The organism is Pseudoxanthomonas sp. 22568, assembly GCF_052044485.1.
Taxonomy (GTDB): Bacteria; Pseudomonadota; Gammaproteobacteria; order Xanthomonadales; family Xanthomonadaceae; genus Pseudoxanthomonas_A; species Pseudoxanthomonas_A beigongshangi.
Genome location: NZ_JBQENC010000001.1, coordinates 392,427 through 446,602, shown reverse-complemented (window position 1 = coordinate 446,602; position 54,176 = coordinate 392,427). Strand labels below are relative to the sequence as shown.

The 54,176-nt window shown below is 66.1% G+C and carries 47 protein-coding genes, 1 tRNA gene and 1 pseudogene; 20 read left to right on the top strand and 29 right to left on the bottom strand.

The window, feature by feature from the left end:
• The 17 genes and pseudogenes from ACTJI2_RS02190 to ACTJI2_RS02110 all read right to left on the bottom strand — a co-directional run.
• Positions 1–2,041: pseudogene (locus ACTJI2_RS02190) on the bottom strand (RHS repeat protein); the annotation flags it as partial.
• Between the two features lie 717 nt (positions 2,042–2,758).
• Entirely contained in the window at positions 2,759–3,055 is a 297-nt protein-coding gene (locus ACTJI2_RS02185; RefSeq protein ID WP_440840943.1) for a hypothetical protein, read from the bottom strand.
• Positions 3,056–3,367: 312 nt separating this feature from the next.
• Positions 3,368–3,769: a hypothetical protein gene (locus ACTJI2_RS02180; protein ID WP_440840942.1), complete on the bottom strand. Its 402-nt coding sequence runs from the start codon at positions 3,767–3,769 to the stop codon at positions 3,368–3,370.
• A gap of 8 nt (positions 3,770–3,777) precedes the next feature.
• A complete protein-coding gene (locus tag ACTJI2_RS02175) occupies positions 3,778–7,038 on the bottom strand; it encodes an RHS repeat domain-containing protein (RefSeq protein WP_440840941.1) in 3,261 nt (1,086 codons plus the stop codon).
• A gap of 58 nt (positions 7,039–7,096) precedes the next feature.
• A complete protein-coding gene (locus ACTJI2_RS02170) occupies positions 7,097–8,923 on the bottom strand; it encodes a hypothetical protein (protein ID WP_440840940.1) in 1,827 nt (608 codons plus the stop codon).
• A gap of 434 nt (positions 8,924–9,357) precedes the next feature.
• Positions 9,358–10,476 carry an HDOD domain-containing protein gene (locus tag ACTJI2_RS02165; RefSeq protein ID WP_440840939.1) on the bottom strand — a complete coding sequence of 373 codons (1,119 nt, stop codon included), beginning with the start codon at positions 10,474–10,476 and terminating at the stop codon, positions 9,358–9,360.
• A gap of 174 nt (positions 10,477–10,650) precedes the next feature.
• Positions 10,651–11,520: a ribonuclease H-like domain-containing protein gene (locus ACTJI2_RS02160; protein WP_440840938.1), complete on the bottom strand. Its 870-nt coding sequence runs from the start codon at positions 11,518–11,520 to the stop codon at positions 10,651–10,653.
• On the bottom strand, positions 11,517–13,931 hold the full coding sequence (locus ACTJI2_RS02155) for a DEAD/DEAH box helicase (protein ID WP_440840937.1): 2,415 nt from the start codon (positions 13,929–13,931) through the stop codon (positions 11,517–11,519). The genes ACTJI2_RS02160 and ACTJI2_RS02155 overlap by 4 nt, the downstream gene beginning before the upstream one ends.
• 141 nt (positions 13,932–14,072) lie before the next feature.
• A tRNA-Val gene (locus ACTJI2_RS02150) sits at positions 14,073–14,147 on the bottom strand.
• Between the two features lie 98 nt (positions 14,148–14,245).
• The gene (locus ACTJI2_RS02145) at positions 14,246–14,590 is read right to left on the bottom strand and encodes a RidA family protein (RefSeq protein WP_440840936.1); all 345 of its coding nucleotides are present in this window, start codon (positions 14,588–14,590) and stop codon (positions 14,246–14,248) included.
• 97 nt (positions 14,591–14,687) lie between these two features.
• Positions 14,688–16,541 carry a diguanylate cyclase gene (locus tag ACTJI2_RS02140; protein WP_440840935.1) on the bottom strand — a complete coding sequence of 618 codons (1,854 nt, stop codon included), beginning with the start codon at positions 16,539–16,541 and terminating at the stop codon, positions 14,688–14,690.
• Positions 16,542–16,699: 158 nt separating this feature from the next.
• Positions 16,700–18,568 carry a tetratricopeptide repeat-containing diguanylate cyclase gene (locus ACTJI2_RS02135; protein ID WP_440840934.1) on the bottom strand — a complete coding sequence of 623 codons (1,869 nt, stop codon included), beginning with the start codon at positions 18,566–18,568 and terminating at the stop codon, positions 16,700–16,702.
• Positions 18,543–18,833: a hypothetical protein gene (locus ACTJI2_RS02130; protein ID WP_192198960.1), complete on the bottom strand. Its 291-nt coding sequence runs from the start codon at positions 18,831–18,833 to the stop codon at positions 18,543–18,545. The genes ACTJI2_RS02135 and ACTJI2_RS02130 overlap by 26 nt, the downstream gene beginning before the upstream one ends.
• Positions 18,808–19,665 carry an SAM-dependent methyltransferase gene (locus ACTJI2_RS02125; RefSeq protein WP_192198959.1) on the bottom strand — a complete coding sequence of 286 codons (858 nt, stop codon included), beginning with the start codon at positions 19,663–19,665 and terminating at the stop codon, positions 18,808–18,810. The genes ACTJI2_RS02130 and ACTJI2_RS02125 overlap by 26 nt, the downstream gene beginning before the upstream one ends.
• A 101-nt stretch (positions 19,666–19,766) precedes the next feature.
• Positions 19,767–21,503 carry a M1 family metallopeptidase gene (locus tag ACTJI2_RS02120; protein WP_440840933.1) on the bottom strand — a complete coding sequence of 579 codons (1,737 nt, stop codon included), beginning with the start codon at positions 21,501–21,503 and terminating at the stop codon, positions 19,767–19,769.
• Positions 21,504–21,609: 106 nt separating this feature from the next.
• Entirely contained in the window at positions 21,610–22,056 is a 447-nt protein-coding gene (gene trxC, locus ACTJI2_RS02115; protein ID WP_192198957.1) for a thioredoxin TrxC, read from the bottom strand.
• Positions 22,053–22,607, bottom strand: a complete 555-nt coding sequence (locus ACTJI2_RS02110; RefSeq protein WP_440840964.1) for a GNAT family N-acetyltransferase — start codon at positions 22,605–22,607, stop codon at positions 22,053–22,055. The genes trxC and ACTJI2_RS02110 overlap by 4 nt, the downstream gene beginning before the upstream one ends.
• Positions 22,608–22,675: 68 nt before the next feature.
• Here ACTJI2_RS02110 and ACTJI2_RS02105 point away from each other — a divergent pair, with 68 nt between their 5' ends.
• Positions 22,676–23,788, top strand: coding sequence for a tetratricopeptide repeat protein (locus ACTJI2_RS02105; RefSeq protein ID WP_440840932.1), 1,113 nt, complete (start codon positions 22,676–22,678; stop codon positions 23,786–23,788).
• Positions 23,789–23,800: 12 nt separating this feature from the next.
• Here ACTJI2_RS02105 and thpR read toward each other — a convergent pair whose 3' ends face one another.
• The 4 genes from thpR to ACTJI2_RS02085 all read right to left on the bottom strand — a co-directional run bounded on the left by thpR (position 23,801) and on the right by ACTJI2_RS02085 (position 26,356).
• On the bottom strand, positions 23,801–24,379 hold the full coding sequence (gene thpR, locus ACTJI2_RS02100; RefSeq protein WP_440840931.1) for an RNA 2',3'-cyclic phosphodiesterase: 579 nt from the start codon (positions 24,377–24,379) through the stop codon (positions 23,801–23,803).
• A 61-nt stretch (positions 24,380–24,440) separates the two neighbouring features.
• Positions 24,441–25,037: a 2'-5' RNA ligase family protein gene (locus ACTJI2_RS02095; protein WP_440840930.1), complete on the bottom strand. Its 597-nt coding sequence runs from the start codon at positions 25,035–25,037 to the stop codon at positions 24,441–24,443.
• A 32-nt stretch (positions 25,038–25,069) separates the two neighbouring features.
• Positions 25,070–25,336 carry a DksA/TraR family C4-type zinc finger protein gene (locus tag ACTJI2_RS02090; protein ID WP_183637101.1) on the bottom strand — a complete coding sequence of 89 codons (267 nt, stop codon included), beginning with the start codon at positions 25,334–25,336 and terminating at the stop codon, positions 25,070–25,072.
• A gap of 93 nt (positions 25,337–25,429) precedes the next feature.
• Entirely contained in the window at positions 25,430–26,356 is a 927-nt protein-coding gene (locus ACTJI2_RS02085) for a M14 family metallopeptidase (protein ID WP_440840929.1), read from the bottom strand.
• 213 nt (positions 26,357–26,569) lie between these two features.
• On the opposite strand from ACTJI2_RS02085, the gene ACTJI2_RS02080 reads away from it, so the two are divergent.
• The gene (locus tag ACTJI2_RS02080; RefSeq protein WP_203323666.1) at positions 26,570–27,172 is read left to right on the top strand and encodes a DUF1579 domain-containing protein; all 603 of its coding nucleotides are present in this window, start codon (positions 26,570–26,572) and stop codon (positions 27,170–27,172) included.
• Positions 27,173–27,226: 54 nt separating this feature from the next.
• Here ACTJI2_RS02080 and ACTJI2_RS02075 read toward each other — a convergent pair whose 3' ends face one another.
• Entirely contained in the window at positions 27,227–28,141 is a 915-nt protein-coding gene (locus ACTJI2_RS02075; protein ID WP_203323667.1) for a VOC family protein, read from the bottom strand.
• Between the two features lie 267 nt (positions 28,142–28,408).
• On the opposite strand from ACTJI2_RS02075, the gene ACTJI2_RS02070 reads away from it, so the two are divergent.
• Positions 28,409–28,879, top strand: a complete 471-nt coding sequence (locus ACTJI2_RS02070; protein ID WP_440840928.1) for a YaiI/YqxD family protein — start codon at positions 28,409–28,411, stop codon at positions 28,877–28,879.
• Between the two features lie 12 nt (positions 28,880–28,891).
• A complete protein-coding gene (locus ACTJI2_RS02065; protein WP_440840927.1) occupies positions 28,892–29,218 on the top strand; it encodes a DUF6122 family protein in 327 nt (108 codons plus the stop codon).
• Between the two features lie 80 nt (positions 29,219–29,298).
• On the opposite strand, the gene ACTJI2_RS02060 is transcribed toward ACTJI2_RS02065, so the two are convergent.
• From ACTJI2_RS02060 to ACTJI2_RS02045, 4 genes are all read right to left on the bottom strand, one after another.
• Positions 29,299–29,610 (bottom strand): hypothetical protein, encoded by a 312-nt coding sequence (locus ACTJI2_RS02060; RefSeq protein ID WP_440840926.1) that lies wholly within the window; start codon positions 29,608–29,610, stop codon positions 29,299–29,301.
• A 143-nt stretch (positions 29,611–29,753) separates the two neighbouring features.
• Positions 29,754–33,413: a methylmalonyl-CoA mutase family protein gene (locus tag ACTJI2_RS02055; protein WP_440840925.1), complete on the bottom strand. Its 3,660-nt coding sequence runs from the start codon at positions 33,411–33,413 to the stop codon at positions 29,754–29,756.
• A 126-nt stretch (positions 33,414–33,539) separates the two neighbouring features.
• Complete coding sequence (locus ACTJI2_RS02050; RefSeq protein ID WP_440840924.1) at positions 33,540–34,469, bottom strand: alpha/beta hydrolase; 930 nt, start codon at positions 34,467–34,469, stop codon at positions 33,540–33,542.
• A 15-nt stretch (positions 34,470–34,484) separates the two neighbouring features.
• On the bottom strand, positions 34,485–35,084 hold the full coding sequence (locus ACTJI2_RS02045) for a TetR/AcrR family transcriptional regulator (RefSeq protein WP_440840923.1): 600 nt from the start codon (positions 35,082–35,084) through the stop codon (positions 34,485–34,487).
• 222 nt (positions 35,085–35,306) lie between these two features.
• Between ACTJI2_RS02045 and ACTJI2_RS02040 the strand changes: the two genes are divergently transcribed.
• The 11 genes from ACTJI2_RS02040 (at position 35,307) to ACTJI2_RS01990 (ending at position 46,827) form a co-directional block, all read left to right on the top strand.
• Positions 35,307–36,407, top strand: a complete 1,101-nt coding sequence (locus tag ACTJI2_RS02040) for a Glu/Leu/Phe/Val dehydrogenase (protein ID WP_183637125.1) — start codon at positions 35,307–35,309, stop codon at positions 36,405–36,407.
• Between the two features lie 39 nt (positions 36,408–36,446).
• Positions 36,447–37,619, top strand: a complete 1,173-nt coding sequence (locus ACTJI2_RS02035) for an acyl-CoA dehydrogenase family protein (RefSeq protein ID WP_440840922.1) — start codon at positions 36,447–36,449, stop codon at positions 37,617–37,619.
• A 116-nt stretch (positions 37,620–37,735) separates the two neighbouring features.
• Positions 37,736–38,911: a thiolase family protein gene (locus tag ACTJI2_RS02030; protein ID WP_440840920.1), complete on the top strand. Its 1,176-nt coding sequence runs from the start codon at positions 37,736–37,738 to the stop codon at positions 38,909–38,911.
• Positions 38,912–39,104: 193 nt separating this feature from the next.
• Positions 39,105–39,464, top strand: a complete 360-nt coding sequence (locus tag ACTJI2_RS02025; protein ID WP_440840919.1) for a hypothetical protein — start codon at positions 39,105–39,107, stop codon at positions 39,462–39,464.
• Between the two features lie 152 nt (positions 39,465–39,616).
• Positions 39,617–39,994 (top strand): hypothetical protein, encoded by a 378-nt coding sequence (locus ACTJI2_RS02020; RefSeq protein ID WP_141452496.1) that lies wholly within the window; start codon positions 39,617–39,619, stop codon positions 39,992–39,994.
• Between the two features lie 123 nt (positions 39,995–40,117).
• Positions 40,118–41,725: a carboxyl transferase domain-containing protein gene (locus tag ACTJI2_RS02015; RefSeq protein WP_440840918.1), complete on the top strand. Its 1,608-nt coding sequence runs from the start codon at positions 40,118–40,120 to the stop codon at positions 41,723–41,725.
• Between the two features lie 3 nt (positions 41,726–41,728).
• Positions 41,729–42,478: an SDR family oxidoreductase gene (locus ACTJI2_RS02010; protein ID WP_440840917.1), complete on the top strand. Its 750-nt coding sequence runs from the start codon at positions 41,729–41,731 to the stop codon at positions 42,476–42,478.
• 153 nt (positions 42,479–42,631) lie between these two features.
• Positions 42,632–43,165 (top strand): bactofilin family protein, encoded by a 534-nt coding sequence (locus tag ACTJI2_RS02005; protein ID WP_318289273.1) that lies wholly within the window; start codon positions 42,632–42,634, stop codon positions 43,163–43,165.
• A gap of 3 nt (positions 43,166–43,168) precedes the next feature.
• Entirely contained in the window at positions 43,169–43,534 is a 366-nt protein-coding gene (locus ACTJI2_RS02000) for a hypothetical protein (protein ID WP_440840916.1), read from the top strand.
• 100 nt (positions 43,535–43,634) lie between these two features.
• A complete protein-coding gene (locus ACTJI2_RS01995) occupies positions 43,635–45,329 on the top strand; it encodes a molecular chaperone HscC (RefSeq protein WP_183637149.1) in 1,695 nt (564 codons plus the stop codon).
• 1 nt (position 45,330) lies between these two features.
• On the top strand, positions 45,331–46,827 hold the full coding sequence (locus tag ACTJI2_RS01990) for a J domain-containing protein (protein ID WP_440840915.1): 1,497 nt from the start codon (positions 45,331–45,333) through the stop codon (positions 46,825–46,827).
• Positions 46,828–46,831: 4 nt separating this feature from the next.
• Here ACTJI2_RS01990 and ACTJI2_RS01985 read toward each other — a convergent pair whose 3' ends face one another.
• Genes ACTJI2_RS01985 through ACTJI2_RS01975 form a run of 3 tightly spaced genes read right to left on the bottom strand, consistent with a single transcriptional unit; the run spans position 46,832 to position 49,180 of the window.
• On the bottom strand, positions 46,832–47,086 hold the full coding sequence (locus ACTJI2_RS01985; protein ID WP_183637156.1) for a DUF6587 family protein: 255 nt from the start codon (positions 47,084–47,086) through the stop codon (positions 46,832–46,834).
• A 1-nt stretch (position 47,087) separates the two neighbouring features.
• Complete coding sequence (feoB, locus tag ACTJI2_RS01980; protein WP_203322741.1) at positions 47,088–48,938, bottom strand: ferrous iron transport protein B; 1,851 nt, start codon at positions 48,936–48,938, stop codon at positions 47,088–47,090.
• Positions 48,935–49,180, bottom strand: a complete 246-nt coding sequence (locus tag ACTJI2_RS01975; protein ID WP_221188910.1) for a FeoA family protein — start codon at positions 49,178–49,180, stop codon at positions 48,935–48,937. The genes feoB and ACTJI2_RS01975 overlap by 4 nt, the downstream gene beginning before the upstream one ends.
• Before the next feature lie 109 nt (positions 49,181–49,289).
• On the opposite strand from ACTJI2_RS01975, the gene ACTJI2_RS01970 reads away from it, so the two are divergent.
• The 5 genes from ACTJI2_RS01970 to ACTJI2_RS01950 are packed head-to-tail and all read left to right on the top strand — an operon-like array spanning position 49,290 to position 54,080.
• Positions 49,290–50,090 carry an enoyl-CoA hydratase-related protein gene (locus ACTJI2_RS01970; protein ID WP_440840914.1) on the top strand — a complete coding sequence of 267 codons (801 nt, stop codon included), beginning with the start codon at positions 49,290–49,292 and terminating at the stop codon, positions 50,088–50,090.
• 51 nt (positions 50,091–50,141) lie between these two features.
• Complete coding sequence (locus ACTJI2_RS01965; protein ID WP_440840913.1) at positions 50,142–50,534, top strand: VOC family protein; 393 nt, start codon at positions 50,142–50,144, stop codon at positions 50,532–50,534.
• A 47-nt stretch (positions 50,535–50,581) separates the two neighbouring features.
• Positions 50,582–52,573 (top strand): acetyl/propionyl/methylcrotonyl-CoA carboxylase subunit alpha, encoded by a 1,992-nt coding sequence (locus tag ACTJI2_RS01960; RefSeq protein WP_440840912.1) that lies wholly within the window; start codon positions 50,582–50,584, stop codon positions 52,571–52,573.
• Positions 52,570–53,190 (top strand): hypothetical protein, encoded by a 621-nt coding sequence (locus tag ACTJI2_RS01955; RefSeq protein WP_440840911.1) that lies wholly within the window; start codon positions 52,570–52,572, stop codon positions 53,188–53,190. Before ACTJI2_RS01960 ends, ACTJI2_RS01955 begins: the two co-directional genes overlap by 4 nt.
• Positions 53,187–54,080: a hydroxymethylglutaryl-CoA lyase gene (locus tag ACTJI2_RS01950; RefSeq protein WP_440840910.1), complete on the top strand. Its 894-nt coding sequence runs from the start codon at positions 53,187–53,189 to the stop codon at positions 54,078–54,080. The genes ACTJI2_RS01955 and ACTJI2_RS01950 overlap by 4 nt, the downstream gene beginning before the upstream one ends.
• The last annotated feature ends 96 nt before the right edge of the window (positions 54,081–54,176 follow it).

Genomic DNA, 54,176 nt, shown 5'->3' with positions numbered 1-54,176 from the left:
CGCTCTGGCTGTACAGGCTGTACTTGCTGGCCGTGGTGTAGTCCCGCACCCGTCGGCCATGGCCGTCATAGACATAGCTGGTGATGCCGTTGATGCCGCGCAACCGGTTGCCGAAGTCGAAGTTGAACGTCCGGCCATTCTGCTTGTACAGGTTGCCCTGCACGTCGTAGTCCAGACCCACAACCGTGGCCCCTCCCACTGTGTTGGTCACGCTGGTCAGCCGGTTGCCGATGTCGTAGTGGTAGGTGTGGTCGCGCACGTGGCTGCCGGCGGTCACCTTCAGCGAGGTGAGGTTGTCCAGCACGTTGTAGCTGTAGTTAGCCGTACCGAAGCTGGCACCGGTGGTCTGGACCAACTGGTCCAGCCCGTTGTAAATCATGGAACGGCTCTGCCGGGCCCCGGTCGTGTAGTCGGTGATGCTGACCGGGTTGGCGTGCTTGTCGTAGGCATAACCCAGGTCCAGCACCCCGTTGCTGTCGGTGCTGCGCGCCGGCAGCTGGCGGGCATTCTGGGTCATCGTGTGGACGATGCCGTTGCCGTAGCTGAACTGCTTCATCCCCCCGTTGGGGTAGTACTGCACCCCGGTGGCGTAGGTGCCGGCCTGGGTCGGCTGGCCCAGCGCATTGGGGGCAAAGGCCACCATGCCGGTGTTGGGGTAGCTCTGGCTGGCCAGGTGACCCAGCGCGGTATAGCCATAGCCGATGGACCAGTCGATGCTGCCCCATTGCATCCGCTCGCTGGTGGGCAGGCGACGGCGGTTGTAGCCATACGTAGTGGTCACCACGTTGGTGCCGTCGTTGTCCACCACCGTGGTGGCCAACAGGCCATCCAATGCGTAGGTGTTGGTGGTATTGCCCCGTCCGTCCGGGAAGACAAGCGTCTTGATCCGGTTGCGCGCGTCATAGGTGCGCGCCACCTTGCGGTCTGCCACAGTGGTACTGGTGCCGTTGGCCTCGCAGGCCGTGGCCACGGGCAGGCCCGCCGCGCTCCAGCTCAGGTTGCCCGCCCCGTCATAGCCCATCAGCGTGGCCCCGGTCTCCGGTTCCACCGAACGGCACAGCTCCTGGTTCACGTTGTAGGCATAGCTGCGGTCCAGCACCACCGTCCCGCCGTTGACGTCCCCGCTGTTATTGCGGCGAATACGGGTGGGTTTGCCGAACACGTCCCGGCTGATGTGGGTCACCGCCGCTTCCGGCTGCCAGATGCGGGTCGGCCGCGAATAGTCTGGCTGGTCAAACATCTGGTACCAGGTGCGGGTCTGCTTGCTCAGTGGCGAGGTGACCAGTGTATAGGGACCGGCTGCATCGCTCAGATAGCCGGTCACAGTGGTCAATACGCCCAACTCACTGTCCTGGCTCACCGACGTCACCCGGCCCAAGGCGTCATACGTGGTCCACGTACCGGCGGTCAGCGCGTCCGTCGTGCCCGGGTAGGAGGCGAATGTCACCCGACCATCGGCGTCGTAGGCAAAGCGCTGGAACCGCTTAGTCAGAGTCTCGGTCGTGCCGTTGGTGGCGTCCAGTTCCTTGGTCACCAAGGGCCGCCACAAGGCATCGAAGTAGATAATCTTCTGCCCGTTGCCCGTGCTCACCATCTGCCGCCAGTGCCCGGCCGGAATGCCGTACTCGGCCACCGCGACTTGCTGGAAGCTCAGCAGGGTCTTCTTCCAGTTCGCCTCACCGGTGTCGCAGGCATTGGCCGCGGTTTCCGACGGTGGGGTAACGCTCGCCAGCCGCCCCATCGTGTCGTACGCGTAGCAGGTGGTGTAGCCATTTTCGTCGGTGACCGAATCAATCCAGCCGTGGTTGTTGACCACTGCAGACTGGGTAGTGCCGTCGGCATAGGCGATGGATTGCGGGATGCCCCGCTTCCAGTTGGTGAACGTGGTCGTGTTGTTGTTGCCGTCCTTGGCCCACCTCAAGGTCCCCAACTGGCCACTGGCCACGGTCGAGGTACTGTTATAGGTCAGGGTCTGCTGCACCTTGCCATAGGCCTTCACCGTCACCGGCATGGCGAATGCATCGTAGGTCGTCTCCGACACCACGATGCCTGTGGGTGCCCAACTCGGTGTGCACTCCGCGGGTGCCACGCAAGTCACCTTGGCCGTCTGCCCCAGCACCCACAGCATGGGGTTGTCGTGGTACGTAATGGTCTCGGTCCTGCTCCAGCTCTGTGCTTGCGCTGCCAGCGGCAGGATCAGCAATAAGCCCAATACCGTCCGCTTCATCCCCCGCTTCCCTGTCCGCTTCATGCGTATTCCCCGATGCGACCGGCCTGGCCGGTGTTCAGTCCCGAGTCCTTGCCCCGTCATGGTGACGGTGCGCTACCCTTGGTGATGCTGATCGGACTCACGCGAGTGTCGAAGGCGCATCACACAGGATGCAAGGTAGTACTTCATCCTATAAAAGGCCAGACCCCGTCAGCATCCATCAGCGGTGTCCGCTTTTCCTCTGACCCAGGTGGCTTTTTCAGCCCCTACCCCGAAGTTAGCCAGATCCTCAAACGGCTCCTCTTGCGCCCAGGAAAACGGACGTCGATTCGACCGACAAAGCGCAGCGATAACGCGAAATACCAGTATTTTCTTCTTGGATCATCGTTTCATCGCACCCGGGTCAGTCCTGCCCGACGTGCCTGCATCTACCTCATGGCTGAGCAAAGGCTACGACTAGACAGGTACAAGCACATCCGCAATCTTGGGGATCGCTGGCGGAGGCACACCTGAAATACCCGCGAAAGAGAATGTCCTCTGACTCTAAAGTCAGATTTCCGGCAAACACAATTGGGGATTCATCCACTTCACGAATTTTTTGCCAATTCCAAGAAGCCGCAACACTCCAATCAGCGTTTCTTCCGTGGCGTGCAGCGAATCGGCCCGAACAACGAAGCCTGCCATCGGACTCGCCTCATGAAGTACCAGCTCCACCATCGCCCCGTTCTCCATCGAAAATCCTATCGCCTTCCAAAGACCCAGGCCTTCTTCGTCTCCTTTAAGAAGATTCATTGAAAGCATCGCCTCCACATACGCGGGGCCTATTTCAAGAAGTGCCAGTTCCATATAGCCGCAATTAGGCCATTGGGCTCCTGCTTCCAATACCCTAAACATTTCACACTTAGACATGCCCCTAACCGCTCCAATTGGTGACAGCACAGGAGCATCCATTTTCCACCCACACCCGATGCGCCGCGAGTCCACACTGACCTCCCGGGGAAGTGACTGGCATTGGCAACAAATTTGCCGAACTCAATGCCTTGCGCTCCGGCCTACAGTGGACGGTCATATGCCACAATCACTAGAAAACAGAAAGGTAGTCAACGCGGTGATCCGCGAAGCATCAGTGGCAACTCGACTAAATCCATGGCACAGACACTAAGATAGGTCCACATCCATCGTGTTGTCGGAAAGCAATTTCCATCCATCCGCAATGAACTCAAAACACCCTACGCTGTCGAAATAAATCATGAAGTGCTTTGGCGCCCATTCTTGCCTAAAAACCGGCGCAACGTCTTCGCGAACCTCTTCTACCCACGTTGATTCGCTTATTTCTGCCAGAGTGTCGTACACGCCTTCAATATTCCAAACGTTACAGCAAGATTCGGATCTGTACCTGAAGGCCGAAACACCATTGAAGGCAATCCCAGAATCAATCACCTTCCCATTTTCTCTGTAGCTGTATCTAAGCACAGGAAGTGCACCCAGCCAGTCAATGGTCGCCTCGCTGATAAAATCAGTAGATGCAACCGGCAATTCGTATAGTGATTTCTTGTTCATAATCGAATCTATTTCCCTGACGAAGGATTGCCAATTCCACCGCTATCAAGACGATTCCGCCTAAGCTGCTCTGTCAGTCGCATCTCCGCCGCAGCGTTCCCCGTCATGTCCTGTGCATTCCATTGCGCCCTCGGCACTCCGGCCCGCTGAAGAGCCTGGGCGGAGCGCGTATTAAGAATCAGATGACTTCCATCCCTTACGATGTATTGAATAGGAACCTCATCCACACTCAACCTGCCCGACCTCAATGCACCTGCCACTTCATCAATGGTCTTTCCAGCGAACCTTCCTGCGTTCCCAAAGGCTTCACGAAAAGTTCTTTGAGCGAATACAGCCTGTTCAAGGACTCCTTTCGCAGACTGAACCCCCGTTGCCTCAAACCTAGCGAAAGGGGCCGCACTCAAGAGCAAATTGAATTTCGCGTCCTGCAGTTGCCCGGCACTTCGAAATTCCCCGCTTAATGGGTTAAGTCCGTCCGACCTGAAGAGCGCAATCGTATCGCCCACGGTGTCGGACCACATTCTCCCAGAGAAAGTATCAGTGAACAAATTGAAGGGTGCGGGCTGCCAGCCACACCCATACCTTGCCGTGCATGTCTGGCGCCCGTCAGGATCAGTGAAGTTATATGGGCTATTGTTCGCGTACCAGTACCGGTTGAAGTTGGCCCCCGGACTGGCATACGCCGTCACGGGATCCACGGACAAGAACCGCCCTACTTGTGGATCGTAGTACCGCTGCTGCATGTAGGTCAGCCCGGTGGTCGCATCCTGTACATGCCCGGTGAAGCCGATGCCATCGTAGTTGGGCTTGCCAATCACTACGCCATAAGGCTCGTAGTTGTTCCTCTCGACTATCTGCCCACTGGCATTTGTCACTACCGTGGGGCTCCCCAGCGCATCGGTGTGCTGGTAGCGAAGCTCCCCTGTGTTGGCGACAAAATTCCACTCGATGGTCGCCAGCAAGCTGCTACCAAGATAGATGTGGGGCAGACTCAGGTTGCGGCGCCAGTCCTGACGAAAGATGAGCTGCCCGTTCTGCCCATACATGGAAAGAACGTCACCTTTGGCGGGATTCTTCGCCGAAAGGCGCCGGCCATATCCGTCATATCGGTAACTCTCCTTCCCCGTGACTTCCCGCAGGCGATTGCCGAAATCGAACCTGTAAGCCTGACCATTCTTGTTGGCCAGATTTCCCTGAGGGTCGTAGCTCAGACCGACAATGGTTGCTGCTGCGCTGTTCTGAATGCTGGTCAGGCGGTTGCCGGCATCGTACACATATGTGGCGTAGTCCTTGACGCCAGCCAACTTCCAGGACGTCAGGTTGTCCAACGTGTTGTAGGTGAACCGATGCCAGCAGTCACCGCCGAACATGCACGAGCCCACATTGGTCAGCCGATCCAGGCCATCGTAGGTCATCCAGCGGCTATGGCTGCCATCACCGCCCCCCTGGACATAGTCGCCGATAGCCTCCACGTTGCCATGGCCGTCATAACTGTAGACCAGGTTCTGGACTGCCCCATCCACGGTGCGAATAGGCAACTGCCGTACGTTCTGGTCCATCGTATGAACGATGCCATTCCCGTAGGTAAATTGCTTGATAGCACCGTTCGGGTAATAGCTGATGCCGCTGGCGTGCGTGCCCCAGCCACTGGTCACGGCCAATGGCTGCCCCAATGCGTTGAGCTGATAGTTGACGTTGAGTTGGTCCGGCGTGGTGTAACCACTCGGATTTCCCAGCCCGTCATAGCGGTACTGAATTCCCCAGCTATACCAACCCGACTGGGTAACACTCTCCCCTACCAGCAAACCACGCTTGTTGTAGCTGTAGTGGTTGGTGACCGTGCCCTGTCCAGGTCCGTCATTGTCCGTCACAATGGTCTGCACCGCTCCGGTTGGCCAGTAGTACCAGGTCTGATTGCCTTGGCTGTCGGGAAAAATGAGTGACTTGAGCCGGTTGCGCGCGTCGTAGGTGCGGCTCACCACACGGCCTGAGGCCCAGGCCTCGGGGTGGTTGCAGGCCGTAATGTCCCCGAACCCCTGCAGCCCCGACGCCGAGTGGGTCAGGTTGCCGGCCCAGTCATAGCCGTACACCGTTGCACCGGTCTCCGGTTCGATGCTCTTGCATAGTTGCTGGTCCGCCTGATAGACGTAATACCGCCACACCTGCTCGCTGGCCGTGGCATTGCGACGGCGCAGGGCCGTCACGTTGCCGAACACGTTGCGGTGAATCTCCGTCGAGGCCCCTTCCGGATGGTCGATGCCGGTCGGGTAGTCATACGTGGGCTGGTCGAAGGCTTGGTAGATGGTCAGCGTCTGCTGACCGCGCGGGTTGGTCAACCGGGTCTTGAACCCCGACAGGTACTCGGTCGTGGTGGTCAGTTGCCCCAGCTCCGAGTCCTGCTTGACCTGGGTCACCCGGCCCAGCGCGTCGTAGAAGCTCCAGGTCCCTGTCGCCGCCGGCACCAGGCTCGAGGACGGATAGGACTGGAACGTCACCCGCCCTTCGCTGTCGTACTCGGCGCTGGTGGCCCGCACCGTGCCGGTCGTGTTCGAACTGTCGTACTCATGGCTCAGCAACGGACGCCACAGCGCGTCGTAGTACGTCAGCTTGACGTAGTTACCCTGATTCTCGTAGCGGCGCCACTGGCCCACAGCAAAACCCGGCGGCTTCCAGTCCGCCGCAGTCATCGCGCGGAACTCGGAGGTCCGCGGTGTCCAGGTGCTGCCGTCGCAGACCCCATTTGCCGCCTCCGACGGATAGGTGATGCTCGCCAATCGCCCCATCGCGTCGTAGGCGTAGCAGGTCTTGGCCCCGGTCTCGTCAGTCACCGCGGCAATCCACCCCCGGTCGTCCACCACCGCCGACTGTCCTGTGCTGTCGGCGTAGCTGACGGTCTGCGGAATGCCCCGCTTCCAGCTGCCGAACGTCGTGATGTTGTTGTTGGCGTCCTTGACCGTGGCCAAGGTGCCGTCGGCATGGTAGGTCAGCGTCTGCTTCAGCAGACCGAAGGACTTCACCGTCACCGGTCGGGCCAGCGTGTCGTACGTGGTCTCCGACATCACGATGCCCGTGGGCGCCCAGGACGGTGTGCACTCGGCCGGCGCCACGCAGGTGACCTTGGAGGTCTGCCCCAGTACCCACGATGTGGTGTTGTCGTGGTACTCGATGCTCTCTGTTTTGCTGTACGTCTGCGCCTGCGCCGCCAGCGGCAAGGCCAGCACTATTCCCACTACCATCCGCTTCATCCGCTGCTTCCCTGTCCGCTTCATGCGTGTTCCTCTTCCGGACCGGCCCGGGGCCGTTATTCAGTCCTGAATCCCCACCCCGTCACGGCGACGGCGCGCTGCTCCTGGTCACCTTGATGGGACGCGCGAACGTGTCGAAGCACAAGGTCGTCCCGTTGCCGCCGCAGGTGGCATCCACCTGCCAGGTGAACACCGTGCCCTGTTGCGTGGTCACGACCTTGCGCTGTGGTGCGTGGTACTGGGACATGCCGTCGCCGCGCCCGTTGGGGCTACGCCCCAGCAAAGGGGGGTACGCCATGCCCGTGGCACTGAGCTGGTAGGTCGTCTCGTCCGTGCGCAGGAGGGCGGATGCACTGCCGCCGCGCTCGGTCTTCAGCAGCTTGCCCTCGTCCTCGAACACCTTGGTGCCGAAGGTGTAGCGCAACCACTCTCCGGGACCATTGACCGTCACGGTCTTGGTGCGCACGCAACTGGTGGGCGTGGGACAGCTCTGCGACCAGCTGCCGGTCGGTGCACTGTAGGCATACGTCCAGGTGGCGGTCGTGATGCCGGGACCGCTAATCTGCTTGCTGGTCAGGCTGGGCGTGTCGAAGGTCTGCGGAATGACGGCGTAGCGCACCCGGCCGCCACCGCCCATGACGCAGCCATTGGGCACATAGGACCGCCCGTGCCGCACCCAGTTGACGGTGAAGCTGCCACTGGCCCCCGAGGGGTGCGTCAGGGTGCCGGTACCGCCGGAACCACCTACATCGCCGGCGGACTCGCAAGTGGTCGTGTCCGGGAGGTAGGTCACGTAGAGGGTCCGCAGCCCCGCCAGGCTGTAACTCCAGCGGCCATTGTCCGGCAGCGTCACCGTGGTGAGCGCCGTGCCGGTGGTATCGGTGGTGTAGGCGTACGTCCAGGTCCGCGTGCCGGCCGTGGCCGTCGCAATCTGGCCGTTCGCGTTGTAGGTCAGGTCAATCTGGCGCCCGTCACTGGAACTGATGCGGTTCAACCGTCCCGCCACCGCGGCGTCATAGGTGTAGTCGACCCAGTTGCCGAAGCGGTCGGTCACCCGGGTGGGCAGGATGCGGACTTCCTGCCGGTTCAGAATCAGTTCGTTGGCGGCCATCGGCTGGACGATGATTCCATCGGCCGGGGGCGCGGCTGCGCTTGCGGAGAATCCCTCCGTCGCGCTGTAGATGCGCCTCATGAGACTGGGCGCGGTGCGCTTTACCGGGTAGTCGAACCGGTATGTCGTGCCGTCCGGACCGCGCGCCAGGAAGGCTTCGCCGCTGATGCCATTGGCCGTATTGGCCAGGCAGGAGAAAAACCAGTGGCCGGAGGTCGTCCAGTAATAGGTCGCGCCGTCGGCCGGCTTGCTGGGGTTTTCCGACGCCACCAGCAGCATTTCCTGGTCGCCGCCTTCCGGGAGATGCAGGGAGTTGCCGGCCCAGAACTCCTCGGCCTCGAAGTAATTACCCGAACCAGACCCGGATGCTTCGGCATCCGGTGGCATGGCGGTATTGACGTTGACCGAGCAACGCGCGTTGGGCGTGAGCGTGCGCACCTGCCACCCCACCTCGCTGGACAGCGTCTTGCGGGCGAACGTGCCGTACAGGTAGGGAATGTCGAGTTCCCAGTCGCCGAACGCTCCCTGCGAATACAGGCTATCGCGCGACTCGACCTTGAAGCTGCGGCGAATTTCCACCGGTAGCGCATTGTTCCCGCGCAGGCTGACGTCAGTGACGGTGAAGGACAGGCTGCCGGTATAAAGATTGACCTGTTCGCCGAACAAATCATTGCCCAGCGCGCCGATGGCCTCGGCGGTTTTAATCTGCTTGGCGTATTCCTCGTGTGTTTCCTTTTGCGTCTGGGCCGATGCCGGCTGCGAAAAACCCGTCCAGGCAATCATGCTTCCCAGCAACATTTTTGCAGTGCAGCTACGCAACATCCCTATCTCCCCGTTCAAGACTCCCTCGAAAGCGCGCTGCCCCTTGTACGCCAAGGCTCCATTCTTTTTCCGTGCGTCCGCCGGTTTCGGTGATACTTCAGGCTGGAGCATCCGCTTCCGTCCGCCGCCAGTCAACCGGGGCCTCGCCTCAGAACTCAGCTGAAAAAGGGGCGCCGCTGTCCATGTTCTACCACCAGCATGACAAACAGGCGCAGACAATGGATTCCCCGGTATCGAAAGCAGGCAAGGCGGCAATGCATGACAGCCAGTTCCGCCTGGAATATCTCCCCTGCACCGCCTTTACAGGCGGACGATCTGCAAAGAGGGCGGGCGGGAAACGGCTACGTCATGCTATCTGCTGAATGCGCCAGGTTCCCAGCCAGCGTTCTCGCCGCGTCCAGCGCATGGCGCTAGGCAGCGCTAGCCACCCGATCAAACAGGCTATCCGCCATCTCCCGCCAGCCGGCGAGTTGATGCAGCACACCGAGCGATTTGAGGTAATCCTCATCGACCTGCTCGTTGCTGGCGAGCGCGCCGGCGACATGCACGGCGCCGGGGACCCAGAAGCTGCGCAGGCTGGAGCGCTGCGGTTGGCGATGGAAGGCGACGGCTTCGACGATGGGCATGGGCAGGCCCCACAGGCCGAGCAGGTAGGCGCCGGCTTCGGTGTGGCCAGGGCGTTCGTCGCCTTCGGCGGCGACGGGTTCGCGTTCGTCGCGTACGCCGGGCAGCAGCAGGCCGACGTCGGCGAGCAGCGCGGCGGTGGCGCCGAGTTCGGCGCTGGTTTTCGGCAGGATGCGCGCGGCCAGGCGCGAGGCGATCAACGCACGCTGTTGCAGGGCCAGGCGATCGACGTTGCTGCCGGTCTTGATCGAGAACACTTCGCTGGCCAGCACCAGGTCACGCAGGGTCGCCAGGCCCAGCCTTGTGACCGCCGCGCGCAGATCGGTGATGGCGCGGCCGTTGGAGAAATAGGCCGAATTGCACAGCTGCAGCACCTTGGCGGCGATGGCCGGATCGCCGGAGACGATGCGGGCGATGTCGCTGCTGTCGCCGTCGTCCTCTTCCAGCGCGCGGGTCAGCGCGAAATACAGATGCGGCGGCGATGGCAGGTGCTCGACCCGGCCAATCACGCGGCGCAGGCGCGGGCTGTCCAGCAGGTCGCGCAGTTCTTCCAGGCTGTGGATGGCTTCCAGCACGGTCTCGGAAGACAGTGGCAGTGGCAGGAAGCGATGGGCGACGCCGATCAGCTTGATCGGCGGGGAAACGCCGGCCTCGGTGTTTTCCAGCAGCGCGATGCGGATGGTTTCCGGACGCAGGGTGCGAATCTGGCCAAGCAGCGTGGCTGGCGGCAGGTCGGGCAGGCCCGGGCCGACGATCAACACGTCAATCGGGGAATTGGCGACCGCGAACATGGCGGTGTTGCCGTCGGCAACGAACTCGACCTTCCATTCGTCGCCCATGTCGCCGATGTAGTCGGTCAGATCATCGGGCAAACAGGCGGTGTCGCCCACATACAGGATCCGCAAGGCACTTCCCCTTCAAACCATTGTCCAGTGGCGCATCCGAACCCTGGATACACGCCCGCGCGAAAATCTACCGATTTTTCGGCCACGCGATGACATTCCTGAAGGACTGTCACGCGATATTGCGCAGCCCTTCACACAACCGCCATGGAAAGACGGCGTCGAAACCGGAATTCGTCAAATTTTTGGCGCGATTCCGGGCAGCGAACGCTCTTCCACCGGCCCGGCGGAAGACAGGTGCGCGAGCAGGCGGGCCAGCGTGACCACATCCTGGAAGTTGTGCGCGGTTACCCGGTGCAGCAGTTCGGACGAGCCGCCACGCAGATAACCCAACCAGGCCGCGGGCGCTTCCGAACCTGGCAGGTCATCCTCGCGCACGATCTCCAGCGCGCGCCGCTCGATGGTGGCGAGGCGGCAGTTTTCCCAGACGCCGCGATAGCGGCGACGGGTGGGATACAGCAGGTCCAGGTGGGCCAGCCCTTCCAGCGGATTGCGACGGCGAGCCAACCGGTAGCGGGTGATCAGCAAGGGCGCGTCGTAGCAGCGCCCGTTGTAGCTGACCAGCCGCGTGTCGGACCGCAGCCAGCCGGCGAAGGTATCCAGCATGGCGCGCTCGGCGGCCAGGTGCGCGATCAGCAACTGTCGCACCCGCAGCCCTTCGGGAACGAAATCCGAGGCGCCGATCATGAAGGCGCGGGTGCCGGTGCCACCCGCCAGTCCGGTGGTCTCGGTATCGAAGAAAAGAAGCTGCGAGGCGGAAAGAAGATCCTCGCGCGCGAACGCGCCGTCGAACGACTCGGGTATCGCCGGCCACGGCAATATCCGCTCGATCAGATGCAGGCCATCGGCGATCTCCTCGCCCGGCAGGATGCGCTGGTGCGCGGCGGCGCGCGAGGGCGGTGCCGAACGCGTGCGCACACCAAGCATCCGCCGCAACGAAGTGGCCATGTCGGTAGCCGGCGCGCGGACCGCAGGTGGCGATGCGACGGGTGTGGGATGCCCAGCCTGCTGGCGCAGCCTGCGCAGGTGTTCCAGCGCGGTGCTCATGCGACCGCCAGCAGTTCCAGCACGCGTCGCGCCAGCACCTTGGGGGTCACCTCGGCGGTCTCGTCGGCGGCCAGGATGGGACCGACGCAGGCCGGGCAACCAGCGGGGCAGCCACAGCCATCCACCAATTCGCCTGCACGCCGCACCAGTTCGGCCTGCCGGCGCCACAGCGGTTCGCTCAGGCCGATGCCGCCGGGGTAGTTGTCGTACAGGTACAGCGTGGGCACGAAACGATCGCCTTCCAGCGGCGACAGCAATTGCCCTTCGCCGCCGCGCAACTGTCCCCTGCCCTGCGCATCCGGCACCGCGAACCAGGCGCCGTCGCCATCGCCCACCGCCTTCTGCAGATCCCGGCCTTCAGCCATCACCGCCACGGTGGCGGCGATGTGCAGCGCGTTGGCCGCGCCGAGGAAACCATCCAGCGCCTCCTGCCGCGAGGCGAAGCCCGCATGCAGGGTCTCCGGCGGCAGCTGCCACCACAGGCTGGTGGTGTGCATTTCCTGATCCGGCAGGTTGACCGGGCCGTAGCCGATGTTCTCGTGGGTGTAGTAGCGGATCTTCTTGTAGCCGGCCACGCGCCGGACCACGTGCACTTCGCCGTGATGGCAGGTGCCCTGCCCCGCGCGGCAGCCGTCGAAACGCTCCAGCACCTTCAGCTTGGTGTAGTCGATGGCGTCGGTGTAGTAGTCGACGTGGGTGCGGGTGACGTAGGCCTTGCGGCCTTCCCAGTCCAGCCGCTCGACCTGGTAGGGCGTGGACTGGATCATGTGGATGGCGCCTTCGTAGAGGGTCAGCGGCGCGGCGCTGAAATCCACTTCCGCGATGATGGTCTGGCGGCCGTCGGTGCGGTCCACCACCACGAAGTTGCCGTCCGCCACGGCGCGCAGGCTGACCGCGTTGGCCGGATAGCTGTCGGCGATCCATTCGTAGCGATCGCCCTCGCGATGGATCACGCTGTCCTCGCTCAGCAGTTCCAGGAATGGCGCCGGGTCCACCGGACCGAAATGCTCGCCCGCCAGGAACGGCAGTTCGAACGCCGCGCAGCGGATGTGATCGAGCAGGATCATTGGCTGGTCGGCGGCGATGCGCGCGTGTTCGGGTGGGCTGTCGGCGAAGAAGTCCGGATGCCGCACCACGTACTGGTCCAGCGGCTGCGAGCTGGCCACCAGCACGCCCAGCGAAGGCTGCTGGCGGCGCCCGGCGCGGCCGAAGCGCTGCCAGGTGGCGGAAATCGAGCCGGGATAACCGTTCAGCACCACCGCGTCCAGGCTGCCGATGTCCACGCCCAGTTCCAGCGCCGAGGTGGAGACGATGCCGTCGATGCGGCCGTCGCGCATGTCGCGCTCGGCCTGGCGGCGCTCGGTCGGCAGGTAGCCACCGCGATAGGCGCGGATCCGCGCGGGCTTGCGCGGGTCGTGGTCGAACACGTCCTTGAGGTACTTGGTCAGCACCTCCACCATGGTCCGCGACTGGGCGAACACCAGCGTCTTCAACCCCGCCTTGATCGCCAGCCGGGCGATGCGGTTGCTCTGCGAACGCGCGGATGCGCGCAGGCCCAGATCCGGATTGACCACCGGCGGATTCCACAGCAGCACATGCTTGTCGCCGCTGGGCGCGCCGGACTCGGTGATGGCGTGGACGTCGGCTTCCAGCAGCGCCTCGGCGTGCGCCTTGGGATTGCCGATGGTGGCCGAGCACAGGATGAACTGCGGCGAGGCGCCGTAGAACGCGCACACCCGACGCAGGCGGCGCAGCACGTTGGCCACGTGCGAACCGAATACGCCACGGTAGGTATGGACTTCATCGATCACCACGTAGCGCAGGTTCTCGAAGAACTGCGCCCACTTGGTGTGGTGCGGCAGGATCGCCTGGTGCAGCATGTCAGGATTGCTGACCACGATGTCGCCATGCAGGCGGATGGCCTGGCGCGCGTCGCCCGGCGTATCGCCGTCGAAGGTGAAGGCCTTGATGCCCAGTTCGCCGGCGGCGTTGAGTTCCAGCAGTTCGCTGACCTGATCCTGCGCCAGCGCCTTGGTCGGAAACAGGTACAGCGCCTTGGCGCTGCCGCCCATCACCGCCGACGCCACCGGCAGCGTGTAGCACAGCGACTTGCCCGAGGCGGTGGGCGTGGCGATGACCAGGTGCCCGCCCGCCTCGGCGTGTGCCCAGGCTTCAGCCTGATGCGAATAGAGCCGCTCGACCCCGCGCTGGCGCAGCGCGCGCGCCAGCGCCGGCGGCAGGGTTTCCGGCAATGGGGCGTAGCGCCCCTCGCGCCCGGGCACGGTCAACTGGCCGGTCACTCGATCCGGATACTTGGCCGCCAACCGCTCGGACAGGCGACTGCCGTCGGCGGTACCGGCCGGCAGCAGATCACGATGGGAACGGGCGATTTGCCGGGCGGGTACGGACATGGGCGGCCTCCAGAAAGGTCGCCATCACAAACCACCGCCGTCGCAGGATTTGAGATTGACGCCCGGGGCGCTCCCTCCTGCACGCCCCGACCGGACGCGAAAAAGCAAAAGCCCGGCTTGCGCCGGGCCTTTGCGTACAACTGGTGGGCGGTACAAGGTTCGAACTTGTGACCCCTGCCGTGTGAAAGCAGTGCTCTACCGCTGAGCTAACCGCCCGAATCTCGGGCCGCGTATGTTAATCGGGCCTGCCGGATAGGTCAAACATTTTTGCCCGCCGACCCGCAAAGGCCCGCCACGCGGGCCATTCCGACGGCTCAGACCGCGGCGGTCACCAGCACCTCGATGCGCCATTCGGCATTGGCCAGGCGGGCCTGGACCGTGGCGCGCGGCGGAGTGTGGCCGGGCACCACCCACTCGTCCCAGGCCTGGTTCATGCCCTCGAAGTCGAGCATGTCCTTCAGGAAGATTTCCACCCGCAGCAACTTGCTCTTGTCAGTCTCGGCCTGCGCGAGCAGCGCGTCGACGGCGGCCAGTACCTGCCGGGTCTGGCCGCGGATGTCCTGACTGGCGTCGTCGGCGATCTGGCCGGCCAGGTAGACCACGCCGTTGTGGATGGCCATTTCCGACATGCGGGGGCCGACATCGAATCGCTGGATCATGGGGAAAGCTCCTTCATTCATCGGCACTGGCTGTGCCGCCGATGAAGCTTAACGCAGGCGCGGTTCACCTGGAGTCGCAAGGCGCGACGATGTCTTTTCAGCTTTCCTGTTCCTGCGTTTCCCGGCGTGCCGTCTCGCCGCTCGCCGGTACCGTCCGCCGTTCGGGCAACGAATAGCCACCTTCGTAGGCGCTCACCTGATTGCGACCGTCATGCTTTGACCGATACAGCATGCGGTCGGCGAGCGAAAACAACCTGGCGAGTTGATAGCCGGCCAAAGCGGTGGTGGTGACGCCGAAGCTGGCGGTGACGAGGAATCGATGGCCCGTGCCCGAAGTATCGATGCGGGTGACGCGCTGGCGGCAATCCTCCGCCGCCTCGACCGCCTGCGCCAGGCTCATCCCAGGCAGCAGCAAGGCGAACTCCTCCCCACCCAGCCGGCCAACCACGGCATTGCGGTAATCCAGGCCACGGCAAAGCTCGGCCACCCGCACCAGCACCTGATCGCCGGCGGCGTGGCCGTAGCGATCATTGACCGTCTTGAAATGGTCGAGATCGAACATGACCAGCGCGACTTCCTGCTCGTTCCTCGCGCACTGGGCCAGAAGGCGTTCGGACTGGATGCTGAAATGGCTGCGATTGCCGATGCCGGTCAGCGCGTCGGTCTGCGCCAGCCGCTTGAACATCATCTGGGTGCGCTTGGTGCGATATGCCCAGTAGCCGATGCTGGCCAGGAGCATGGTCAACAGCACCACCACCAGGCGGGTGTTCTGGACCGACTTGCTCTCCAGCTTGCGTTGCAGTTGCAGCAACTGGTTCTGGCTGCCCAGGCGCTGGATCTGCTCCGACTTTTCGAAGGTTTCCTGGCGGACGATCTGATAGGCCAGCTCGCGCGCCTTGATCTCGTTGAGATAGGCCTTGTCCGCTTCCGCGTAGCGGCGGTAATAGACCAGCGCGGTTTCCGTGTCACGCCTGCGCTCGGCAATCCGGTACATGGTGCGGTAGGCGCCGACCAGCGACTGGGTACTCGTGCCGACCGCTCCGCTGAGCGCAATCGCCTCGGAAGCATAGGTTTCCGAGGCCTGCAAATCGCCGCGCTCGAACAGCAGGTCGGCGAGCGTCGCCTTGACCAGCACGGCCAGATATGGATATCGGAACGACTCGACCTCCGCCATGTGCGAACGCAACAGCGCGATGGCCTCGGGACGCTTGCGCTCCGCGGCCATCGTTCTCGCCAGTATCACGCGCATATGGTTGGCGAGCAGTCGCTCTCCGCCTCGCGTGCACTGCTCGATCGCCTCTTGCAGCGAGTCCATCCTGTCCGGAGACAGCGTCGCCAGGTTGAGCATCGCGTCGTACTTGAGATACTCAGCGAAGCAATGGGCACGGGCATCCGGCTGGCTGGCAAGGATGCGTTCGGCATACTGCATGCCCAGGCTGTACTGCCCAATCTCGTTGTGCAGATAGGAGGCTTCCACCAGGGCATGGATACGCAACTGCGGGTCGCGCACTTGATCCAGTTGCGGCAGCAGGCGACCAAGCTGCCGCAGGCTCTCCGCGAATCGCCGGCTCTTGGTGTAAAGATTCACCAGCAGTGCGCCGGCCCGGAAGCGGGTATCGCTGTCGGTCGAAGACGCCATCAGCTTCTGCAACCGTGGAATCGCCGCTTCGTACTTGCCGGAAAAGGCAATCCCGTACGCCTCGAGATACGCCAATTGATCCTGTTGGAGACCTCGCAACTCCTGCCGCCTGCCCTGCAGCTCGCTGACGAGTTCGGCGAATCGCACGGGATCCCCGCTGCGGACCGATTCGGCCTGCGCCAACAGTTCCGTCACTTCGGGTTTCGGCGTACCCGCGGCCACACTCGTCGATGCCAGCAGGGTCAGGCACAGGCAGCACGCCCGGAGGTAGCCCACGGCCCGGCGGCCCATCCCCGTGTCCAGGGTAGCCATCACCTGCCCATACCGCGTGAGTGCAGACGAACCCAACCGCATTGAACCTGTACTTCCCCCATTTTTGGAGGCCCGCGCCGACCGGCCTGCCTGCGCGCGATCTTATCGCATCGGTTCCCACTCGGTATCGGGCAGCCCGTTCAGGTCGCCAGCGCCGCTCAGCCTGGTCGCGCGCCCTGCGTCTCGGCCACCTCGGTCCAGGACGCTCCAGGGGTATGGGATGCCTCGCCGTCATCCTGGGAAGCCGCCCGGAACGCGGTGACCCGATTGCGTCCCTGGGCTTTGGACTGGTAGAGCATCCGGTCCGCATCGGAAAGCAGGCGCTGCAGTACATAGCCGGATATGGCGGTCGAGGTAACTCCGAAACTCGCGGTCACCTGAATCCGCTGGCCGATCTCCGATGTGTCGATCGAAGCGATACGCGTCCGGCAGTCCTCGGCCAGGCGAATCGCCGAGCGAAGATCGCAGCCGTACATCAGCATCGCGAACTCCTCCCCGCCCAGACGCCCCAGCACATCGATCCGCCGGCACAGCGACTGGCATACCTGCGCCACCTGCTTGAGGACCCAATCGCCCGCCGGGTGGCCGAACCGATCATTGATTGATTTGAAATGGTCGAGATCGAACATGATCACCGCCACTTCCTCTCCATTGCGCTCGCACTGGCTCAACGTCCGCCCTGCCGACTGGGTGAAGTGGTGGCGGTTGCAGATGCCGGTCAACGCATCTGTCTCGGCAAGATGCTTCAGCGAAACCTGGACGCGCTTGGTCTTGTACGCCCAGTAGGCGATGGTCGCCAGCAACACGACCAGCAGGATGATAATCAACCGGGTGTTCTGTCCCGCCTGTTTCTCCACCTTGCGTTGGAGTTTGAGCAGTTGGTTCTGGCTGTCCAGTCGCTGGATCTGCTGGGATTTCTCGAGAATCTCCTGGCGGACCATCTGATACGCGAGCTCGCGCGCCTTGACTTCGTTCAGATAGGCCCGGTCGGCTTCGGCATAACGGCGGTAGTAGACCAGTGCCGTCTCCGAATCCTTCCGCGCCTCGGCGATCTGGTACATGGTCTTGTAGGCACTGGCCAGCGAGGAGGTGCTCCCGGGTGTGTTCTGGGCCAGACTCTCGTTCGCGTAGGTCTCCGCCGCGGCGTATTCGCCTGCGTCCAGCAAGAGTTCGGCCAGGAACGCCTTGACCTGCGCTATCAGGTGCGTATAGCCAGTCTCCTCGATCTCCTTCAGGTGCCCATCCATCAAGGCGATGGCCTGCTTGCGACGGTTGGATTCGGCCCATTTCTTGGCGAGGATCAACCGGATTCCATTGGCGGTGACCGTCTCGTGGGATGCATCGCACTGGTTGATCGCTTCGACGACGATGTCGTCATCGGAAGGCAATTCGCCCAGGTTGTAAAGCGAATCGAATCGGGCCTGGTTGGCGAAACACAACGTACGCGCGTCCGGTTCCTCTTCCAGGATCCGATCCGCATAGCGCAGGCCCAGGCGGTACTGTCCGACCTGGTTGTAGAGATAGGACGCCACGCCCAGGCCGTGATGACGCAACTTGGCCGATTGGATCTTGTCCACCAGGGTGAGGGTCTGCTCCAACTGGCGCAACCCGTCCGTAAACTGGCGGCGCAGGGCATGGGTGTTGACTATCAACGCGCCCGCACGGAACTGGATCTCGGGATTGGTCGAGGACTCCATCAACGCGCGGGCGTGCCTTATCGCCTCGTCATAGTGTCCGCGAAAGCTGAAGCCATAGGCTCGCAGGTACTCGATCTGTTCCCTCTGGGCCTTGTCGGCGCGATCGATTTGCTGCTCCAGTTCACCTAGCAATCGCTGGAAGCGGTGCGGATCCGAACTCCGCGCCTCCTCGGCTTGCTGCAGCAGCGTCTCCAGTCCGGGAGACGCTGCCGCCATGGCCAGGAAGGGCAGACACAAGGCGAACGACAGCATCCCGCAACGCAGGATGGTTCGGATCGTCGCACGCCGGCCCACCGTCGTGACCTTATTCCTCTTCCGGCGCGTCGCCATCCGGGGTCGGGTCGCGCAGCGGTTCCGTATCGTCCGGGGTATCCAGCGGACTCGGCTCCTGGCCAGGCTCCCAGAGGATGCAGAACAACGGGGCGCGCTTTTCCAGCGCATCGGCCAGGGCCACCGCGTCCTGACGGCGCAGGGCGTCGCTTTCGTTGCCGGTCAACTCGAGCGAATCGATCATTTCCTGCAGCTGCTCGGCCGGCAGGCGCGACAGCGCCGGGTTCTGGCCCAGTGATTCAAGAAAACGTATTGCGTTTGACATGGTGCGTCCTCTGCGGTTGGTGGTGGAAGGAAGCCGGGGCGCGGTTGGCCACGGTTCCCAGCAATTCGAGCTTTTGGCGCAAGTCCCGGTTGGGCTGCATCGGGCATGCCGGAGGCACGACCAGAGTGGTCTGCAGATTCAATTCCATCATCGGCAAGGCCGACAGCGGGAACCGTTCCTGGCGCGGTTTCGTGATCGGCAAGGTAGCCGCTTCATAGGCGATCACATGGTGATTCAACGGATAATCCTGCGCCAGCAGGTCGACCAGCAACTGCCGTTCGGCGGACGATGTACTGAATCGCCGCAGGCTTCGGTCGCCAGCCAGGCCCACCTGCCAGAGGATCAAGTATGCGGAGGGATCGATGCGCCGCTGGTAGAGCATGAATTGGCTGGCTTCGTAATGCTGGCAGCCATAGGTGCCTGGATCGATGCCCAGGTCGGCGTAGAGACAGTCTTCCGCCGAGATGCCTGGCTCCATGCTCGCGTCGAATCCTTCCTCGCGGGCCTGCTCTATCGCCAGATGCGGCGCCAGCGCGAATACGCCGGGGTGGCCGTAGAACGCACCGCAGACATGCTTTCCGGCACGGACTTCCACCAGCATCGACTCCACCATTTCCCCATAGGTATCGCGGCGTGACTTGCCTTCCGCGTACAGCGGTTGCAGGCTGCGGACATCGGCGTTCATTCCCTGCACCCACAACTCGACGAGGGGGTCGGAAACGGCGAGAAAGACGACATCTGCCTGTTCAATGTGGCCGCGTGCGCGGGGGCCGATATGGGCCCCCAGCATCATCCCCGTTCCCACGCAGACCAGGCTTCCCCGCACGTCCATCGCGCCGCCGAAGGTTTCAAAGAGCGAAATCTAACGGTCCAGCCGCCGCAATGCAAAAAAATGCCGTGACAGGATCGGGGCGGCCACCCATCCCGCGCCCCTCAGCGTGCCTTTTCCTTGGCCGCCTCCGCCGCCGCCTTGCGGCGCGCCTCGGCGTCCTGCTGGTATTCCACGATATGCGGCAATGCCCGCAGCAGGCGCGAAGCCGGATCCAGGGTATAGGTCTCGCCCGCGGGGAGCGCCAACCGGCCCCGGCCGTTGTCCATGGCCACGGTCTGGACCTTGCCGTCCACCCCGCCGACACGGACTTCCACGGGTACCGGGAACGGCAGGTCGTCCGGGGTCTTCCAACGCAGGTTCAGGCCGCTGGCGTCGCGCTCGGCGACCAGTTCCGGCAGCGCGGCGCGGTACAGGTAGACGTCGAAGAACCAGCCGTAGTCGCGGCCGGTCACCTTGTGGACGATGTCGATGTAGTCGCGGGTGGAGACATAGCGCGGCTTGAACTTGCCCGGCTGCGGCGTATCGGTGCCGTACACGGCCTGGCGGATGCTGGCGAAGAAGGCCTCGTCGCCGATCAGTCCGCGCAGCATGTGCAGCATCAGCGAGCCCTTGTAGTAGATGTCCAGGCCCGGGCCATTCTCACGGTCATAGACGGTCTTCTCGGTCTGGCTCTTGCCGGACACGATCGGGTACTTGTTGGCCAGCCCGGCGCGCTGGTCCAGCAACGCGGCGTGGTACTCCATCTCGCCGCGCAGGTACTGCAGGTAGAGCGGTTGCATGTAGCTGCCGAAACCTTCATGCAGCCACATGTCGTCCCAGTCCACGTTGGTCAGCTGGTTGCCGAACCACTCATGGGCGAACTCGTGCTGCAGCAGCCAGTCGTAGCCGTACTTGTCCTTCTTGTAATCGTTGCCGTAGGCGTTGATGGTCTGGTGTTCCATGCCCAGGTGCGGGGTTTCGACCACGCCCATCTTCTCGTCGCCGAATGGATACGGGCCGATGTTGCGTTCGAAGAAGTCCAGCACCTGCGGGAACTCGGCGAACAGGCCGCGCGCCTTCGCCTCGCGCCCCTTCAAATGCCAGAAATGCAGCGGGATGGTGTTGCCGAAGCGGCTGCGGTACTCGCCCTTCATCTCCTCGTAGGGACCGATGTTCAGGGCAATGGCATAGGTATTCGAATCGCGTGCGCGCCAGTGGTACGTGCGCCAGCCGTCCTTTTCCTGCATGCCCATGGCGATGCCGTTGCCGGCCGCAACCAGCGGCGCCGGCACGGTGATGTGCTGGTCCACGACCAGCGGTTCGCCCTGCGGGTGGTCGATGCAGGGCCAGAACAGGTCGCAGCCCTCGCCCTGCACCGCCGAGGCGACCCAGGGTTCGCCGGTGGGCGCGGTCGCCCAGACGAAGCCGCCGTCCCAGGGCGCGCGCTTGGCCACGTGCGGCTTCCCGCCATAGACGATGCGGACCTTCACCTGCTGCTCCGCCGCCACCGGCGCGGGCAGATCGATGGTCATGCGCCCTTCCGGATTGCGCCAGGCGCTGGCCGGCAGGACGGCGCCGTCGGCCTCGACCCGGCTGACCGCCAGGTTGCGGTCCAGATCCACGACCACCCGCTGGATCGGCGACCTGGCCCGGAAGGTCAACCGGGCGTCGCCCTGGATGGCCTTTTCCGCCGGCACGACCTTGAAGCTCAGGTCCGCATGCTCGAACACGACCGCCTCCTGTTCAGGCGCGCGCGGCACCCCGGAGTCACGGGTCAGGTCGGTGATGTCGGGCTGTTGGGCCAGGGCGGCCGCGGACAGGCTCAGGGACAGGGCAAGCATCAGGCGGGAGGACTTCATCGGCATCTCGGCTCCGTTCGGGGCGTGGCGACCACCACGACAACCGTCGATGGTGGCACGCCTGTCCGGACCAGGGGTATCCGACTGAAGTCATGGCGGCGCGGGATCAAGCCCCGGCCAGCGCGCGCCGGGCCCAGTCCACTATCTGCTCGCGTGACAACGCCCCGGACTGGCGGGCCAGTTCACGCCCGCCGCGAATCAGGACCAGGGTCGGAATGCTGCGGATACCGTAGCGGGCGGCCAGCGCCGTCTCCGCTTCGGTGTCCACCTTGGCCAGGCGCATCCGCGGTTCCAGCGCCTGCGCCGCGGCCTCGAACTGCGGCGCCATCGCCAGGCATGGGGCGCACCACGGTGCCCAGAAGTCCACCAGCAGCGGGAGCTCGCTGCGCAGCGCGTGGCGGTCGAAGTCGCCGGTGGTCAGCGCCAATGGCCGCCCGCGAAACAGCGGCTGGTGGCAGCGCCCGCAACCGGGCGACTGGCCGAGCCGTTCCGGCGGCAGGCGGTTCATCGCCCCGCAATCCGGACAGGGAACCAGCCAGTGGGTTGCGTTCATCGCGTTTTCCGCCCCACCGTCTCGGCGCGGCCTTCGGACAACCGCAGGTGCAGCAGCGGGAACGGTTTGCCCAGCCCATCCCGTTCGGATCGCGATTCCAGCTCAAAGCCCATGTGCAGGTAGAACCCCACCGCCCCCGGATTCTGTTCGTTCACGTCCACCCGGCGCGCGCCCCAGCTTTCAATCGCGTGACGGAACAACGCCTTGCCCGCGCCGGTCCCGTGGTGGGCCGGGTCGACGAACAGCATCTCCACCTTGCCCGCCTCCACGCCGACGAACCCGCAGGGCTGGCCGTCGCCGGCCCGGGCCACCGCCAGTCGCTCGGCGGAAGGGAGATAGCCATCGCGCACCAGCGGCCGGAACATCTGGATGTCGGCCTCCTCCAGGAAGTGGTGGGTGGCGCGGACGGCGGACTCCCAGACCTCGAGCAGGCGCGGCAGATCGGCGTTGGTGGCGGCTTCGATTTTCATCCGCGCAGCTTGCCACGATCGGCGCCGGGGACGCAGTTGTAATCCGCGCTTCCGTTTGTCTTTCCCATCCGTCGTTTTCACTCCACCAGCCACGGAAAGGACTAGACTGGCGGCGACCGGAGTTTGGCCGAAGACGTGGAGGTACGCGTATGGCCACGTGGTTGCTCGCCGCCGCCCTGGCGCTTTCGCCGCAGCCGCCGCTGCCGGATGCGCAGGTTCCTCCCGACCTGCCCTCGGTCGAAGAAATCATGGCCGTGCCTCCGGAACTGCAGGACCGGTTCCGGCAATGGATGGCGCAGGCGGGCGACGTCCAATCCTCGGCACGACTCAACCGGCTGGTCGACTTCCTGTTCTCAAAGGAAGGCGGCCTGGGCTTGCAGTACCAGAATGGCGCCAACTACACCGTCGGCCAGACGTATCAGACCGGTCGCGCGAATTGCCTCAGCTTCACCCTGATGGTGGTGGCACTGGCGCGCGCGGACGGACTGCAGGCCTACGCACAGGAAATCGAGGACGTGCTGACCTGGTACCAGGAGGGCAACACCGTCTATCGCAACAACCACGTCAATGCCGGCATCCGCATCGGACGCCAGCGCTTCAGCGTGGACGTGGCCTGGGACCAGGTCATCGCACGGCAACAGCCCGAGGCGATTCCCGACACGCACCTGTTCGCCATGTTCTATAACAATCGTGCGGTTGATCTGCTGGGCGCCGGCCACGCCGCCAGCGCACAGGCGTACCTCGCGCGCGCGCGCGCGCTGAGCCCCGGATATCCGGCATTCTGGAACAACACGGGTGTTGCTGCACTCCGGCGTGGCGACGCGGCGGGCGCCGAACGCGCTTACCTGCATGCCCTGACACTGAATGAGAACTACTCCTCCGCGCTGTTCAACCTGGTGACGTTCTACAACCGCAGCGGGCGCGTTGCCGAGGCCAAGCCACTGCAACGGCGGCTGGAGCGGGTTCGTGCGCACGACCCATTCGATCAGTTTCTGCTCGCACTCGAGCACGAGCGCTCGGGCGACTACGAGGGTGCGATCGACTATTACCAGCGCGCCATCCGGCTCTTCGGCAGCGAACACCGGTTTTATCTTGGGCTGGCGCGGGCGTATCTGCATCTTGGCAAGGCACGCCGCGCGGGCCGCGCCCTCACCCGCGCCCAGGAATTGAGCGAGGGAGCGACACGTGCCCAATACCAGGCCAAGTTGGAGCGCCTGCGGCGGCCGCGCGAACCGAGCATCTTCGGTCCACAACCGCGCTGACATGCCAGGGGCTCAATCTGTACCGAGGCGCCAGTGGCCGAGGAAGGTGTAACCCGATTGCCCCTCGATGCTCTGTATCAACACGAATCCATCGGGCGCGAGGCCAACCGACGCCACCGCCGGCGTGGCGGCCCCTGGCTCGCTGTAGCCCAGGGTCAGATGCGGCACAAAGCTCTTGCCGACATGGTCCTTGAAACCGGCCCGGATCAGGCGTTCCTGCAGGCCACGCCAGAAACGGAGCAATTCCGTCGAGGAAGAAGAGGCCGCCAGCGTAAGCGCCGGTCGCCGTGGATTGCCCAGCGGCAGCAGATGATCCAGTTGCAGGTGGAAGGCCTCACCGCTGAAGCTTTCCGCGGCTTCCCGTGCCCGCGCTATCCAGTCTTCCCGGGGACCGCTGCTCTCGCCCAGGTAGTGAAGGGTCAAATGGTAGCGCTCCGGATTTACCCAGCGCGTATGCGGGTGGCTGGCGCGCAGTCCATCCGCCACGTCCGCCACCTGTGCACGCTCGGATGCGGATGGCAGCAGCGCGAAGAACAGGCGGTGCAGTGGTGCACTGCCTTGGCTCTCGAAGAGATCATTCTGCATGGACATGCCGGATCCTAGGCCAGGCATCCCTGCGATTCCAGCCGACGGCAGGAAAAACCCGACAGGTTCATAGCAATGGCCAACGAGCCACCCGCAGATGCTCCGAGTACCCTTGATTGCTGATCACCAGATCCACCGCAGTGGCGCGAAACCGAACGGTTGGAACCGGCAACCTCTCCTCTGGAAGGCCATCGCAATAGCCGAACGTCATATGCGGTGCCATGACCGTCCTTTCCCCTACGAGCCCATAGGGCTGCTGCGCGTCGGCGAGTGCGTTTCGCAATCCGTGGACCACGCGCCCGGTGGCCTGGTCCGCGACGAGGACACACGCTCGATCATCCCTGCCAAAGCGCGCGCTTGTCTCCAGGACGATGTCGAATGCCGGAAATGAAAACCGTCCGGAGGCCGCGCGCAGCGCGAGTTCCAACGGCTGTCTCAGCCGGGCCGGTTTTCCGCATTCGGCAACACTGACATGCAACAACTCCGCCGGCCTGGCGGAAAATTTCCGTACACCCAATGTCCGGACCAAGCGATGACGTGCTTCCAGGAGGAGAGGATGCGCGTCCGCCTCCGGATAGATGGCGAAGAAGATAGGTGCGAACCGCCAGGCTCCGGCGAGCCCGATGCTGCCTGGTTCAAGACTTTCCGGAAACAGATCGGACATGGCCTACGTATCCAATGCACCACGAAACTCCGTCAGCGCAACTGGCTGTCCTTGCTCCCGCGCCGGTTGTACATCTGCCCCTGCTCCTGCGCCTGGTCGGCCGCTTCCTGGCAGGCCACGCACAGGCGCACGCCGGGCACGGCCTTCTGCCGTGCCGGCGGAATCGGCGCATCGCATTCTTCGCAGTGGGAGAGGCTGGGACCGGTCGGCAGATTGCGGCGCGCGCGCGCAATCGCGTCCTTCACGGTCGCGTCGATCTGATCCTGTACGGCGCCGTCGCCGGCCCAACCGGTTGCCATGGTCCTGTCCTCTCGGGTGTTACCGGGCGGAGGTTACACCCGCCGCCCCGGATTGCCTTTCACGGAACGAAATGGGGCCGGACTCCGCGGGCTTCAAGCATGGGCAAGTGCGTAGTCGATCGCCGCACACACCGCCGCCACCTGGGCGTCGTTGCATTGCGCGGGGGTCGCCTTGGGGCTGTCCGGGTAGACCTCGGTGGTGGTGGTGTAGCGCGCGTTGGTCACGCCGGCACACAGCCCCAGCGGCTTGAACGCGTACTCGATGACGCCGGGTGCCACCACCGGCGAGCCGATGATCTCGCCGTTGGCGTCGGCCGGCGCGATATGGGTGACCTGCTCCACCGCCGCGATCACCGCGCGCTGGAAGTCGGGCTGCGGATTCTCGCTGTCATCGACCAGGTAGAACCCGTCGGGAATCTCGCCCGGCTCGAACGGCTTGCCGTCGCGCGCGGCCAAGGCCGGGCGGAACTCGCTCTCGTCGGTGTCGGTGGTTTCATGCAGATCGATGTGCATGCGCGCCAGGTCGCGGATCGGCGCGACCAGCCGGATCAGCGCGGCCGATTCCTGCGCCGGGCTGTTTTCGCGGAAGGAGCGGTTCGGATCCAGCGCGTCGGCGTCCCAGCGGTGGATGCGCTCGTAGCCCCATGGGCTGATGCACGGCGTCACCAGCAGGTTGACCTTGCCGGCATAGTCCGCCGCATGCTGTTCCAGGAACTGCAGCGCGCCGCGCACGCCGCTGGTCTCGTAGCCATGCACGCCACCGGTCACCAGCATGACCGGCAGCGCCGGATTCCAGTCGCGGCTGCGCACGGCGAACAGCGGATAGCGGCCGTCCGCGCCGTAGTCCAGCTCACCGTACTGCTCCACGTCGAACCGCGCGCGCAGGCGCTCGATCACCGTCAGCACGTCGGCGGCATAGCTGCGCTGGACGGTCTGGCGGGAGCGCCATTCGGCTTTCTCGGCGGCGCCCCAGGGCTGGCCGGGTGTGCCGATGGGATAGAAGCGGTCGGTCGTGTTCATGCGGGGGCGACGGGCGGAAGCGGAAAAGGAGCAGCACTTTAGCAGGCCCGTGCGGGCACGCACCCATGCGCCGCGGCCCGTGCGCTGGGTTCCGCGTGTTTCCCTTCCCGGACCCACGGTGGTCCACCTTCACGCGGATTGAGCGCGGACTGGTGCAAATACGGCGCACCCCCATGCCCACCGCAACCTGGCCATGTCCCCGGAGGTCCTGCCATGAAGTGCAGTTCCGTTCTTTCCCTCGCCCTCGCCTGCCTGCTGCCCGCCGCCTCGGCCACGGCGCAGGACGACAAGGCACCCCCCATGACGCCCGAAATGAAGGCGATGATGGAAGCCTTCCAGAAAGCCGGCACGCCCGGCGCCGAACATCGACAACTCGCCACACTGGCCGGTACTTACGACCTGACCGTGAAAAGCTGGCACGCTCCGGATACCCCGCCCACCATCGACAAAGGCACTGCGACCCGCAGGATGATCCTCGGCGATCGCGTGCTGGTGGAGGAAGTGAGCTCGCAGATGATGGGCCAACCGTTCACCGGACAGGGCCTGCACGGCTTCGACAATGTCACCGGCAAGCACTGGTCCACCTGGAACGACAGCATGAGCACCGGCCTGATGGTCAGCGAGGGCACCTGCGACGCCAGCATGGCCTGCACCTATACCGGCACCTATCACGACCCTGTCAGCAAGAAACCCGTGACCTCTCGCATGACCACCCGCTGGTCCGACAAGAGCACGGAGGTATTCGAGATGTACGCGCCCGGCCCGGATGGCAAGGAGGCCAAGATGATGGAGATTACCTACAAGAAACGTCCTTAGGCGCCGATCCGCGACAGGCACGGGGCGGTTCGCGACCGCCCCGTGCGTCGCGGGCTACTGCTCCCGCGCCGCCGCTTCGATCCTGGCGACGTCCAGCTTGTGCATGTCCAGGACGGCCTGCGTGATCCGCCCAACCAGCGCTTCATCGCCCGAGGTCATCATCTCGTCCAGCCCTTGCGGCGAAATCTGCCAGGACAGCCCGAAGCGATCCTTGCACCAACCGCACTGCTCGGACTCAGGCACCGACGACAGCTGCGCCCAGTAGCGGTCGATTTCGGCCTGATCGCGGCAGGTGACCAGAAACGAGATGGCTTCGTTGAAGGCAAAGCCGTGCGGATGGCCGCTGTCCATCGCCGCCATCCAGGTATCGCCCAGGCGGAAGTCGGAGAACATGACCGTGCCGGCGCGATCGTTGGCGCTGTCCTCCGTGTAGCGGGCCATCTGCCCGGCTTCGGAATCGTCGAACACCGAACGATAGAATTTCGCAGCCTCTTCGGCCTTCCCGTACACCTCGCCGGTGAACATCAATACCGGCACGATGCGCGGGCGCGGGGGTGCGCCAGGCGGACTGAGCATCAGTTGCCAGGACAGGCCGTAGCGATCCTGCACCCAGCCGTAGTGCTCGCTGAAGGGATACGCATCCAGCGGCATCAATGCCTGCCCGCCGTCGATCAGCCTGGCCCACATCGCATCCAGTTGCTCACGCGCCTGCCCGTCACGCGCGGGATCGAAATGGACCAGGAAGGAAGTCGAGGGATTGAACGTGAACACGGGACCGGCGCTGATCGCCATGAACGGCTGGCCGGCCAGCGTGAACGAGACCACGTCGCAGTCGCCGGAGGGCGTATCGCGCAACCGGACGATGGAGTCGACCTGCGAATCGGGAAACAGCGAGCAGTAGAACGCGGCGGCTTCGCGGGCCTGGGTGTCGAACCACAGATGCGGGGTGATGGGTTTCACGAGGGACATGCGGAAGCTCCTGCGGGATTGAGGGTGTAATCAACCGACGAACCGGGCCACCTGAAATCGACACCCTTCCACATCTCCCGTAAAGCCGCTGTTGCCATCCAGGCGGTCCCGACAGCAGGATCGGGCTATCGTGTGGGGCCCGCGTCCGCTCTCCCTACCTTCTCTCATGCAACGATTTTCCGTTTCCCGCGCCCCCCATCCCTGCCGCGTCCCGCGCCGGACGGCGACACCCTCCGCTCCGGTGCGTTCCAGCGGGGAGGACCATCGGTGAACGACGCATCGCCTCCCGGTCCCCAGATTTGGGTGGACGCCGACGCCTGCCCCGGGCCGGTCAAGGAGATCCTGTTCCGCGCGGCTGAACGCGCGCAGGTCCAGGTCACCCTGATCGCCAACCAGTGGCTGCGCACGCCGCCCTCCCGGTACATCCGCGCGCTGCAGGTGCAGGGAGGCTTCGACGTGGCCGACGACGCCATCGCCGAACGCGCGCGGACCGGCGATCTCGTGGTCACCCAGGACATTCCACTGGCGGCGCGGGTGCTGGCCAATGGCGCGCAGGCGATCAACCCGCGCGGCGACCGCTACACCGCCGACAACATCGCCGAACGGCTCTCCATGCGGAACTTCATGGACGAACTGCGCGGCGCCGGCGTACAGACCGGCGGGCCGGCCGCCTTCAATGCCCGTGATCGGCAGGCGTTCGCCAACCAGCTGGATCGCTGGCTGGCGACGCGGCGCTGAGCTTCGCGAAAAATGCCCCTGCCCGACCTCGAACTGCGTCCGATCATCCATCTGCTGCTGCACGTGCTGGTGCCCGTCGCCACTGCGCGCATGTTCTGGCCGAAGGAATGGAAGCGCGCCGCTGCCTGGATGCTGGCCGGCTGGGTCATCGATCTGGATCACCTGCTGGCCGATCCGATCTACGCGCCCGGGCGGTGCAGCCTGGGATTCCATCCGCTGCACACGTGGCCGGCGATGCTGCTCTACGGTGCGCTGGTGGTCCCGCGCCGGACCCGTTGGTTCGGTGTCGGCCTGCTCATCCACATCGCGCTGGATGGACTGGACTGCCTGATGATGTAGCGACCCGCATCGCCCGAGGGGCAAAAAAGGGGGCCGCATCCGGGATTGAGGGCGCGCCTGCGCCCTCTCCCGCCCGACGGTCAACGCTGATCGGACTTGCGCGGTTCCGGCTGCGGTGCCGCCGGGGTCTGCCCGGTCGCACCGGCGCCATGATTGACCAGATGCTGGGGCTTGCCCTTCAGGCGCCGCGGCTCGTCATTGCGCTGTGGCGCTGCCGACAGATCGCGTTTGGCGCATTTGCAGTACTTCTGACCGCCGATGGTTTCGCACTTGTAGACCTCGTCCACCGCGCAGGAAGCGGGCGGCGGATTGATCGGACCGCCGGCCAGGGCGGCGCCGGCCAGCAGCAACAGGCTGGCGACGGAGGTGGAGCGGATGATGAACTTGCGCATGGGGTGTCTCCTCGATAGGGGTGGTGCAGGCCACCACTGGCCTGCATTTCCTCTACCGGCAAACACGCCCGCCGGGCGTCATCGGATTTCACCGCCCGTCGCAGGAGCGTCCGGAAGGCCGCTCGGCGGCGGCCTTCCGCCCCTCACATGTTGCGTCGGTACTCGCCGCCCACGTCGTACAGGGCGTGGCTGATCTGGCCCAGGCTATGAGTCTTGACCGCCTCGACCAGCGCGACGAACACATTGCGCCTGTCCCGCGCCGCCTTCTGCAGGTAGGCCAGGCCATGGCCGTCATGCGCCTCGGCCTCGGCATGTTCCTCCAGCGCGGTGGAATGCGCGTGGTCGGTCTCGCCCTCCGGCGCCAGGCCGTTGCGCGAGGACTGCCAGGCGCGCACGTTGGTGATCTGCTGGCCCTTCTCTTCCTCGGTCGAGCGGATCAGCTCGATCTCGGTGGCGATCTCGCCGCCGTGTTCCTTCGGCAGGAAGGTGTTCACACCCACCAGCGGCAGGCTGCCGTCGTGCTTCTTGTGCTCGTAGTACAACGACTCTTCCTGGATCTTGCCGCGCTGGTACATGGTGTCCATCGCGCCGAGCACGCCGCCGCGCTCGCTGATCGCCTCGAACTCCTTGTAGACCGCTTCCTCGACGATGTCGGTCAGGTACTCGACCGCGAAGCTGCCCTGCCACGGGTTCTCGTTGAAGTTGAGGCCCAGCTCCTTGTTGATGATCATCTGGATCGCGACCGCGCGGCGCACGCTTTCCTCGGTCGGCGTGGTGATCGCCTCGTCGTAAGCGTTGGTGTGCAGGCTGTTGCAGTTGTCGAACAGCGCGTACAGCGCCTGCAGCGTGGTGCGGATGTCGTTGAACTGGATTTCCTGGGCATGCAGCGAACGGCCCGAGGTCTGGATGTGGTACTTCATCATCTGGCTGCGCTCGTTGGCGCCATAGCGCTCGCGCATCGCGCGCGCCCAGATGCGCCGTGCGACGCGGCCGATCACGGTGTATTCCGGATCCATGCCGTTGCTGAAGAAGAACGACAGGTTCGGAGCGAAGTCGTCGATCTTCATCCCACGCGCCAGATAGTACTCGACGATGGTGAAGCCGTTGGACAGGGTGAAGGCCAACTGCGAGATCGGGTTCGCGCCCGCCTCGGCGATGTGGTAGCCGGAAATCGACACCGAGTAGAAGTTGCGCACGCCGTTGTCGACGAAGTACTGCTGGATGTCGCCCATCATGCGCAGGGCGAACTCGGTGCTGAAAATGCAGGTGTTCTGCGCCTGGTCTTCCTTGAGGATGTCGGCCTGCACGGTGCCGCGCACGGTCTTCAGGGTCTCGGCCTTGATCCGCGCGTAGGTGTCCGCGTCCACCAGTTGATCGCCGGTCACGCCCAGCAGGCCCAGGCCGAGTCCGTCGTTGCCGGCCGGCAGTTCGCCGGAATAGCGCGGACGCTCGCGGCCGGCGAACAGTTCGTCCAGCTTCTTCTGCGCGGCCGCCCAGCGCTCGGCATCGGCCTTCAGGTACTTCTCCACCTGCTGGTCGACGGCGGTGTTCATGAACATCGCCAGGATGATCGGCGCCGGACCGTTGATGGTCATCGATACCGAGGTGGTCGGCGCGCACAGGTCGAAGCCGGAGTACAGCTTCTTCATGTCATCCAGCGTGGGGATGTTGACGCCGGAGTTGCCGATCTTGCCGTAGATGTCCGGACGTGGCGCCGGATCCTCGCCATACAGCGTCACGCTGTCGAAGGCGGTGGACAGGCGCGCGGCCGGTTGGCCCAGGCTCAGGTAATGGAAGCGGCGGTTGGTCCGCTCCGGCGTGCCCTCGCCGGCGAACATGCGGATCGGATCCTCGCCGGTGCGGCGATACGGATACACGCCTCCCGTGTAGGGATAACTGCCCGGCAGGTTTTCTTTCTGCAGGAAGGTCAGCAGTTCGCCCCAGCCACGGTACTTCGGCGCGGCGATCTTGGGGATCTTCTGGTGGCTGAGCGACTCGCGGTAGTTCTCGATGCGGATGGTCTTGCCGCGCACCTCGTACTCGTTGACCTCGTCGGTCGCCGCCTTCAGCCGCGCCGGCCACTCGCGCAGCAGCTTCAGCGCTTCGCTGGACAGCGACTGCACGGCGTCCTGGTAGCGCTGGCGCAGGGTCAGCAGGGAGCGGTCGACTTGACCTGCCCCCTCCCCCGCCTGCGGGGGAGGGTTGGGGTGGGGGCCGGCGTCACCCGTCTTGCCCCCATCCGCCCTTCGGGCACCTTCCCCCGCAAGCGGGGGAAGGAGATCTTCGGCGGCATACAGATCCAGCGCCTTGGGGAGTGCCGGGTCGTCAAGATCGCGCAGCGATTGCCAGTACGACTGCGCTCGGCTGGCGGTCTCGGCTTCGCTCTCGATGCGGCGGTTGATGCCGCGGCCCTGCTCGGCGATTTCGGCCAGGTAGCGCACGCGCGCGCCAGGAATCAGCACGGTCGCGCGCGGTTCCTTCAATTCGGTGTCGATGTCCGGCGTCCACTTCTCCGCCGGCAGGTGCAGCTTGTCGCGCAGCAGGCGGCACAGGTTGGCGAACATCCAGCTGACACCCGGATCGTTGAACTGGCTGGCGATGGTCGGATACACCGGCACATCCGCGTCGGGCGTCTGGAACGCCACCCGGTTGCGCTTCCACTGCTTGCGCACGTCGCGCAACGCGTCCTCGGCGCCGCGCTTGTCGTACTTGTTCAGCACCACCAGTTCGGCGAAGTCGAGCATGTCGATCTTCTCCAACTGGCTGGCCGCGCCGTAGTCGCTGGTCATCACGTACATCGGGAAATCGACCAGGTCGACGATTTCCGAGTCGCTCTGGCCGATGCCGGCGGTCTCGACGATGATCAGATCGAAGCCCAGCGACTTCAGGTAGGCGATGCAGTCCTTCAGCACCGCGTTGGTCGCCACGTTCTGCCGGCGGGTTGCCATCGAACGCATGTAGATGCGTTCGCTGCGCAGCGAGTTCATGCGGATGCGGTCGCCCAGCAGCGCGCCACCGGTGCGACGGCGGGTCGGGTCGACCGAGATCACCGCCATCCGCATCTGCGGGAAGCTGGACAGGAACCGGTTCATCAGCTCGTCGGTCACCGACGACTTGCCGGCACCGCCGGTGCCGGTGATGCCGATGACCGGCGCTGCGCGCCGGAGGGAATGGGGATTGGAGAATGGGGAATCGGAAGAGCGGCCCACTGCCCACTGCTTGCGCAGCTTGTCCAGTTCGGACTCCGAGAATTCCCCATCTTCGATGGCACTGAGCATCTGGCCGATCGCGGCTTCGTTCTCGGCACCATCGGCTTGTGTTCTCTGCGATTCCCGATTCCCGATTCCCGATTCCCGCGCGCCTTNCGCAACCACGTCCTCGATCATCTCCACCAGCCCCATCTTCATGCCGTCGTTGGGGTGGTAGATGCGTTCGACGCCGTAGGCCTGAAGCTCGGCGATTTCCTCGGGGGTGATGGTGCCGCCACCGCCGCCGAACACGCGGATGTGGCTGGCACCGCGCTCCTTGAGCATGTCGACCATGTACTTGAAGTACTCGACGTGGCCGCCCTGGTAGCTGGACAGGGCGATGCCGTCGGCATCCTCCTGCAGCGCGGCGCGCACCACGTCCTCGACGCTGCGGTTGTGGCCCAGGTGGACTACTTCGGCGCCCTGTCCCTGGATCAGGCGGCGCATGATGTTGATCGCTGCGTCGTGGCCATCGAACAGGCTGGCCGCAGTGACGAAACGCAGCGGGGAAACATCCGCGCGTGCTGCTGGAAGCTGGGAAGCCGGTGTGCTCATTCGCGCCCTCACTCGCGTATTGCTTGCATTAGAGGCGGAATTGTAGCGCGCGGCGGAGTTCCGCCCCATGACGCCCACCCTACGCCGCCGTCTGGCGCGGCGGCGCAGACCGGGTCGAACGCCTGTTCAGGCGAATCCGTAAGGCAGGTCCGGCGTGGACACGACGCGCTGCCCCACCGCGCGTCCGTCCAGATAGGACATCGCCGCGGCAATGACGCCGGGATCGGTGAGGATGCGGTTGTGTCCGAGCCCGGTGGTGCTCAGCAGGCGCGCCTCCGGCCAGTAGCGCGCATAGCGCTCGCCTTCGGACCAGGGAACTTCGCGGTCTTCCAGATCGTGGACGATCAGCGCGGGACTGGCGATGCGGGGCGCATTGAGGTGCGCCTGGAATCCCTCCACCGCCATGCCGGTCAGCGACTCGAATTCATCGAACAGGCGCGCCGAAAGATGCGCGGCGAGACCGACGAAACCACCGAAGCGCTGCGCCGCGGCGATCGGATCGGCCGCCGGCGCGATCAGGATCGCGCGCGCTGCCCGCAATCCGCGCGCGAGCGCGATCATCGCGGCCGCGCCGCCGAGGGAATGCGCCACCAGCGCCTGCACGCCGCCGAAGCGTTCGGCGAAACGGTGCAGGACGTCGGCGAACATAGGCAGCGTCGCCCGGTAGCCGCTGCTGCGGCCATGCGCGATCTGGTCCAGCGCCACCACCGCGTAGCCGGCCTGGCGCAATGGTTCCACCCATGGCAGCAGTTGCAGCGCATAGCCCGACCAGCCATGCGCCAGCAGTGCGATGGGCTGGCGCTGGGGATCTCCCCAGGCATACCAGGTGAGCCGCTCGCGGCCGTGCGCGAAGGTGTGGACGCTGGCGCCCCAGGTATCGCTGCGGCGTGCGCGCTCGCGGCCGCCGGGCATCGGCGTGCCGAACAGGCGGAAGGCATGCTGGAGCGTGGCTTCCGGCATCAGCCAGCTGCCCAGGGCGAAGGCGGAGCGCAACGGCAGCAGGCGGACATTTTTACGAACGATCGTGCTTTTTTGAGGCGAGACGACGGCGGCCATGGGGGACTCTCCGGATCAGGCGGCGTAGGAGGCGAACAGGTGATCGAGCGCCCGCCGGGCCAGGGCTTCGGCCTGGGCGGGGTCGTACAGCCGGGCATTGTGCAGCCCTTCGGTGATGGCGAACAACTGGAACGAGACCAGTACGGGATCGGTGTCGGCGGCGAACTCGCCGCTGTCGATGCACATCTGCGCGGCCCTGGCGACGACGGCGCGCCACTCGGTCAGCCAGGCGATCACGCGCTCGCGCATCATTCCGGGGCGTGCGTCGTATTCGTTGGCGGCGCCGAGAATCACGCAACCATCGGGATTGGCCCGCACCCAGGCGAACCAGCCGTCCATGATCGCGCGCAGCCGCGCCTGACCACGCGGCTGCCGCAGCGCGGGCGCCATCACCGCCTCGCCGAAGCGGCGCGCGGTCCAGTCCAGCACGGTGAGCTGCAGATCCTCGCGGGAGCCGAAGTGCGCGAACACGCCGCTCTTGGACATGCCCGCGGCCTGCGCCAGCTCGCCGATGGACAGGCCTTCCAGGCCCTGCCGGCAGGCGATGGCATACGCCCGCTCGACGATCATCTCGCGGGTGGCCGTGCCCTTGCTGGTGGCGGCGCACAGATTCATGGCGGCGAAAATAGCACGATCGTTCGAATCTGTCAGCCGGCCTGGCGAAGGCACGAAAACGGGATCCCGTCCACAAACTGCCCCCGGCCGGCCGTATGGATTAGAATGCCCGCCTGCGACGACCACGGCGAGCCGGAAACGTCGCTTTTTTATTTTTCGAACAAGCGGTTAGCCAAAGCCACCCGGCGTAGCCCGCGGCCCCACGCCGCACCGGAGTCCCAGATGATCTTCGAAACCCTCGACACGTCCGGCCATGAGCAGGTCGTCTTCTGCCACAACCCCGACGCCGGCCTGAAGGCCATCATCGCGGTTCACAGCACGGTCCTGGGTCCGGCCTTGGGCGGGGTGCGCATGCGCCCCTACGCCGACAGTCAGGCGGCGCTGACCGACGCGCTCCGGCTCAGCCGCACCATGACCTACAAGAACGCCCTCGCCGGGCTCAACGTCGGCGGCGGCAAGGCCGTGATCATCGGCGACAGCACCGCCGACAAGACCGAGGTGCTGTTCCGTTCGTTCGGTCGCTACGTGGATTCGCTGGGCGGCCGCTACATCACCGCCGAGGACGTGGGCACCGACGTCAACGACATGGAGAACGTCTACCGCGAGACCGAATACGTGGTCGGCGTGCACCAGGTCCACGGCGGCTCGGGCGATCCCGCCCCGTTCACCGCCTACGGCGCGCTGCAGGGCCTGATGGCCACCCTCAACCGCAAGTTCGGCAACGAGGAAATCGGCAAGTACAGCTTCGCCGTCCAGGGCCTGGGCCATATCGGCATGGAGTTCGTCAAACTGCTGAAGGAACGCGGCGCCAAGCTGTTCGTCACCGATCTCAATCCCAAGCTGGTGGAGTACGCGGTGGAGGAATACGGCGCCGAGGCGGTCAAGCCGGACGAAATCTACGATCTGCCGGTGGACGTGTTCTCGCCGTGCGCGCTGGAATACGCGATCAACGCCGAGACCCTGCCGCGCCTGAAGGCCAAGGTCATCTGCGGCACCGCCAACAACCAGATGTCGCACGTCACCGGCGTGGAAGCCGCCAAGCGCGGCATCCTGTATGCGCCGGACTACGCGGTGAATGCCGGCGGCGTCATCAACGTGTCGCTGGAAATCGACGGTTACAACCGCGAGCGCGCGATGCGGATGATGCGCACCATCTACCACACCGTCGGCAAGATCTTCGATCTGGCCGAACGCGAGAACCTCGCGCCGCAGTACGCCGCCGACCGCATCGCCGAGGCGCGCATCGCCGCCATCGGCAAGCTCAAGCTGCCGCTGGGCCGGACCGCACCACGCTTCATGGGGCATCTGCGCGGAGAGCGTTGATCGCCGACACCCACAGGCCGCAATAGGAGGGAGGACCGAATGCGACCCGTTTCAATCGCTGCTTTTCCGCTTGGCGAGGAAATCGACGCGCTGCGCGACGCCGTGCGCCGGTTCGCGGATGCCGAGATAGCTCCGCGCGCCGCGCAGATCGACCACGACAACGTGTTCCCGCAGGACCTGTGGCCCAAGCTGGGCGAAATGGGCCTGTTGGGCATGACCGTGGACGAGGCCTTCGGCGGCAGCGGCATGAGCTACCTGGCGCACCTGGTGGCGATGGAGGAAATCTCGCGCGCGTCCGGTTCGGTCGGCCTGAGCTATGGCGCGCACTCGAACCTGTGCGTTTCCAACCTGTTCCTCAACGGCAACGACGCCCAGCGCCGCAAGTACCTGCCGAAGCTATGCACCGGCGAATGGAAGGGCGCGCTGGCGATGAGCGAACCCGGCGCCGGCTCGGACGTGGTCGGCTCGATGGGCTGCCGCGCCGAACTGCGCGACGGCACGTGGGTCGCCAACGGCAACAAGATGTGGATCACCAACGGACCGGAAGCCGACGTGCTGCTGGTCTACATGCGCACCGCCGGCAAGGAGGCGGGCAGCAAGTGCATGACCGCCTTCATCGTCGAGCGCGGCATGAAGGGTTTCTCCACCGCGCAGAAGCTGGACAAGCTGGGCATGCGCGGCAGCAACACCTGCGAACTGGTGTTCGAGAACTGCGAGATTCCCGCCGGGAACGTGCTGGGCGAAGTCCACCAGGGCGTGCGCGTGCTGATGAGCGGCCTCAACACCGAGCGGCTGGTGCTGACCGGTGGCCCGATTGGGCTGATGCAGGCGGCCATGGACATCACCCTGCCCTACGTGCGCGAACGCCGCCAGTTCGATTCGCCGATCGGCACTTTCGGCCTGATGCAGGGCAAGCTCGCCGACATGTACACCGCGCTGCAGTCCAGCCGCGCGTTCGCCTACCAGGTCGCCCGCGACTACGATGCCGGCACCGGCTCGCGCGCCGCCGCGGCCGGCTGCCTGCTGCATGCCTCCGAGGCCGCGGTGCAGGTCACCCTGGAGGCCATCCAGGCGCTGGGCGGCAACGGCTACATCAACGAGTTCGACACCGGCCGCCTGCTCCGCGACGCCAAGCTCTACGCCATCGGCGCCGGCACCAACGAAATCCGACGCATGCTGATCGGCCGCGAACTGTTCGACGGCCGCGCCTGAACAGGCATTCCACCGCTGCCTGGTCCGCCAGGCGGCGTCCCCCTGTCCGAACGGCCGATTGCTGCACCGCACCGCGAGCGGGATAATCCGGCCATCCCTACACGAGGTTCCGTTTCATGTCCGATATCGTCATCGCCGCCGCCAAGCGCACCGCCATCGGTTCCTTCATGGGCCAGTTCACCGGCGTGCCGACCCCGACCCTGGGCGCGGCGACCATCCGCGCGGCGCTGGAGCAGGCCGGCGTCCCCGCCGCCGACGTCTCCGAGGTCATCATGGGTTGCGTGCTGCCGGCCAACCTGGGCCAGGCGCCCGCCCGCCAGGCCTCGCTGGCCGCGGGCCTGCCGACCGACGTCGGCTGCACCACCATCAACAAGGTCTGCGGTTCGGGCATGAAGGCGATCATGCTGGGCCACGATCTGATCAAGGCCGGTTCGGCCAGCATCGTGGTCGCCGGCGGCATGGAGTCGATGACCAACGCCCCGCACATGATCCCGAACTCGCGCGCCGGCAACCGCTTCGGCAACTTCCAGGCGGTCGACCACATGGCCTGGGACGGCCTGACCAATCCGTATGACGGCCAGGCCATGGGCGTGTTCGCCGAAGCCACCGCCGCCAAGTACGGCTTCACCCGCGAGGAACAGGACGCCTACTCGACCGAATCGGTCAAGCGCGCGCAGGCCGCCCAGCGGTCCGGCGCCTTCGACGCCGAGATCGTTCCGGTCAAGGTCGCCACCCGCAAGGGCGAGGTTGAAGTCGGCACCGACGAACAGCCCGGCAAGTCCGACCTGGCCAAGATCCCGACCCTCAAGCCGGCGTTCAAGAAGGACGGCACCGTCACCGCGGCCAGTTCGTCCAGCATTTCCGACGGCGCCGCCGCCACCGTCCTGCTGACCGCCGAGGAAGCCGCCAGGCGCGGCCTGCAGCCGCTGGCGAAGATCGTCGGCCACGCCACCTTCTCGCAGCAGCCGGAGTGGTTCACCACCTCTCCGGTCAGCGCCATCGACAAGCTGCTCAAGCAGGTTGGCTGGACCGTGGACCAGGTGGATCTGTTCGAGGTCAACGAAGCCTTCGCGGTGGTCGCGATGGCACCGATCAAGGATCTCGGCATTCCGCACGCCAAGCTCAACGTCAACGGCGGCGCCTGTGCGCTGGGCCATCCGATCGGCGCTTCCGGTGCCCGCCTGGTGGTCACCCTGATCAACGCGCTGCGCCAACGCGGCGGCAAGCGCGGCGTGGCGTCGCTGTGCATCGGCGGCGGCGAAGCCACCGCGATCGCGGTGGAAATCGTCTAAGCCATCCCCCCTGTCCGGGCGGTCGCGGTATCCCCCGGATACCCGGCCGCTTGCCTTTTTGGCGGTCCGATGGGTGCTTTAACGAAGGTTTGACAAAAATAACCAGCGGACCGCTTGACAGGCGTAACTGGCTTGTCATCATGTTGCAGGCGCGCAATAGCGCGTTGCCTAACTAACGACGAGGAAATGCAACATGACCATGAACAAGGCTCTGATCGCGCTGGCTCTGGGTTTCGCCCTGGCTGCGTGCTCGAACCAGGAACAGGCTGCTGACGCCGCTGCCGACGCCAACGCCGCTGCGACCGAAGCCCAGGCTGCTGCCGACGCCGCCGCCCAGGCCGGCACCGCGACCGCCGACGCCGCCCAGCAGTCGGCCGACGCCGCTGCCACCGCCGCTGACGCTGCTGCCACCGCCGCCACCGACGCCGCTGCCGCTGGCACCGCCGCCGCTGCCGACGCTGCTGCCGACGCCGCTGGCCAGGCTTCCGACGCCGCCGGCCAGGCTGCCGACGCTGCCAAGGACGCTGCTGCTCCGGCCGAAGAAAAGAAGTAATCACTTCTTAGCTTCATAGCGTTAAAATTGAAAAAGCCGCCGGTTGATTGGCGGCTTTTTCTGTACCCGGGCCCGGGCACTGGCGCCGCTGTCCCAGCGGGCAAGGACGCTCACCCGTTTTGCTCTCAACCAAAACCTCACTGGGGATCCAAATGAAGACCAAGTTCTACATCCTGCTGGCCGCCGCCGTTCTGGCCCTGAGCGCCTGCAACAAGAGCGAAACCACCGACGCCGCCGCGACCGACGCCGCTGCCGCCGCCGACCAGGCTGCCACCGCCGCCGGCGACGCCGCTGCTGCTGCCGGTGACGCCGCTGCCGCCGCTGGCGACGCCGCTGCTGCCGCCGCCACCGACGCTGCCGCCGCCACTGCCGACGCCGCCGCCCAGGCTGGCGACGCCGCTGCCGCTGCCACCACCGACGCTGCCGCCACCGCTGCTGGCGCCGTGGCCGACGCCGCCCAGGCGACCGCCGACAAGGCTGCCGAAGTGGCCGACAAGGCTGACGCCAAGGCTGAAGAAGCCAAGAAGTAATCGTCCGGCCATCGCCGAACACGACAAGGCCCGCGCAAGCGGGCCTTGTTTTTTGCGGCGCGGAAAGTTTGGCGGACCTGCGGCTTTGTGTTTACATGCCGCCTTTCCCGTTCCGGTCGCCGCATGTCCGCCATCACTTCGCAACTCGATCCGCGTTCGCAGGAATTCCTCGACAACGCCGACTACCATCGTGCGCTGGTCGCCGAACTCGATCGCCGCCTGGCCCGGGCCGCGGACGGCGGTGGCGACAAGGCGCGCCAGCGCCATACCGAGCGCGGCAAGCTGCTGGCGCGTGACCGCATCACCGCGCTGCTCGATCCCGGTTCGCCGTTCCTGGAAATCGCCCCGCTGGCCGCCGAGGACATGTACGACGGCGCCGCGCCCGCCGCCGGCATGGTCTGCGGCATCGGCCGGGTGATGGGCCAGGAAGTGGTGGTGGTCGCCAACGATGCCACGGTCAAGGGCGGCACCTACTTCCCGATGACGGTGAAGAAGCATCTGCGCGCGCAGGAAATGGCGCGCGAGAACCGCCTGCCCTGCATCTACCTGGTCGACTCCGGCGGCGCGTTCCTGCCGCTGCAGGACGAAGTGTTCCCGGACCGCGAGCACTTCGGCCGGATCTTCTACAACCAGGCGCGCCTGAGCGCCGACAACATTCCGCAGATCGCGGTGGTGATGGGCAGTTGCACCGCCGGCGGCGCCTACGTGCCGGCGATGAGCGACGAATCGATCATCGTCAAGGAACAGGGCACCATCTTCCTGGGCGGCCCGCCGCTGGTGAAGGCCGCTACCGGCGAAGTCGTCGATGCCGAGGCGCTGGGTGGCGCCGACGTGCATACCAGCGTGTCCGGCGTGGCCGATCACTTCGCCGAGGATGATCGCGACGCCCTGCAGATCGCTCGCCGCCTGGTCGGCAACCTCAACCGGCGCAAGGCCGTGCCGGTCGCGGTGCGCGAAGCGCGCGAGCCACTGCATCCGGCCGACGAGTTGTACGGCATCGTGCCGAAGGACACCCGCCGCCCGTTCGACATCCGCGAGGTCATCGCCCGCATCACCGACGGCAGCGAGCTGGACGAATTCAAGGCGCGCTACGGCAAGACCCTGGTGACCGGCTTCGCCCACCTGCACGGCTATCCCGTCGGCATCGTCGCCAACAACGGCATCCTGTTTTCCGAGAGCGCGCTCAAGGGCGCGCACTTCATCGAACTGTGCAATCAGCGCGGCATCCCGCTGGTGTTCCTGCAGAACATCACCGGCTTCATGGTTGGCCGCAAGTACGAGAACGCCGGCATCGCCAAGGACGGCGCCAAGATGGTCACCGCCGTGGCCTGTTCGTCGGTACCCAAGTTCACCGTCGTCATCGGCGGCAGCTTCGGCGCCGGCAACTACGCGATGTGCGGACGCGCGTACGGCGCACGCTTCCTGTGGATGTGGCCCAACGCGCGCATCAGCGTGATGGGCGGCGAGCAGGCCGCGAGCGTGCTGGCCACGGTCCGGCGCGATGGCATCGAGGCCGGCGGCGGCCATTGGGCGGCGGAAGAGGAAGAAGCCTTCAAGGCCCCCATCCGCGAGCAGTACGAAACCCAGGGCAGTCCCTGGTATGCCACCGCGCGGCTGTGGGACGACGGCATCATCGATCCGGCCGACACCCGCCGCGTGCTCGGCCTGGGCCTGTCGGCCTCGCTCAACGCACCGATCGAACCAGCGCGCTTCGGCGTGTTCCGGATGTAGTCCATGGCGGCGCCTGTCTTGCTGGTGACCGGCGGCGGCCGCGGCATCGGCGCAGCCACCGCCCGCCTAGCCGCCGCGCGCGGCTACACGGTGGCGATCAACTACCGGCGCGATGCCGTCGCCGCGCACGCGCTGGTCGAGCGCATCCGCGCCGACGGCGGGCAGGCCGCCGCGTTCGCCGCCGATATCGCGGTGGAAGCCGAAGTGGAACGCCTGTTCGCGGAAGTGGACGGCGCCTTCGGGCCGCTCGATGCGCTGGTCAACAACGCCGGCGTGCTGGAAACCCAGATGCGGGTGGAGGCGATGGACGCGGCCCGCGTGCAGCGCATCCTGGCCACCAACGTGGTGGGCCCCCTGCTCTGCTGCCGCGAGGCGATCCGGCGCATGTCGACCCGCCGGGGCGGTCGCGGCGGCGCGATCGTCAACGTGTCCTCGGTGGCGGCACGCACCGGTTCCCCCGGCGAGTACGTCGACTACGCCGCCTCCAAGGGGGCGCTGGATACGCTCACGGTCGGGCTGGCCCAGGAAGTCGCCGCCGACGGTATCCGGGTCAACGCGGTGCGTCCCGGGTTCATCCATACCGACATGCATGCCAGCGGCGGCGAACCGGACCGGGTGGAACGGGTCAAGGCGTTCGTGCCGATGAAACGCGGCGGCCAGCCCGAAGAGGTCGCCCGGGCGATCCTCTGGCTCCTTTCGGAGGAAGCCAGCTACACCAGCGGCACCTTCCTCGACGTCGCCGGCGGCCGCTGACCGCCCCTCTTCAGCTGCGTGAGCGCGGCCTGCACATCGCCAACCCTGGCATGAATCAGGGTGACGAACCGACCAATGGGCAAAGACGGTCACAACCTTGACCCCGGCGACGGGCGATAGTCGGCCGTTCACATCGCCCGGAGTTGCCGCTTTATGTCCATCTGGAAAGACCAAGGCCCCGCCAAGAAGGATGCCGTTCCGCTGCCGCCGGAACCTTCGCCCGCGCCTGCGCGCGAATCCACGGCGGCCGCGGATTTTTCCCCGACCGTCAGCAATCCGCCGGGCATGCGCGCGGCCCCCGCCCCCGAGCGCGAGCTCAAGGAATCGCTGATCGCCGCCGACCTGACCATCGAGGGCAAGATCGAGGGCACCGGCCACATCCGCATCGCCGGCAAGTTCAAGGGCGACGTCAACGTGCAGGGCGACCTCACCATCGAGAACGGCGCCAAGTTGAACGGCGGCGTGCGTGCCAAGAAGGTGATCATCGCCGGCGAGCTGGAGGGCAACATCGAATCCGCCTTGCGGGTGGAGCTGCTCGCCTCCGGCGTGCTGGTCGGCGACGTCAAGGCCGGCTCCCTGACCGTCGCGGCCGGTTCGCGGATGCGCGGCCAGGCCGACTTCGGCTGGGAAGAGGACAAGGCCGCGCCGCGCGCCGCCAAGGCGGCCAACGGTCCAGACGCCGGCTAAGGCATGAGCAGCCCGCGCCCGGGGATGGCCGGGGCGACCCGTACCTGCCCGCACTGCAAGACCACCATCCTGGAAAGCGCCGCGGTCTGCCCGGCGTGCCGCCATCACCTGCGCTTCGACGAGGCGTCGCTGGCGGCCGCGCGCACGGCGCAGACGGTGGTGCCGCTGAAGGTGGAGGGCAGCGTCCGCCATCCCGCCGATGGCGGTCCCTGGGAGTACTCGGTGGTGATGAGCATCCGCAACGATCGTGGCGAGGAAGTCACCCGCCAGGTGGTCGGCGTGGGCGCGATGCAGCCGGGCGAGCAGCGCACCTTCACCCTGAGCGTGGAGATGTTCCCGCGGCAGGGTGGCCGCGGGCCGCGTCGCTGAAGACCGCCTGCGGGTGAGCGCGCCGCATCCTCCGGGTACCCGCCACTGCTTCCCTGCCCTTACACTGATCGCCGATGCAGGGAAGGATCCAGGGGACTGAATGATTGTCGGCATTGATCTGGGGACCACCCATTCGCTGGTGGGCGTGTATGGCGAACAGGGACCACAGCTGATTCCGAATGCGCTGAACAGCTACCTGACGCCGTCGGTGGTCAGCGTGGATGGCCAGGACGCGGTGCTGGTCGGGCAAGCCGCGCGCGAGCGCCTGATTACCCATCCGCAGTCCAGCGTGGCGCATTTCAAGCGCTGGATGGGCACTGATCGGGTCACCCGGCTCGGCAAGCATTCCTTCCGGCCGGAGGAACTATCGGCGCTGGTGCTGCGCGCGCTGATCGCCGACGCCGAGGCGCACCTTGGCCAGAAGGTCGGCGAAGCCGTCATCAGCGTGCCCGCCTACTTCGGCGACGCCCAGCGCAAGGCGACCCGCATCGCCGGCGAGCTGGCCGGCATCAAGGTCGAGCGGCTGATCAACGAACCCACCGCGGCGGCGCTGGCTTACGGCCTGCAGCAACGCGAAGGCGGCGGACGCTTCCTGGTGTTCGATCTGGGCGGCGGCACCTTCGACGTGTCGATCCTGGAAATGTTCGAGGGCGTGATGGAAGTGCACGCCAGCGCCGGCGACAACTTCCTCGGCGGCGAGGATTTCCTGCATGCGCTGCGCGATGCCTGCCTGCAGGATCTCGGCATCGCCCCGGGCACCCTGCAACCGGCCGAATCGGCGCAACTGCTGCGCCGGCTGGAACTGCTCAAGCGCGAGCTCTCGCACGCGTCGGCTACCGAACATGCCGTCGAACTGACGCTGGCCGGGCAGGCACGCAGCTGGCAGCTGGACGAAGCCCGTTTCGCCCGCATCTGCGAGCCGTTGGTGCAGCGCCTGCGCGCGCCGCTGGAACGCGCCATGCGCGACGCCCGGCTCACACCCGCGCAGCTGGACGACATCGTGCTGGTCGGCGGCGCTTCGCGGATGCCGCTGACGGCACGGCTGGTGTCGCGCATGTTCGGCCGGCTGCCGCTGCGCCACATCAATCCCGACGAAGCCATCGCGGTGGGCGCGGCGATCGCGGCCGGCATGAAGGCGCGCGACGAGAAGCTGGAGGAAGTGATCCTCACCGATGTCTGTCCGCACACCCTCGGCGTCGGCACCAGCCAGCAGGGGGCCAACGGCCAGGTCACCAGCGGCATCTTCTCGCCAATCATCCACCGCAACAGCACGGTGCCGGTCAGCCGGGTCGAGCGCTACCAGCCGCTGCAGGACTGGCAACGGCAGGTGGAATTCGAGATCTTCCAGGGCGAAAGCCCGCGGGTCGAGCATAACGTGCGGCTGGGCAAGATCAGCGTGGCGGTCCCGGCCAAGGCCGCGCACGAGAACCCGGTGGACATCCGTTTCACCTACGACGTCAACGGCCTGCTCCAGGTCGAGGCCACCGTGGTCGCCACCGGCGAGACCCACGAGGTCATCCTGGAACAGAACCCGGGCATCCTCTCGCAGGCCGAGATCCGCGAACGCCTGGCGACGCTGGCGGCACTGAAGATCCACCCGCGCGACCAGCAGGAGAACCTCAGCCTGATCGCCCGCGCCGAGCGCCTGTACGAGGAACTGCTGTGGGCACGCGGCGATCTGCAGGACGCGCTGGTGCGCTTCCGCGGCGCGCTCGACAGCCAGGATCCCGACGTGATCCGCGAACACCGCACCCATTTCGCCGCCATGCTCCAGCACATCGAGTCGCAGGCCTGAGATGGCTCCGTTCGATCTGCTGGGCGTTCCCCGCGACGCGGACGAAAGCGCGATCAAGCGCGCCTACGCGCGACGCCTGAAGGTCACCCGGCCGGATGACGATCCGGAAGGTTTCCAGCGCCTGCACGAGGCCTACCAACAAGCCCTCCAGCATTGCCGGCAGCGGGCGATGGCGGCCGCCTGGGAGGAAGAGGAAGACGACATCGAAGCGGCGGACGTAGCCGCGGTCGGCGATGACGACCAGCCGCAGGCCGGACGGGAACATGGACACGGGGAAACGGAACTGCTGGCGAATCCCGCGACGGCGCACACCGTCCTGCTCGACGCGGAACAACTGGACGCGCTGATCTCCGGGCGCACGCCGCACCAGCCATCGCCGGTCGCCAGCGCCGCCGCAGCGGCGGCCTCCGCGGTTGCGGATGCGACCACGCGACGCTTCGACTTCGATGGTTTTTTCGCGGAAACCGTGCAACGGGCCCGCGATACGCCTCCCGCCGTACTGTCGGCCTGGCTGGCGGCACACGACGACCTTTACCAGTTGGAACTGAAACAGTCGGTCGGCGATGCGCTGTTCCAGCGCCTGGGTTACGACGGCGTCACGATTCCACCCGCGAACCTGTCCGCGCTGGAGACCTTCTTCGGCCAGCAGGACTATTGGCTGGAGCAACGGATGGCGGTGCGCTGGGCGATCGAACGCGAGCAGACTTCCCGCTACGACGAGCCACGTCCGCTGGCGATCCGCCAGCTCAAGCGCCCTTTCCGATGGCCGCAGGCGCTGGCCATCGCCTGCGTGCCGGGAATGTCCGCGCGCATCGCCCGGTTGTCGCAACGCCTGAGCGAGGACTACGGCGATCTGCCGGATGGCATTGATCCGGGCCAGGATCAGTTCTTCCGGCAACTTGCCCGCAAGGACTATCTCGGCGTCTGGCGCTGGTTGCCGATGCTGGCACGCGCCGTCCTGTTGGCACTGCTGGGCTATCTGCTCGCACCGGTCGTGTTCGCGCAATCGCGCCCTGCCCTGCCGACCGCGCTGGTGGTCGGTGGAGTTGCCCTGGCAATCCAGGGCGGCTGGCGCCTGATGGTGTGGCTGCACGCGATCAGCCTCGGCGACAACGGTTCCGCCAACGAGAACCGACGCGCGCTGATACCGGTGTTGCTGGCAGTGACGGGCCTGGTCCTGGCCGCGCTGTCGGGAGTGGACTGGCTGGCCTACCCACTGGTCGTTCCCGCCGCCCTGATTCATTGGCGACGCAGCTTCGATGCCTTGCGATTCCTGCTGGGTGGCATCGCCATGCAGCCCTTGTTGCCCGGCACGCTTCCCGATCTGTGGTCGGCCGGGGCGGTCGGCTTCGCCGTGGTCCCACTGGGCCTTGCGCTGTTTGACGGACTCTACGCGCGCAGCCAGCGGATTCCATTGTCCGCCGCCGCGGGCAATGGCTGGACCACGCTGGCCTCGTACGGCTTCTTCGTCGGCTGGGTGCTGGCGCGGGTGTTCTAGGCGGTCAGACCTTCGACGACGGCCCGCAACTGTTGCAGCCGCCGCAGCCGTCGCCACCACCGGAACCGCGCGGCTCCGGTGCGATCCAGCGCCCCAGCGCATGCAACCAGCCTGGACGACCCTCGCGCAGCAACGGCAGCGCCAACGCCACCCGCGCCTTGCGCAGCGTGCCCGGAAACTGCTTCTTCAGCACCACCCACACGCTGGCCAGCGCCAGCAGGCCGATGATCGCGTATTGCAGGATCAGCGAGCCGTCCACGTCAGCCCGCTCCCAGCGCCTTGGCGATCTGGTAGGTCAGCAGCGAGGCGACATAGGCCATCGCGAACAGGTAGAACGCCGCGTACGACATCTGCTTCCACGAGTTGGTCTCCCGCTTGATGGTCGCCAGCGTGGACAGACACATGGGCGCATAGATGTACCAGACCAGCAGCGACAGCGCGGTCGCCAGCGACCAGCCATCGCTGATCAATGGCGACAACGCCTGCGCGGCTGCGTCGTCGTCGGCCGCGGACAGCGCGTAGACCGTGGCCAGCGACGCCACCGCCACTTCACGTGCCGCCAGGCCCGGAATCAGCGCGATGCAGATCTGCCAGTTGAAGCCCAGCGGCGCGAAGAACACCGCCATCGCATGACCGATGCGGCCGGCAAAGCTGTAGTCGATGGCTGGCCCCACCGCGTCGACCGGTGGCGCGGGGAAGTTCAGCAACACCCACAGCAGCACTGTCATCGCCAGGATGATGCCGCCGACCCGGCGCAGGAAAATCCAGGCGCGCTCCCACAGGCCGATCGCGAGATCGCGCGGATGGGGAATGCGATAGGAAGGCAGCTCCAGCATCAGCGGGTGCTCGCTCTTGTCGCGGCGCCACTTCTTCATGACCCAGGCCACCAGCAGCGCGCTGAGGATGCCCGCCACGTACAGGCCGAACAGGACCAGCCCCTGCTGGTTGAACATGCCGATCTTCTTTTCCGGCACGAACGCGCCAATCAGCAGCGCATACACCGGCAGGCGCGCCGAGCAGGTCATCAATGGTGCGACCAGGATTGTCGCCAGGCGATCGCGCGGATCCTGGATCGAACGGGTCGCCATGATGCCGGGAATGGCGCAGGCGAAGCTCGACAGCAACGGGATGAAGGAACGCCCAGACAGGCCGGCCGAGGCCATCATCCGATCCAGCAGGAACGCCGCACGCGGCAGGTAGCCGGATTCCTCCAGCGCCAGGATGAAGGCGAACAGGATCAGGATCTGCGGCAGGAACACGATCACGCCACCGACGCCGGCGATGATGCCGTCCACCAGCAGGCTGTTGAGCGGGCCTTCCGGCAGTGTGCCGCCCACCCATTCGCCCAGTGCGCCGGTCCCCGCTTCGATCAGATCCATCAACGGGGTGGCCCAGGCGTACACCGCCTGGAAGATCAGGAACATCACCACGATCAGTGCGACGAAGCCGATCACCGGGTGCAGCAGCCAGCGATCCAGCGCGTCGTCCACCTGGGCGGTGCGTTGCGGCATGTCCACCGCCAGCGACAGCAGACGGCGCGTTTCCGCGTGCAGGTCGGCGTCGCCGCCCAGCCGGTGCTTCGGCGGATGCGGCGCGTCGGCCATGCGCTCGATCTGCTCGACCAGCGCGCGCGCGCCGTTGTGCTTGACCGCCACCGTCTCCACCACGGGCACGCCGAGTTCGCGCGACAGCGCCTCCAGGTCCACGCGGATGCCGCGGCGGCGCGCGGCGTCCATCATGTTGACCGCCAGGATCATCGGCTTGTCGAGCTCGCGCACTTCCAGCGCGAAACGCAGGTGCAGGCGCAGGTTGGTGGCATCGACCACGCAGACCAGCACGTCCGGCGGCGCCTCGCCGGGCAGGAAGCCACGGCAGAAATCACGGGTGACCGCCTCGTCCAGGCTGGCGGCATGCAGGCTGTAGGCGCCGGGCAGATCCAGCAGCGCGTAGCTGCGTCCAGAGGCGGTGTGCAGGCGGCCTTCCTTGCGCTCGACGGTCACGCCGGCGTAGTTGGCGACCTTCTGGCGACTGCCGGTCAGCTGGTTGAACAGCGCGGTCTTGCCGCAGTTCGGGTTGCCGACCAGGGCCAGCCGCAATGGCTGCGCGCTCATGCCGCCGCTCCCGCCGGACGGACCCGGATCCGCGCCGCCTCGCTGCGACGCAGGGCGAACCGGGTGAAGCCCACCTGCACCAGCAGCGGTTCGGCGCCCAGCGGTCCCTTGGCGACGATCTGCACCTCCTCGCCGTCGACAAAACCCAGCTCGCGCAGGCGGCGGGCGATGTTGTCGTTGGGGTGGCTGTCGTCGACCGATTCGACGATGGCCAGGGTCCGGGGAGGTAATTCGGTCAGCATCACGCGGCAACTCTCAAATGCGAACTATTCTCATTGTAGCATCGCCGCAGCGCACGAAGGCCAAAATCGGCGCAGGGGCTATCATTTGCCGCTTTCGGGAGGAGCAGACATGACGGAGCCGCACGCACCGGCGCTGGCCAGCCATCTGGATGATGGCGTGTTGCGGCTGCGGCTGAACCGCCCGGAACTGCACAACGCGTTCGACGCCGGCCTGATCACGCAGCTGACCCGTGAACTGGAAGGGGCTGGAGCCAACCCCAATGTCCGGGTGGTGGTGCTGGAAGGTGCCGGCGCCTCGTTCTCGGCCGGGGCCGATCTGAACTGGATGCGCGGCATGGCCGCCGCCGGCGAAGCCGAGAACCGCGAGGACGCGCTGGCGCTGGCCCGACTGATGCGCACGCTGGACGAACTGCCGCGTCCGACTCTCGCACGCGTGCATGGCGCGGCGTTCGGTGGTGGCGTCGGTCTGGTGGCCTGCTGCGATATCGCCATCGGCGTGCCGGAGGCGAAGTTCGGGCTGACCGAGAGCAAGCTCGGTCTGTTGCCGGCGGTGATTTCGCCCTACGTCATTGCCGCGATCGGGCCGCGCCAGGCTAGGCGCTGGTTCGCGACCGCCGAGATTTTCGACGCCGCCACGGCGCTGGACATCGGCCTGCTGCACCAGGTGGTCGACGCCGACGCGCTGGATGCGGCGGTGCAACGCCAGATCGATCTGCTGCTCAAGGCCGGACCGCAGGCCGCCGCCACCGCCAAGCAACTGGTCACCCGGGTCGCCGCGCAGGCGGACCGTGATTGCCTGGATGCCGACAATGCCGCGCTGATCGCGCGCCTGCGGGTGTCGGCCGAAGGCCAGGAAGGCCTGTCCGCCTTCCTGGAAAAACGCGCGCCGGCCTGGGTGCCCGCGCGCTGACGCCACTGGCGCGGGGAGCGCGCCGCCCTCTTCCCTCCAAGGTGTGCCGACATGATTGACCATGCTGGTTTTGCCGTCGCCGACTATCCGCGCAGCCGCGCTTTCTACGAACGGGTGCTCGCACCGCTGGGCTACGCGGTGGTCATGGAAGTGACCGAGCGCGAAACCGGCCCGGGTGGCTACCAGGGCTGCGGATTCGGACCGCCGCGCAAGCCGGCGTTCTGGGTCGGCACCGGCGCGCGTCCGGGCACCGGCACCCATGTCGCCTTCGTCGCCCCCGACCGCGGCGCCGTCGATGCCTTCCATGCCACGGCCCTGGCTGCGGGCGCGACCGACAACGGCGCACCGGGCGTGCGCCCGCACTACCATCCTCACTACTACGCCGCGTTCGTGATCGATCCCGACGGCAACAACGTCGAAGCGGTCTGCCACGCGCCGGCCTGATCCTCGCCTCGCTTTCCTACCGAACCGACACGGAAATCCCGACCCGCATGTTCGACAAGATCCTCATCGCCAACCGCGGCGAAATCGCCTGCCGCGTGATCCGCACCTGCCGTCGCCTCGGCATCCGCACCGTTGCGGTGTATTCGGAAGCCGACGCCGACGCACAGCACGTGCGCCAGGCGGACGAGGCCTGGCCGATCGGCGGGCCGCGGCCGGCCGACAGCTACCTGCGCGGCGACGCCATTCTGGAAGTCGCGCGCCGCAGCGGCGCGCAGGCGATCCATCCCGGCTATGGCTTCCTGTCGGAGAACGCCGACTTCGCCGAGGCGGTGGAAGCGGCGGGTCTGGTCTTCATCGGCCCGGGCGCAGCGTCGATGCGCAAGATGGGCAGCAAGGCCGGCGCCAAAGAGTTGATGGCCGCCGCCGGCGTACCGGTGGTGCCGGGCTACACCGGCGAGGATCAATCGCCCAACACGCTGTCGCGCGAGGCCGCACGGATCGGCTTCCCGCTGATGATCAAGGCCGCCCACGGCGGTGGCGGCAAGGGCATGCGGATCGTGCACCGGCTGGACGACTTCATCGCCCAGTTGGAAAGCTGCCAGCGCGAGGCGGCCAACGCCTTCGGCCGCGACCGCGTGCTGCTGGAACGCTACGTGTCCACGCCGCGCCACATCGAGATCCAGGTGTTCGCCGATCGCCACGGCCATACCCTGCATCTCAACGAGCGAGAGTGTTCGGCGCAGCGGCGCTACCAGAAGGTGCTGGAGGAAGCGCCCTCGCCGTTCCTGACCCCGGCGCAACGCACGGCGATGGGCCAGGCCGCCATCCTTGCCGCGCAGGCGATCGACTACGTCAATGCCGGCACGGTCGAATTCATCGTCGCACCCGACGGCGAATTCTTCTTCATGGAGATCAACACCCGCCTGCAGGTCGAGCACCCGGTCACCGAGATGACCACCGGCCTGGACCTGGTGGAGTGGCAGTTGCGGGTGGCGGCCGGCGAGCCGCTGCCGCTGGCGCAGGACGCGATTCCGCAGCAGGGCCACGCCATCGAGGTGCGCCTGTACGCCGAGGATCCGGAAGCCGGGTTCCTGCCCGGTTCGGGCCGGCTGGAGCGCCTGCGGCTGCCGCCGACGGACCCGCACGTGCGCATCGATTCGGGCGTGACCGAAGGCGATACGGTCACCATTTTCTACGATCCGATGATTGCCAAGCTGATCGTCCACGACCGCGACCGCCCCGCCGCGCTGGCGCGCCTGCGCGACGCGCTCGAACAGTGCGACGTGATCGGGCCGAAGTCGAACATCGCGTTCCTGGAGCGGCTGGCGCGCCACCCGGCGGTGCTGGAGGGGCGCATCGATACCGGCTACCTGGACCGGCACCTGGACGAGTTCCTCGCCGCCGGCGAACCCGACCCGGCCGCCCTGTTGGCCGCCGCCACCGCCACCCTGCTCGCGCAGGAGGCCGCTGCCGCCGATACCGCGCGCGCGTCCGCCGATCCGGGTTCGCCCTGGGCCATCGCCGACGGCTGGCGACTGGGCCATGCCGGCCAGCGGCCGCTGAGTTTCGTCCACCGGGGACAGACCTTCGCCCTGAAGGCACAGGGTACCCAGGGCCGCTATGCCATCGAACACGACGGCCGCACCCACGCCATCGAGGGCGCGCGGTTGACCGGCGACCTGCTCGGTTTGCGTATGGATCATGAAGCACGGCGTTTCCGCGTCCTGCGGGAAGGCGAGCGCATCACCGTCCACGACGGCCGGCAGCGGGTCGTGCTGGAACAGGTGCCCGCCTATCGCAGGACCGCGACCGCCGATGCCGGGGGAGACCACCGCGTGCGCGCGCCGATGCCCGGCCGCGTGGTGGTGGTCCGCGCCAAGGCCGGCGACACGGTGACCACGGGCCAGGAACTGCTGGTGATGGAAGCGATGAAGATGGAGCTGGCATTGAAGGCCCCGCGCGATGGCGTGGTGGGCGAGCTGCGCGCCAGCGCCGGCGACTTCGTCGAAGCCGACGCCGTCCTGGTGACCCTGGAATGACGGGCCGCCGCCGCATGCCGCTGTTGTTCCTGCTGGCCCTCGCGTTGCCGGCCCTGCCCGGCTGCCTGATGTTCGAACGCGCTCCCGCCGAACTGGGCTGCGACCCGGCCCTGGCCGGCCGCTGGCTGCCGTTGCCCGGCGCGGATCCGGAAAAGATGCCGCTGGGCTCCGGCGACTACGCCGAGATCGACGCGCAGTGCCAGGTCTCGCTGGTCGAAAGCGGCAAGACGCCGCGCACCCGGTTCCGCGCGCTGGGTTTCGAACTCGACGGCACGCGCTACCTGGCGCTGGACCAGGACGACATGCGCGATCTGTTCAACGACCCGAAAGCGCCGGCGGGAAACAGCAAGTTGCCCGCCACCAGCGTGCTGCTACTCAAATACCGCATCGCCGACGACGTGCTGGAAGTGGCGATGCCGCGGGCCAGCCGCGCGCTCGAACGCATCCAGCAGGGCGACCCGGGCATTCGCGAGGTCGACACGATGGTGTATCTGCTGGGAGGCGAGGCCGACGCACTGCGGGCGACGCTGGCGGCGGATCCGGGGCTGTTCGACAGCTTCGATCCCGCCTCGCGCAATCCGCGCCTGCGCCGCGCCGGCACGGAGGCCGCGCCATGACCGACTTCGTCCGCATCGTCGAGGTCGGTCCGCGCGACGGCCTGCAGAACGAGAAGGCGGTGATCGCCACCGCCGACAAGATCGAACTCATTGATCGCCTCTCCCGTACCGGCCTGCGCACCATCGAGGCCACCAGCTTCGTCAGTCCACGCTGGGTGCCGCAACTGGCCGACGCGGCGGAAGTGTTCACGGGGATCCATCGCGAACCGGGTGTTGCCTATCCGGTGCTGGTGCCGAACGAGACCGGCTACGACCGCGCGCGCGCGGTCGGCGTGGAGGAAATCGCGGTGTTCACCGCCGCTTCCGAAGCGTTCAACCGCAAGAACATCAATGCCGGCATCGACGAATCCATCGAGCGCTTCCGGCCGGTGCTGGCGCGCGCCGTCGCCGACGGAGTGCGGGTTCGCGGCTACGTGTCCACGGTGCTCGGTTGCCCCTATCAGGGCGATGTGCCGGTGGCCGACGTGGTCAGGGTCGCGAGCCGGCTGCACGAACTGGGCTGCTACGAGATTTCGCTCGGCGACACCATCGGCGTGGGCACCCCGCTGAAGGCGCGCGCGATGCTGCAGGCGGTCGCCAGCGTGGTGCCGCTATCGTCGCTGGCGGTGCATTTCCACGACACCTACGGCCAGGCGCTGGCCAACATCCTGGCGTGCCTGGAGGAAGGCGTGCGGGTGGTCGACGCCGCGGTCTCGGGGACCGGCGGCTGTCCCTACGCCAAGGGTGCCAGCGGCAACGTCGCCAGCGAGGACGTGGTCTACATGCTGCACGGCATGGGCATCGCCACCGGTGTCGACCTGGACCGGCTGGGCGAAACCGGCCGCTGGCTCGCCGCCCTGCTCGGCCGCGAGACCGGCAGCAAGGCCGGCAAGGCGATGGCGGCCACATGAACGTCGCCGGCGCGTCGGCCCCGGACGATGCCGCCAGCCCGGCGGCCGCCCCCGTCGCGCCGGAGACCGAAGCCACCTTGCAGGCCATCGCCCGCG

Bases quoted from the DNA above. Each gene is read 5' to 3' on its own strand.
- ACTJI2_RS02185 (WP_440840943.1), bottom strand. From the start codon at position 3,055: ATGGAACTGGCACTTCTTGAAATAGGCCCCGCGTATGTGGAGGCGATG.
- ACTJI2_RS02180 (WP_440840942.1), bottom strand. From the start codon at position 3,769: ATGAACAAGAAATCACTATACGAATTGCCGGTTGCATCTACTGATTTT.
- ACTJI2_RS02175 (WP_440840941.1), bottom strand. From the start codon at position 7,038: ATGAAGCGGACAGGGAAGCAGCGGATGAAGCGGATGGTAGTGGGAATA.
- ACTJI2_RS02170 (WP_440840940.1), bottom strand. From the start codon at position 8,923: ATGTTGCTGGGAAGCATGATTGCCTGGACGGGTTTTTCGCAGCCGGCA.
- ACTJI2_RS02160 (WP_440840938.1), bottom strand. From the start codon at position 11,520: ATGAGCACCGCGCTGGAACACCTGCGCAGGCTGCGCCAGCAGGCTGGG.
- ACTJI2_RS02155 (WP_440840937.1), bottom strand. From the start codon at position 13,931: ATGTCCGTACCCGCCCGGCAAATCGCCCGTTCCCATCGTGATCTGCTG.
- ACTJI2_RS02145 (WP_440840936.1), bottom strand. From the start codon at position 14,590: ATGATCCAGCGATTCGATGTCGGCCCCCGCATGTCGGAAATGGCCATC.
- ACTJI2_RS02140 (WP_440840935.1), bottom strand. From the start codon at position 16,541: ATGGCTACCCTGGACACGGGGATGGGCCGCCGGGCCGTGGGCTACCTC.
- ACTJI2_RS02135 (WP_440840934.1), bottom strand. From the start codon at position 18,568: ATGGCGACGCGCCGGAAGAGGAATAAGGTCACGACGGTGGGCCGGCGT.
- ACTJI2_RS02130 (WP_192198960.1), bottom strand. From the start codon at position 18,833: ATGTCAAACGCAATACGTTTTCTTGAATCACTGGGCCAGAACCCGGCG.
- ACTJI2_RS02125 (WP_192198959.1), bottom strand. From the start codon at position 19,665: ATGGACGTGCGGGGAAGCCTGGTCTGCGTGGGAACGGGGATGATGCTG.
- ACTJI2_RS02120 (WP_440840933.1), bottom strand. From the start codon at position 21,503: ATGAAGTCCTCCCGCCTGATGCTTGCCCTGTCCCTGAGCCTGTCCGCG.
- trxC (WP_192198957.1), bottom strand. From the start codon at position 22,056: ATGAACGCAACCCACTGGCTGGTTCCCTGTCCGGATTGCGGGGCGATG.
- ACTJI2_RS02105 (WP_440840932.1), top strand. From the start codon at position 22,676: ATGGCCACGTGGTTGCTCGCCGCCGCCCTGGCGCTTTCGCCGCAGCCG.
- thpR (WP_440840931.1), bottom strand. From the start codon at position 24,379: ATGTCCATGCAGAATGATCTCTTCGAGAGCCAAGGCAGTGCACCACTG.
- ACTJI2_RS02095 (WP_440840930.1), bottom strand. From the start codon at position 25,037: ATGTCCGATCTGTTTCCGGAAAGTCTTGAACCAGGCAGCATCGGGCTC.
- ACTJI2_RS02090 (WP_183637101.1), bottom strand. From the start codon at position 25,336: ATGGCAACCGGTTGGGCCGGCGACGGCGCCGTACAGGATCAGATCGAC.
- ACTJI2_RS02085 (WP_440840929.1), bottom strand. From the start codon at position 26,356: ATGAACACGACCGACCGCTTCTATCCCATCGGCACACCCGGCCAGCCC.
- ACTJI2_RS02080 (WP_203323666.1), top strand. From the start codon at position 26,570: ATGAAGTGCAGTTCCGTTCTTTCCCTCGCCCTCGCCTGCCTGCTGCCC.
- ACTJI2_RS02075 (WP_203323667.1), bottom strand. From the start codon at position 28,141: ATGTCCCTCGTGAAACCCATCACCCCGCATCTGTGGTTCGACACCCAG.
- ACTJI2_RS02065 (WP_440840927.1), top strand. From the start codon at position 28,892: ATGCCCCTGCCCGACCTCGAACTGCGTCCGATCATCCATCTGCTGCTG.
- ACTJI2_RS02060 (WP_440840926.1), bottom strand. From the start codon at position 29,610: ATGCGCAAGTTCATCATCCGCTCCACCTCCGTCGCCAGCCTGTTGCTG.
- ACTJI2_RS02050 (WP_440840924.1), bottom strand. From the start codon at position 34,469: ATGGCCGCCGTCGTCTCGCCTCAAAAAAGCACGATCGTTCGTAAAAAT.
- ACTJI2_RS02045 (WP_440840923.1), bottom strand. From the start codon at position 35,084: ATGAATCTGTGCGCCGCCACCAGCAAGGGCACGGCCACCCGCGAGATG.
- ACTJI2_RS02040 (WP_183637125.1), top strand. From the start codon at position 35,307: ATGATCTTCGAAACCCTCGACACGTCCGGCCATGAGCAGGTCGTCTTC.
- ACTJI2_RS02035 (WP_440840922.1), top strand. From the start codon at position 36,447: ATGCGACCCGTTTCAATCGCTGCTTTTCCGCTTGGCGAGGAAATCGAC.
- ACTJI2_RS02030 (WP_440840920.1), top strand. From the start codon at position 37,736: ATGTCCGATATCGTCATCGCCGCCGCCAAGCGCACCGCCATCGGTTCC.
- ACTJI2_RS02025 (WP_440840919.1), top strand. From the start codon at position 39,105: ATGACCATGAACAAGGCTCTGATCGCGCTGGCTCTGGGTTTCGCCCTG.
- ACTJI2_RS02020 (WP_141452496.1), top strand. From the start codon at position 39,617: ATGAAGACCAAGTTCTACATCCTGCTGGCCGCCGCCGTTCTGGCCCTG.
- ACTJI2_RS02015 (WP_440840918.1), top strand. From the start codon at position 40,118: ATGTCCGCCATCACTTCGCAACTCGATCCGCGTTCGCAGGAATTCCTC.
- ACTJI2_RS02010 (WP_440840917.1), top strand. From the start codon at position 41,729: ATGGCGGCGCCTGTCTTGCTGGTGACCGGCGGCGGCCGCGGCATCGGC.
- ACTJI2_RS02005 (WP_318289273.1), top strand. From the start codon at position 42,632: ATGTCCATCTGGAAAGACCAAGGCCCCGCCAAGAAGGATGCCGTTCCG.
- ACTJI2_RS02000 (WP_440840916.1), top strand. From the start codon at position 43,169: ATGAGCAGCCCGCGCCCGGGGATGGCCGGGGCGACCCGTACCTGCCCG.
- ACTJI2_RS01995 (WP_183637149.1), top strand. From the start codon at position 43,635: ATGATTGTCGGCATTGATCTGGGGACCACCCATTCGCTGGTGGGCGTG.
- ACTJI2_RS01990 (WP_440840915.1), top strand. From the start codon at position 45,331: ATGGCTCCGTTCGATCTGCTGGGCGTTCCCCGCGACGCGGACGAAAGC.
- feoB (WP_203322741.1), bottom strand. From the start codon at position 48,938: ATGAGCGCGCAGCCATTGCGGCTGGCCCTGGTCGGCAACCCGAACTGC.
- ACTJI2_RS01975 (WP_221188910.1), bottom strand. From the start codon at position 49,180: ATGCTGACCGAATTACCTCCCCGGACCCTGGCCATCGTCGAATCGGTC.
- ACTJI2_RS01970 (WP_440840914.1), top strand. From the start codon at position 49,290: ATGACGGAGCCGCACGCACCGGCGCTGGCCAGCCATCTGGATGATGGC.
- ACTJI2_RS01965 (WP_440840913.1), top strand. From the start codon at position 50,142: ATGATTGACCATGCTGGTTTTGCCGTCGCCGACTATCCGCGCAGCCGC.
- ACTJI2_RS01960 (WP_440840912.1), top strand. From the start codon at position 50,582: ATGTTCGACAAGATCCTCATCGCCAACCGCGGCGAAATCGCCTGCCGC.
- ACTJI2_RS01955 (WP_440840911.1), top strand. From the start codon at position 52,570: ATGACGGGCCGCCGCCGCATGCCGCTGTTGTTCCTGCTGGCCCTCGCG.
- ACTJI2_RS01950 (WP_440840910.1), top strand. From the start codon at position 53,187: ATGACCGACTTCGTCCGCATCGTCGAGGTCGGTCCGCGCGACGGCCTG.